The sequence below is a fragment of the Micromonospora sp. RP3T genome, assembly GCF_003027925.1.
GTDB lineage: Bacteria > Actinomycetota > Actinomycetes > Mycobacteriales > Micromonosporaceae > Micromonospora.
The window spans coordinates 115344-172574 of the sequence record NZ_PYPS01000008.1 but is presented as its reverse complement, the minus strand read 5'-3'; the positions used below and the strand labels follow the sequence as shown (position 1 = coordinate 172574).

Annotated in this window: 53 protein-coding genes (2 of these 53 running past the window's edge); 38 read left to right on the top strand and 15 right to left on the bottom strand. The window is 73.2% G+C overall.

What is annotated here, in order from left to right:
• Positions 1-125 carry the 5' portion of a YcxB family protein gene (locus C8054_RS09475; RefSeq protein WP_107156368.1) on the bottom strand. Its footprint begins 373 nt before the window's first position, so the window shows 125 of its 498 coding nt (coding positions 1-125); it begins with the start codon at positions 123-125; the stop codon falls past the left edge of the window.
• A 449-nt stretch (positions 126-574) separates the two neighbouring features.
• Between C8054_RS09475 and C8054_RS09470 the strand changes: the two genes are divergently transcribed.
• From C8054_RS09470 to rox (C8054_RS09455), 4 genes are all read left to right on the top strand, one after another.
• Positions 575-1882, top strand: coding sequence for a cellulose binding domain-containing protein (locus tag C8054_RS09470; RefSeq protein ID WP_107156403.1), 1308 nt, complete (start codon positions 575-577; stop codon positions 1880-1882).
• Positions 1883-1990: 108 nt separating this feature from the next.
• On the top strand, positions 1991-2410 hold the full coding sequence (locus C8054_RS09465; protein ID WP_107156367.1) for a PPOX class F420-dependent oxidoreductase: 420 nt from the start codon (positions 1991-1993) through the stop codon (positions 2408-2410).
• Positions 2411-2432: 22 nt separating this feature from the next.
• Positions 2433-3167: a hypothetical protein gene (locus tag C8054_RS09460; RefSeq protein WP_107156366.1), complete on the top strand. Its 735-nt coding sequence runs from the start codon at positions 2433-2435 to the stop codon at positions 3165-3167.
• 152 nt (positions 3168-3319) lie between these two features.
• The gene (gene rox, locus C8054_RS09455; RefSeq protein ID WP_107156365.1) at positions 3320-4798 is read left to right on the top strand and encodes a rifampin monooxygenase; all 1479 of its coding nucleotides are present in this window, start codon (positions 3320-3322) and stop codon (positions 4796-4798) included.
• Positions 4799-4901: 103 nt separating this feature from the next.
• On the opposite strand, the gene C8054_RS09450 is transcribed toward rox (C8054_RS09455), so the two are convergent.
• Positions 4902-6152 (bottom strand): cellulose-binding domain-containing protein, encoded by a 1251-nt coding sequence (locus C8054_RS09450; protein WP_107156364.1) that lies wholly within the window; start codon positions 6150-6152, stop codon positions 4902-4904.
• A 298-nt stretch (positions 6153-6450) separates the two neighbouring features.
• Here C8054_RS09450 and C8054_RS09445 point away from each other — a divergent pair, with 298 nt between their 5' ends.
• The 7 genes from C8054_RS09445 to C8054_RS09415 all read left to right on the top strand — a co-directional run bounded on the left by C8054_RS09445 (position 6451) and on the right by C8054_RS09415 (position 16552).
• Positions 6451-8232 (top strand): hypothetical protein, encoded by a 1782-nt coding sequence (locus C8054_RS09445; protein WP_107156363.1) that lies wholly within the window; start codon positions 6451-6453, stop codon positions 8230-8232.
• Between the two features lie 15 nt (positions 8233-8247).
• Positions 8248-9207 (top strand): glycosyltransferase family 2 protein, encoded by a 960-nt coding sequence (locus C8054_RS09440; RefSeq protein ID WP_107156362.1) that lies wholly within the window; start codon positions 8248-8250, stop codon positions 9205-9207.
• A gap of 142 nt (positions 9208-9349) precedes the next feature.
• Positions 9350-11302 (top strand): GTP-binding protein, encoded by a 1953-nt coding sequence (locus tag C8054_RS09435; protein WP_107156361.1) that lies wholly within the window; start codon positions 9350-9352, stop codon positions 11300-11302.
• 83 nt (positions 11303-11385) lie between these two features.
• Positions 11386-11820, top strand: a complete 435-nt coding sequence (locus tag C8054_RS09430) for a hypothetical protein (protein ID WP_146179898.1) — start codon at positions 11386-11388, stop codon at positions 11818-11820.
• 101 nt (positions 11821-11921) lie between these two features.
• Entirely contained in the window at positions 11922-13754 is a 1833-nt protein-coding gene (locus tag C8054_RS31980; RefSeq protein ID WP_158273830.1) for a hypothetical protein, read from the top strand.
• A gap of 259 nt (positions 13755-14013) precedes the next feature.
• The gene (rox, locus tag C8054_RS09420) at positions 14014-15462 is read left to right on the top strand and encodes a rifampin monooxygenase (protein ID WP_107156359.1); all 1449 of its coding nucleotides are present in this window, start codon (positions 14014-14016) and stop codon (positions 15460-15462) included.
• A 124-nt stretch (positions 15463-15586) separates the two neighbouring features.
• A complete protein-coding gene (locus tag C8054_RS09415; protein ID WP_107156358.1) occupies positions 15587-16552 on the top strand; it encodes a phosphotransferase enzyme family protein in 966 nt (321 codons plus the stop codon).
• Between the two features lie 25 nt (positions 16553-16577).
• Here the strand turns inward: C8054_RS09415 and C8054_RS09410 are convergent, their stop codons facing one another.
• From C8054_RS09410 to C8054_RS09390, 5 genes are all read right to left on the bottom strand, one after another.
• Positions 16578-18050, bottom strand: coding sequence for a multicopper oxidase family protein (locus tag C8054_RS09410; protein ID WP_107156357.1), 1473 nt, complete (start codon positions 18048-18050; stop codon positions 16578-16580).
• 145 nt (positions 18051-18195) lie between these two features.
• The gene (locus tag C8054_RS09405; RefSeq protein ID WP_199199644.1) at positions 18196-18915 is read right to left on the bottom strand and encodes a glycosyltransferase family 2 protein; all 720 of its coding nucleotides are present in this window, start codon (positions 18913-18915) and stop codon (positions 18196-18198) included.
• A 5-nt stretch (positions 18916-18920) separates the two neighbouring features.
• Positions 18921-19544 (bottom strand): class I SAM-dependent methyltransferase, encoded by a 624-nt coding sequence (locus C8054_RS09400; protein ID WP_107156355.1) that lies wholly within the window; start codon positions 19542-19544, stop codon positions 18921-18923.
• A complete protein-coding gene (locus C8054_RS09395; protein ID WP_107156354.1) occupies positions 19541-20284 on the bottom strand; it encodes a PIG-L deacetylase family protein in 744 nt (247 codons plus the stop codon). The genes C8054_RS09400 and C8054_RS09395 overlap by 4 nt, the downstream gene beginning before the upstream one ends.
• Positions 20278-21237 (bottom strand): acyl-CoA dehydrogenase family protein, encoded by a 960-nt coding sequence (locus C8054_RS09390; protein WP_107156353.1) that lies wholly within the window; start codon positions 21235-21237, stop codon positions 20278-20280. The genes C8054_RS09395 and C8054_RS09390 overlap by 7 nt, the downstream gene beginning before the upstream one ends.
• Positions 21238-21413: 176 nt before the next feature.
• On the opposite strand from C8054_RS09390, the gene ppk2 reads away from it, so the two are divergent.
• From ppk2 to C8054_RS09300, 17 genes are all read left to right on the top strand, one after another.
• Positions 21414-22325, top strand: coding sequence for a polyphosphate kinase 2 (gene ppk2, locus C8054_RS09385; RefSeq protein WP_107156352.1), 912 nt, complete (start codon positions 21414-21416; stop codon positions 22323-22325).
• A 241-nt stretch (positions 22326-22566) separates the two neighbouring features.
• Positions 22567-23709 carry a sensor histidine kinase gene (locus C8054_RS09380; protein ID WP_107156351.1) on the top strand — a complete coding sequence of 381 codons (1143 nt, stop codon included), beginning with the start codon at positions 22567-22569 and terminating at the stop codon, positions 23707-23709.
• Positions 23697-24335, top strand: a complete 639-nt coding sequence (locus tag C8054_RS09375; protein ID WP_233219555.1) for a response regulator transcription factor — start codon at positions 23697-23699, stop codon at positions 24333-24335. Before C8054_RS09380 ends, C8054_RS09375 begins: the two co-directional genes overlap by 13 nt.
• Before the next feature lie 338 nt (positions 24336-24673).
• The gene (locus tag C8054_RS09370; RefSeq protein WP_199199658.1) at positions 24674-25996 is read left to right on the top strand and encodes an aspartate aminotransferase family protein; all 1323 of its coding nucleotides are present in this window, start codon (positions 24674-24676) and stop codon (positions 25994-25996) included.
• The gene (locus C8054_RS09365) at positions 25990-27033 is read left to right on the top strand and encodes an NAD(P)-dependent oxidoreductase (protein WP_107156349.1); all 1044 of its coding nucleotides are present in this window, start codon (positions 25990-25992) and stop codon (positions 27031-27033) included. The genes C8054_RS09370 and C8054_RS09365 overlap by 7 nt, the downstream gene beginning before the upstream one ends.
• 11 nt (positions 27034-27044) lie before the next feature.
• Positions 27045-28007 carry a UbiA prenyltransferase family protein gene (locus tag C8054_RS09360; RefSeq protein WP_199199642.1) on the top strand — a complete coding sequence of 321 codons (963 nt, stop codon included), beginning with the start codon at positions 27045-27047 and terminating at the stop codon, positions 28005-28007.
• Positions 28008-28054: 47 nt separating this feature from the next.
• Positions 28055-29086 carry a glycosyltransferase family 2 protein gene (locus tag C8054_RS09355; protein ID WP_107156348.1) on the top strand — a complete coding sequence of 344 codons (1032 nt, stop codon included), beginning with the start codon at positions 28055-28057 and terminating at the stop codon, positions 29084-29086.
• A complete protein-coding gene (locus C8054_RS09350; protein WP_107156347.1) occupies positions 29083-30333 on the top strand; it encodes an endonuclease/exonuclease/phosphatase family protein in 1251 nt (416 codons plus the stop codon). The genes C8054_RS09355 and C8054_RS09350 overlap by 4 nt, the downstream gene beginning before the upstream one ends.
• Positions 30330-31346, top strand: a complete 1017-nt coding sequence (locus tag C8054_RS09345) for a glycosyltransferase family 2 protein (RefSeq protein ID WP_107156346.1) — start codon at positions 30330-30332, stop codon at positions 31344-31346. Before C8054_RS09350 ends, C8054_RS09345 begins: the two co-directional genes overlap by 4 nt.
• Position 31347: 1 nt before the next feature.
• Positions 31348-32370, top strand: a complete 1023-nt coding sequence (locus C8054_RS09340; protein ID WP_233219554.1) for a glycosyltransferase family 2 protein — start codon at positions 31348-31350, stop codon at positions 32368-32370.
• Positions 32367-33473, top strand: coding sequence for an endonuclease/exonuclease/phosphatase family protein (locus tag C8054_RS09335; protein WP_107156345.1), 1107 nt, complete (start codon positions 32367-32369; stop codon positions 33471-33473). Before C8054_RS09340 ends, C8054_RS09335 begins: the two co-directional genes overlap by 4 nt.
• Positions 33470-34456: a lysylphosphatidylglycerol synthase domain-containing protein gene (locus C8054_RS09330; protein WP_158273829.1), complete on the top strand. Its 987-nt coding sequence runs from the start codon at positions 33470-33472 to the stop codon at positions 34454-34456. The genes C8054_RS09335 and C8054_RS09330 overlap by 4 nt, the downstream gene beginning before the upstream one ends.
• Positions 34453-35463, top strand: a complete 1011-nt coding sequence (locus tag C8054_RS09325) for a class I SAM-dependent methyltransferase (protein WP_107156343.1) — start codon at positions 34453-34455, stop codon at positions 35461-35463. The genes C8054_RS09330 and C8054_RS09325 overlap by 4 nt, the downstream gene beginning before the upstream one ends.
• A gap of 106 nt (positions 35464-35569) precedes the next feature.
• On the top strand, positions 35570-36367 hold the full coding sequence (locus tag C8054_RS09320) for a methyltransferase (protein ID WP_107156342.1): 798 nt from the start codon (positions 35570-35572) through the stop codon (positions 36365-36367).
• A gap of 313 nt (positions 36368-36680) precedes the next feature.
• Positions 36681-37889 (top strand): cellulose binding domain-containing protein, encoded by a 1209-nt coding sequence (locus tag C8054_RS09315; protein WP_199199638.1) that lies wholly within the window; start codon positions 36681-36683, stop codon positions 37887-37889.
• Positions 37890-37996: 107 nt separating this feature from the next.
• Complete coding sequence (locus C8054_RS32260) at positions 37997-38194, top strand: hypothetical protein (RefSeq protein ID WP_199199636.1); 198 nt, start codon at positions 37997-37999, stop codon at positions 38192-38194.
• A gap of 9 nt (positions 38195-38203) precedes the next feature.
• On the top strand, positions 38204-39034 hold the full coding sequence (locus tag C8054_RS09300; protein WP_107156341.1) for a M23 family metallopeptidase: 831 nt from the start codon (positions 38204-38206) through the stop codon (positions 39032-39034).
• A 76-nt stretch (positions 39035-39110) separates the two neighbouring features.
• Here the strand turns inward: C8054_RS09300 and zwf are convergent, their stop codons facing one another.
• A complete protein-coding gene (gene zwf, locus C8054_RS09295) occupies positions 39111-40604 on the bottom strand; it encodes a glucose-6-phosphate dehydrogenase (RefSeq protein ID WP_107156340.1) in 1494 nt (497 codons plus the stop codon).
• A 410-nt stretch (positions 40605-41014) separates the two neighbouring features.
• On the opposite strand from zwf, the gene C8054_RS09290 reads away from it, so the two are divergent.
• The 4 genes from C8054_RS09290 (at position 41015) to C8054_RS09275 (ending at position 45257) form a co-directional block, all read left to right on the top strand.
• Positions 41015-41719, top strand: a complete 705-nt coding sequence (locus C8054_RS09290) for a tryptophan 2,3-dioxygenase family protein (RefSeq protein ID WP_107156339.1) — start codon at positions 41015-41017, stop codon at positions 41717-41719.
• Positions 41720-41788: 69 nt separating this feature from the next.
• Complete coding sequence (locus C8054_RS09285; RefSeq protein ID WP_199199634.1) at positions 41789-43057, top strand: tryptophan 2,3-dioxygenase family protein; 1269 nt, start codon at positions 41789-41791, stop codon at positions 43055-43057.
• The gene (locus C8054_RS09280; RefSeq protein ID WP_107156338.1) at positions 43054-44229 is read left to right on the top strand and encodes an aminotransferase class V-fold PLP-dependent enzyme; all 1176 of its coding nucleotides are present in this window, start codon (positions 43054-43056) and stop codon (positions 44227-44229) included. The genes C8054_RS09285 and C8054_RS09280 overlap by 4 nt, the downstream gene beginning before the upstream one ends.
• Entirely contained in the window at positions 44226-45257 is a 1032-nt protein-coding gene (locus C8054_RS09275) for a methyltransferase (protein ID WP_107156337.1), read from the top strand. Before C8054_RS09280 ends, C8054_RS09275 begins: the two co-directional genes overlap by 4 nt.
• A 16-nt stretch (positions 45258-45273) precedes the next feature.
• Here C8054_RS09275 and C8054_RS09270 read toward each other — a convergent pair whose 3' ends face one another.
• From C8054_RS09270 to C8054_RS09245, 4 genes are all read right to left on the bottom strand, one after another.
• The gene (locus C8054_RS09270) at positions 45274-45876 is read right to left on the bottom strand and encodes a hypothetical protein (protein WP_146179897.1); all 603 of its coding nucleotides are present in this window, start codon (positions 45874-45876) and stop codon (positions 45274-45276) included.
• A 127-nt stretch (positions 45877-46003) separates the two neighbouring features.
• On the bottom strand, positions 46004-46714 hold the full coding sequence (locus tag C8054_RS31975; protein WP_158273828.1) for a hypothetical protein: 711 nt from the start codon (positions 46712-46714) through the stop codon (positions 46004-46006).
• Between the two features lie 98 nt (positions 46715-46812).
• Positions 46813-48072, bottom strand: coding sequence for a hypothetical protein (locus C8054_RS09250; RefSeq protein ID WP_146179896.1), 1260 nt, complete (start codon positions 48070-48072; stop codon positions 46813-46815).
• Positions 48073-48189: 117 nt separating this feature from the next.
• Positions 48190-48666, bottom strand: coding sequence for a helix-turn-helix domain-containing protein (locus C8054_RS09245; RefSeq protein WP_107156332.1), 477 nt, complete (start codon positions 48664-48666; stop codon positions 48190-48192).
• A 129-nt stretch (positions 48667-48795) separates the two neighbouring features.
• Between C8054_RS09245 and C8054_RS09240 the strand changes: the two genes are divergently transcribed.
• Complete coding sequence (locus C8054_RS09240; RefSeq protein ID WP_107156331.1) at positions 48796-49635, top strand: SDR family oxidoreductase; 840 nt, start codon at positions 48796-48798, stop codon at positions 49633-49635.
• A 142-nt stretch (positions 49636-49777) separates the two neighbouring features.
• A complete protein-coding gene (locus C8054_RS31970; RefSeq protein WP_158273827.1) occupies positions 49778-49939 on the top strand; it encodes a hypothetical protein in 162 nt (53 codons plus the stop codon).
• 86 nt (positions 49940-50025) lie between these two features.
• Here C8054_RS31970 and C8054_RS09235 read toward each other — a convergent pair whose 3' ends face one another.
• Positions 50026-50409, bottom strand: coding sequence for a hypothetical protein (locus C8054_RS09235; protein ID WP_107156330.1), 384 nt, complete (start codon positions 50407-50409; stop codon positions 50026-50028).
• 179 nt (positions 50410-50588) lie between these two features.
• Between C8054_RS09235 and C8054_RS09230 the strand changes: the two genes are divergently transcribed.
• Positions 50589-52001 carry a hypothetical protein gene (locus C8054_RS09230; protein WP_107156329.1) on the top strand — a complete coding sequence of 471 codons (1413 nt, stop codon included), beginning with the start codon at positions 50589-50591 and terminating at the stop codon, positions 51999-52001.
• A gap of 51 nt (positions 52002-52052) precedes the next feature.
• Here the strand turns inward: C8054_RS09230 and C8054_RS09225 are convergent, their stop codons facing one another.
• Positions 52053-54344 carry an NACHT domain-containing NTPase gene (locus C8054_RS09225; RefSeq protein ID WP_107156328.1) on the bottom strand — a complete coding sequence of 764 codons (2292 nt, stop codon included), beginning with the start codon at positions 54342-54344 and terminating at the stop codon, positions 52053-52055.
• 35 nt (positions 54345-54379) lie between these two features.
• Entirely contained in the window at positions 54380-54787 is a 408-nt protein-coding gene (locus tag C8054_RS31965; RefSeq protein ID WP_107156398.1) for a hypothetical protein, read from the bottom strand.
• Between the two features lie 180 nt (positions 54788-54967).
• On the opposite strand from C8054_RS31965, the gene C8054_RS31960 reads away from it, so the two are divergent.
• The 3 genes from C8054_RS31960 to C8054_RS09205 all read left to right on the top strand — a co-directional run.
• Complete coding sequence (locus tag C8054_RS31960) at positions 54968-55879, top strand: class I SAM-dependent methyltransferase (RefSeq protein ID WP_158273826.1); 912 nt, start codon at positions 54968-54970, stop codon at positions 55877-55879.
• 13 nt (positions 55880-55892) lie between these two features.
• Positions 55893-56483 (top strand): AAA family ATPase, encoded by a 591-nt coding sequence (locus tag C8054_RS09210; protein WP_199199632.1) that lies wholly within the window; start codon positions 55893-55895, stop codon positions 56481-56483.
• Positions 56484-56633: 150 nt separating this feature from the next.
• Positions 56634-57231: the start of a DHA2 family efflux MFS transporter permease subunit gene (locus C8054_RS09205; protein WP_233219552.1), read on the top strand. Its footprint extends 872 nt past the window's final position; the window shows 598 of its 1470 coding nt (coding positions 1-598); the start codon lies at positions 56634-56636; its stop codon lies off the right edge, out of view.

The following is a 57231-nucleotide window of genomic DNA, read 5'->3' as shown; positions in this document are numbered from 1 at the left end:
ACCGCCCCGACCGCGGCCAGCGCCGCGCCGAGGCGGCCGAACGGGCGCAGCCGGACGCCGCTGAGCGCGGCGGCCACCCGGCTCGGGTAGGTGGGATCGGCGGGTACGTCGAAACGGATGTGCACGCCTCGCACCCTAGCGGCCACGTCCGATGGTGTGATCGCTCACAGTGGAGGACCACACCTCCGGGGCAGGCGTTTCGGGGGATCGGGCGAGAGTTTCGGGCCGAGGCGGCGTTTTTACCGGAACGCTTCCGGTTGAAGATGTTATCGATAACCTGCTATCTTTCGGCACGGGAGCGCAGGGCACGCTTCCACGATCCGGTCGACCGGCACGGCGCTGCACCGGCCTTCTTCCGCCGCCCGACCGGCCGGTGACCGGTCCGGGCCGTTCCGCCGACGCCAGCCGACCGCAGGTCGCTGCCGGACCCCGTTCCGGCCCGGCCGCACCGCTCTCCCCCGCCACCTCGCAGGCGACCCGGCACGGCTTCCGCTTCCGGCGGCACGTCGGCGGTCGCCGGGCGCCCACGCGCACACACCACCGCCACCAGACATCGACGGCACGGAGGCAAGCAATCGTGAAACGTACCCCGCTTCTTTCATCCCTCGCCGCCGCGGCCCTGCTGTTCGCGGCGGCCGCGGGCGGCGTGCTGAGCGGCGGCCTCGGCCCCGCGGCGCAGGCCGCGACGAACGGCACGCTCGCGGCGACCGCCGGCTGCGGCAAGGCCCCCACGCTCACCAACGGGACGCGCACCATCTCCAGCGGCGGACAGAACCGCAGCTACATCCTGCGCATCCCGGACGGGTACGACCGGAACCACCCCTACCGGCTGGTCTTCGGCTTCCACTGGCTGAACGGCTCCGCGAACAACGTCGCCTCGGCCGGCTACTACGGACTCCTGCCGCTGTCGAACAACAGCACGATCTTCGTCGCGCCGCAGGGCATCGACAACGGCTGGGCCAACACCAACGGCCGGGACCTCACCCTCTTCGACGACATCTCCCGGCAGGTCGAGAACGACCTGTGCGTGGACACCACCCAGCGGTTCGCGCTCGGCTGGAGCTACGGCGGCGCGATGAGCTACGCGGTGGCCTGCGCCCGGCCCACCGTCATCCGCGCGGTGGCGGTGCTCTCCGGCGCCAACCTGAGCGGCTGCAACGGCGGCACCCAGCCGGTCCCCTATTTCGGCATCCACGGCACCCACGACAGCGTCCTGAACATCTCCATGGGCCGGTCGCTGCGGGACACGTTCGTCCGCAACAACGGCTGTACCGCGCAGACTCCCCGTGAGCCGGCCCTGAACAGCTTCACCCACATCACCACCGTCTACTCCGGCTGCCGGGCGGGTTACCCGGTGCAGTGGGCCGCCTTCGACGGCGACCACACGCCGAGCCCGGTGGACGGGTCGGGCAGCCCGAACGACTCGCGGACCTGGACCTCCGGGGAGATCTGGCGGTTCTTCAGCCAGTTCGCGTCGACCACGCCGCCCACCACCGCGCCGCCGACCAGCACGCCGCCCACGAGCACGCCGCCCACCTCGACCCCGCCCACGACCACGCCGCCGACGACTCCCCCGCCGACCGGCTGCGCGGCCAGCTACCGCACGATCAACACCTGGCCGGGCGGCTTCCAGGGTGAGGTCACCGTGGCCAACAACACCACCGCCACGATCAACGGCTGGACGGCCCGCCTGACCCTGGCCAACGGCCAGGCCATCAGCAGCCTCTGGGGCGGCGTCAACACCGGCACCACCGGCACCGTCCAGGTCCGGAACGCCCCCTACAACGGCAGTTTGGCCCCGAACGCGTCGACCACCTTCGGGTTCACCGCCACCGGTGACGGCGGCACCGCGCCCGGCAACGTCGGCTGCACCGCTTCCTGACGGCGCGGAACCGGGTCCGGAGCCGTCCGGCTCCGGACCCGGTTTCCCTGCACGGCACACGGCCGGTACGTACAGTGCGGAGACAGCGCTGCCGCGAAGAGGAGAGCCATGTCGAAGCCACCGCTGCCCGAGCCCGCCGTCGCCATGCTCCGCAAGCCGAACCCCGCCGTGATCGCCACGCTGCGCCCCGACGGCCAGCCGGTCTCCGCGGCCACCTGGTACCTGTGGGACGACGGCCGGATCCTGGTGAACATGGACGAGGGGCGGCGCCGGCTGGGCCACCTGCGCAACGACCCCCGGGTCACCCTCACCGTGCTGGACGAGCAGGGCTGGTACACCCACCTCAGCATCGTCGGGCACGTGGTGGAGCTGCGCGACGACACGGACCTGGCGGACATCGACCGGCTCGCCCGGCACTACACCGGAAAGCCGTACCCGCGCCGGGAGCGCGGCCGGGTGAGCGCGTCGATCGAGATCGACCGTTGGCACGGGTGGGGCTCGCTCAAGGACAACAGCCAGGTCGGCTGAGCCGCCCGGGCGAGGAGTGCGCATGTCCGCTCGACCGGGCCGCTGGCGGCGCTGGCGCTGGGTGGTGGCCGCCGTGGTCGTCCTGACGGTGACCGCGACGACCGCGCTGGTGCTGGCGTACCCGTCGGTAGCCGCCACCACCTGCCCCCGCTGCTACGGGTTGGCGCCGGTGCGCGACGGCCTCTACGCCGAACCCGACCTGTCGGACGCCGACCGGCGGCGGCTGGTCGAGGTGTACCGCGACGCGAGCCGGCGAGTCGACGACTTCTACCAGGGGCGCAAGAGCGACCCGGCGGTGCTCGCCTGCTTCACGTCGGACTGTTACCGGCGGATCGGGGGCGGCGGCGAGCGCGGGATCGCGATCCGCGACCGGGCGCTGATGCTCTCGCCCCGCGGCATCTCCCCGGAGATCGCCGCGCACGAGTTGTCGCACGTCGAGTTCCACGCGCGCCTCGGTTCCCGCCGCGACGAGGTTCCCCAGTGGTTCGACGAGGGGCTCGCCGTGCTCGTCTCCGACGACCGGCGGTACCTCGCGCCGCCGACCGCGCCGGACCGCTGCCGGGACACCACGTCGGGGCCGCTACCGGAGACGCTGGCCGACTGGTTGCGCGCCGCCGGCGCGGACGAGCAGGTGTACGCCAGGGCCGCCTGCCGGGTCCACCGGTGGGTGGTGGCACACGGCGGACCGGTGGGCGTGCTCGACCTCGTCGACCAGCTCCGCAGCGGTGAGTCCTTCGCCGCGCTCGTGGACGACTGAGCCGTCCACCGGGAGGGAACAACAAAGGCAAGGAGCAGAACTCCTTGCCACTATTAACATATACCGCACCCCCGGGCTTGCGGCAAGGCCCCGATCGTGACGCACAATCGTCGGCCGGACGCGGGAATCGGCCCACCAATGGGGGAAATGACATGTTCGACGTGATCGTCGTCGGCGGCGGCCCGACCGGCATGATGCTGGCGAGTGAACTGCGCCTGTACGGCGTCGACGTGCTCGTGCTGGAGAAGGAGGCCGAGCCGCCGCCGTACGTACGGTCGCTCGGGCTGCACGTCCGCAGCATCGAGATCCTGGACCAACGGGGACTGCTGGAACGTTTCCTCGACCACGGCAAGACGTATCCGATTCGGCCCGGTGAGATCCGGGGATTCTTCGCGGGAATCGAGAAACCGGCGCCCGCCGGGTTGGACACCGCGCACGGATATGTGCTCGGCATTCCGCAGACGCTCACCGACCGGCTGCTCGCCGAGCACGCGGCCGAGGTCGGCGCCGAGATCCGGCGCGGCGACGCCGTGGTCGCGCTGGACCAGGACGACGACGGGGTGACCGTCGGCCTCGACGGCGCGACCGCGACGCCGTTGCGGGCGCGATTCGTCGTCGGCTGCGACGGTGGGCGCAGCACGGTCCGGAAGCTGCTCGGGGTCGGCTTCCCCGGTGAGCCGTCGACTGTCGACACGTTGCTGGGCGAGATGGAGGTGACCGCTTCCCCGGAGCACATCGTCGAGGTGATGACCGAGGTACGCCGGACGGAGAAGCGGTTCGGGCTGGGCCCGGCCGGCCGGCCGGGCGTGTTCCGGGTGGTGGTGCCGGCGGCGGGCGTGGCCGAGGACCGGGCGACGCCGCCGACGATCGAGGAGTTCCGCAGCCAGCTCCACCGGTACGCCGGCACCGACTTCGGCGTGCACTCCCCCCGCTGGCTGTCGCGCTTCGGTGACGCCACCCGCCAGGCCGACCGCTACCGCGTCGGGCGGGTGTTCCTGGCCGGGGACGCCGCGCACGTCCACCCCCCGATGGGTGGGCAGGGGCTCAACCTCGGCCTCCAGGACGCGTTCAACCTGGGCTGGAAGCTGGCCGCGGCGGTCACCCGCCGGGTGCCCGACGACCTGCTGGACACCTACCACGCCGAACGGCATCCGGTGGCCGCCGACGTGCTGGACAACACGCGCGCGCAGATGCACCTGACGAGCACCGAGCCCGGGCCGCAGGCGGTCCGGAGGCTGCTGGCGCAGGTGATGGACGTGGACGCCGTCAACCGGCTCCTGATCGAGAAGATCACCGCGATCAGCGTCCGGTACGACCTCGGCCCGGGCCACGAGCTGCTCGGGCGGCGGCTGCGCGACGTCCAGCTCCGGTCCGGGCGCCTGTTCGAGGCGATGCGTACCGGCCAGGGGCTGCTGCTCGACCGGACCGGGCGACTGTCCGTGGCCGGCTGGGCCGACCGGGTCGGCCACCTCACCGACCCCGACGCAGCCGTGGACGTGCCGGCGCTCCTGCTCCGGCCGGACGGGCACGTGGCGTGGGTCGGCGACGACCAGCGGACGCTCGACGGGGCGCTGACCCGGTGGTTCGGCGGCAGCCGCGTCGGCGTCGGCCGGGACGCGCCCGCCCGCTGACCGTCCGGCCCCGGCAGGGCTGTCGACGCGGGTGACGGGGTGGTCCGGGGTGTGGTCGCGCGGTCGGACCACACCCCGGACGTCTCCCGCGATCCCCGACGGGTCAGCAGCCGATCCGGCTGGACCCGACCGCGACGTCGTCGTACCAGAGCGTGTCGGACCCGCCGCCGTAGCTCTCCCAGCCCAGCTTCAGGTCGGTGAGCTGGGGCCGCCAGGTGCGGTTGTACCACTGGCCGTCGATGTCGTGCGTCGGTACGCCGTCCGCGGTCAGCCCAGGCACGGCGGCGCCGTCCAACCAGGTACGGAGCTGACCGGCGGAGCCGTCCACCATGAACTCCAGGCAGGCCCACCGGTTGGTGGGCAGCGGCAGGCTCTGCGCCACCCCGGCCGGGCTCTGCTCGGGCAGCGTGGCGTCGTCCGAGGCGCGGTTCCACTGCATCGCGCCGTTCTGGCCGCCCATCCGCAGGTCCTTGTTGCCGTCGGCGGCGTCGGTCATCGCCATCACCGTGGTGTGGTCGGTGGGCTGCGCGGTGGTGTGCCGCACCCAGATCCGGCCGTACCGGACGCTGCCCAGGCTGCCGAGGTTCTTCGTGGTCCGGATGAACACGTGGTTGCAGTAGCCGGCGGCGCCGTTGATCCGGACCGCCCGGCTGCCGCTGTGCGTGGTGGTGGTGTCGACGGTGGCCGTGCCGGCGCCGGCGCAGTCCGGGTTCACCACGGTCCAGTCGCCGGACGGCGTCGAGCCGGTCTGGTTCTCGAAGCCGTCGCAGAGCGCCGCCCCGGCGCAGCCGGCCGGCGGCGGCGCGGTGGTCGGCGGGTCGGTCGTCGGCGTCGACGTCGGCGGGGCGCTGGTGGGCGGTGCGCTGGTGGGCGGCGTCGAGGTGGGCGGCGCGGTGGTCGGCACCATCGTGGTGGGCACGCCGGTCGGCCCGGCGCCGTTGCACGGCACACCGTTCAGGGTGAACCCGGTCGGCGCGCCACCGCCGGCCGAGAACGTGCCCTGCACGCCGAACTCGGTGGACCCGCCGGCCGGGATGCTGCCGTTGTACGACACGTTGCGGGCGGTCACCGTCGATCCGGACTGGGTGACGGTGGCGTTCCAGCCGTTCGTGACGCGCTGGTCGCCGGGGTACGTCCAGGTGACCGTCCAGCCGGAGACGGCGGTGTCTCCCGGGGAGACCTTGACGTTGGCGGTGAACCCGCCGGACCACTGGTTGGGCGTGTAGTCGACCCGGCAGCCCTGGGCGGCGGCGGCCGGGCCGGCGAGCAGGGCCGTGCCGGTCGCGGCCAGGGTGGCGGCCAGCGCGGCGACGGCCGCCAGGATCGGGGCGGGGCGGGCGCGGAGAATCGTCATGGCGGGTCCTTCTGGCATCGAGCGGGGCGGAGGCGACGCGGCGACGCGCGTCCCGGACGGACGCGGCGCGGCAACGTGCCCTGGATGTGGCGCGGCGGTGCGCCACGGCGACCGGTCGGCGCGTACGGCCGACGTGCCCGGCTCGGGGTGGAGCTGTCAGCCGCCGACGGCCCGGTCGGAGGACCTCGGCGGCGCCCACCCCCAATCTATTGACAGATCCCTATTCAATCAAGCGTTGGAGGTCCACCCTCCGGACAGCTGATCGACAACGGTCACCACATAGCACACCATCTATCCCATGGAAGCCCGGACCACCGGCGCTCGGGACACCACCGAGAGCGCGCCGCCCGAACAGCCCACCGCCGACCCGCACCCGGGCAGGCCCTGGTGGCGACGCTCCCGAACCGAATGGGTCCTCGCGGCGCTGGCCAGCCTGCTGGTGTCGGTGGCGCTCACCTGGCCGACGCTGCGGCACCCGGCGAGCACCATCCCCGGCGACCTCGGCGATCCGACGCTGCAGGCGTGGCAGGTGGCCTGGGCGGGGCACGCGCTGCTGACCAGCCCGCTCGACCTCTGGCACTCGAACACGTTCTATCCCGAGCGGTACACCTACGCCTACAGCGACACCCTGCTCGGCTACGCCCCGGTCGGGATGCTCGGCACCGGCTTCGAGGCGGCCGTGATCCGGTACAACGTGCTCTACGTGCTGCTGCACGCGCTGGCCTGCTTCGGGGCGTACGCGCTGGCCCGACAGCTCGGCGCGAACCGGTGGGGCGGGGCGGTCGCCGGAGTCGCCTGGGCGTTCGCGCCGTGGCGGCTGGCCCACTCCGGGCACCTGAACATCCTGTCCAGCGGCGGCATCGCGCTGTGCCTGGCGATGCTGGCCCGGGGCCACGGGTGGTCGCTGCGCCACGGCTACCGGCCGGAGCGGCGGCGGCCCGGCTGGGCGTTCGCCGGGTGGCTCGTCGCCGCCTGGCAGGTCAGCCTCGGCTTCGGCATCGGGCTGCCGCTGGTGTACTTCCTGCTGGCCGCCGTGCTGGTGGCGGCCGGCTGCTTCGGCTGGTCCTGGTGGCGCCGACGGGAACGCCCGCCGTTCGGCCGCCGGCTGCTGCTGGCGGACCTGGCCGGTGGCGCCGTGTTCGGCGCGGTGACGCTCCTGCTCGGCCTGGTCTTCCTGCGCGTCGTCGACCTCAACCCGCAGGCCCAACGCACACTGGACTGGACGAAGATGTTCTCCCCGCCGCTGATGGGGTTCCTCACCGCGCCCGGGGACTCGTGGCTGTGGGGCGAACGGCACGCCGCCGCACGCGAGCAGCTCTCCTGGCCGCCGGAGATGGCGCTGCTGCCGGGCATGACGCTGATCGGGCTGGCCGCCGCGGGGCTGGTCGTCTCGGCGTACCCGCTGCGGCGCCGGGTGGCGCTGGGGGTGGGGGTGCTCGGCACGGTGCTGCTGGGGTTGGGCGCCACGCTCGGCGGGGACGGGGATCCCGGCTACCTGACGTTGTCCACGCACCTGCCGGGGTGGGACGCGTTGCGCACGCCCGGCCGGATGATGCACTGGACGAGTCTGCTGCTGGCGCTGCTGGCCGCCGGGCTGGTGACCGCGTTGGCCGAGGCACCGGGCCGCGCCACCGCCCGCCGCTGGACGCGGTTCCTCATGCCGCTGCTCCTGCTGGCGCCGCTCGCCCTGGTCGTCGTGGAGGGCGTAAACACCACGCCCCACCCGGAGGTGCCCCGACCACCGGCGGCGATGCGGGCGGCCCGGGAGCCGATGCTGGTGCTGCCGGCCGGCGGCGTGGGCGACCTGACGTACATGCTGTGGACGACCGACGGCTTCCCCCGGGTGACGAACGGGCTGGCCGGTTTCGAGCCGGTCAGCCAGGCACAGACCAAGGCGGCGATCGCGTCCTTCCCCGACCCGGGCAGCGTGGCGTACCTGCGCGGGATCGGCGTGCGGTCGGTGGTGGCCGTCCCGAGCCGCGCCGCCGGCACACCCTGGGAGGGCATCGAGGCCCGGCCCGTCGACGGGCTCGGCATCACCCGGGAGGATCTCGATGGCACGCTCGTCTTCCACCTCTGACCGGGGCGGGCCGAGGTGACGCGGGTGCGGCTGTCCGTGGTGGTGCCCTGCTTCAACGAGGAGGCGTCGGTGGAGCGGCTGCACAAGACCGTGCGCGCCGCGCTCGCCGAACTGCCCGACGTGGACGTCGAGGTGGTCTACGTCGACGACGGCAGCACCGACGGCACCCTCGCGGCGCTGCGCCGGCTCGCCGCCGCCGACGCGGACGTCCGCTACACGTCGCTGAGCCGCAACTTCGGCAAGGAGGCGGCGATGCTCGCCGGGCTGCGGCGGACCACCGGCGACGCGGTCGTGATCATGGACGCCGACCTGCAACACCCGCCGCGGCTGCTGCCCGAGATGGTGACGCTCTACCGGCAGGGCTTCGACCAGGTGATCGCCCGCCGGGACCGGCGTGGTGACCGCTTCGTCCGGACGCTCGCGTCCCGGTCGTTCTACCGGGCCATCAACTGGTGGATCGACGTCCGCCTGCTGGACGGCGCCGGCGACTTCCGGCTGCTGTCCCGGCTCGCGGTGAACGCGATCCTGACCATGCCGGAGTACAACCGGTTCTCCAAGGGCCTGTTCTCCTGGATCGGCTTCCGGACCGCGGTGGTGACCCACCGCAACGAGCTCCGGCAGGCGGGGCGGAGCCGGTGGACGTTCGGCAAACTCTTCAACTACGCGTTCGACGGCCTGCTGTCGTTCAACAACCGACCGCTGCGACTCGCGATCTACGGCGGCCTGTTCCTCACCCTGATCGCGGTCGCGTACATGGCCTGGGTGGTCGCGGACGCCGTCGAGAAGGGCATCGACGTCCCCGGCTACACCACCATCATCGTCAGCGTGATCGGGCTCGGCGGCATCCAGATGATGCTCCTCGGGGTGATCGGGGAGTACATCGGCCGGATCTACTACGAGACCAAGCGCCGGCCGCACTACCTGGTGCAGGAGACCGACCGGCCGGCCGGCCCGGACGAGCGTCCCGGGAGGTGACCGCGCAATTCGGTGGACCGGCCGCGCCGGCCGTGCCAGCCTGACGCGGAGACGGGCCGACCGACCGACGGGAGCACGACGATGCGCGGACTCGAAACCTTCCCGCCCATCCGGACGCGAGCTTTCGAGGACCCGTCGACCCATGCAGACCGTCAACCTCGGCATCGTCGCCCACGTCGACGCCGGTAAGACCAGCCTGACCGAACGCCTGCTGCACACCACCGGCGCCATCGACCGGCTCGGCAGCGTCGACGCCGGCACCACCCGCACCGACAGCGGCGAGATCGAGCGTCGGCGGGGCATCACCATCCGCAGCGCCGTCGCCGCGTTCGACGTCCGCGGCCGCCAGGTCAACCTGCTCGACACGCCCGGGCACAGCGACTTCGTGGCCGAGGTCGAACGCGCGCTCGGGGTGCTCGACGCGGCCGTCCTGGTGCTGTCCGCGGTCGAGGGCGTCCAGCCGCACAGCCGGCGGCTCATGCGGATCCTCCGGTCGCTGCGGCTGCCCACCCTGATCTTCGTCAACAAGATCGACCGGGTGGGCGCCCGCGTCGACGAGCTGGTCGCGGACGTGCGCCGACTGCTCACCCCGGCCGTCGCCCCGCTGGGCACGGTCCGCGCGCCCGGCACCCTCGGGGCCACCTTCCGGATCGACCAGCCACGGTACGACCACGGCGCCGCCCACCGGCTCGCCGAGGTCCTCGCCGAACACGACGACGAGTTGCTGGCCGCCCTGGTCGACGACCTGCCCCCGGACCCGGACCGGATCGACCTGGCGCTCCGCGCGCAGACCGCGGCCGGGCAGGTCCACCCGCTGCTGTTCGGTTCGGCGCTGTCCGGGGTCGGCGTGCCGGAACTGCTGGACGCCGTCGCGACCCTGCTCCCGGCGTCGCCGCCGGCCGAGCCCGAGCCGCGGGCCCGCGTCTTCGCCCTGGAACGCGACCCGACCGGCGAGCGGGTGGCGTACCTGCGGTCGTACGGCGGGCGGCTGCGCGCCCGGCAGCCGGTCACCGCGTACCGCCGGGAGCCGGACGGCCGGATCACCGCGACCCGCGCCCGGATCGTCCGGCTCGACGTGGTCGGCGCGACCACCGACCGCCCGCAGCCGGCCGGGCTGACCGCCGGGTCCATCGCGCGGGTCACCGGCCTGACCGGGGTACGCCTCGGCGACCAGCTCGGCAGCCCGACCGGCCTCGACGGACGCGCGCACTTCCCGGCGCCGACGCTGGAGGCGGTGGTGCGTCCCCGCGACCCGGACCGGGCCCTGGCGCTGCACGCCGCGCTGCTGGACCTGGCGGACGCCGACCCGTTCATCCGGACCCGGGTGGCCCCGGACGGCGGCACGAGCGTGCTGCTCTACGGCGAGGTGCAACGCGAGGTGCTGGCCGCGACGCTGGCCGAGACGTACGGGATCGAGGCGGACTTCGGGCCGGGCCGGCTGATGCACGTCGAGCGGCCGGTCGGCACCGGCAGCGCCGTGGAGATCATCGGGCACGGCTTCTCCGGCACGGTCGGGTTCCGGGTCGAGCCCGGTTCCGGCGTGGACTACCGGCTGGCGGTCGAGCTCGGTTCGCTGCCGCTGTCGTTCCACCGGGCCATCGAGGAGGCCACCCGCGCCGCGCTCGACCAGGGACGCCACGGCTGGCCGGTCACCGACATCCGGGTCACGCTCACCCACAGCGGCTACTGGTCGCCGTTCACCACCGCCGGGCACTTCCGGGATCTCGCGCCCCACGTCCTCATGCGGGCGCTCGCCGAGGCCGGCACCCGGGTCTTCGAGCCGTGCCGCCGGTTCGAGGCGGAGGTGCCGGCCGACCGGCTCGGCCCGGTCACGGCGTACCTGGGCCGGCTCGGCGCCCGGATCGACAGCGCCGACGAGATCGCGGCCGGCTGGCGGATCGGCGGCGTCCTGCCGACCCGGCTGGAGCCGGAGGCACAGCGGCGGCTGCCGGACCTGTCCAGCGGCGAGGGGTTGTGGTCGTCGGCGCCCGGCGGGGACCGGCCGGTGGTCGGCGAGCCGCCCGACCGGCCCCGCACCGACGGCAACCCGTTCGACCGGGTGGAATACCTGCGCTTCCTCGCCCAGCGCCGGTGACCCGCCCGGCAGGCGCCGCCGTCCGCGCCTCCTGAGTACGCCGACTCATGCCCGCCACATCGACCTCGGTCACGCTGGACCGCATGACGTCTGCCACCACCGCCACCGCCCGCCGGGGCGGACCGATCGTCGGACTGCTTGTCGTGCTCTGGGTCTGCGGCCTGATCGCGACGGCCACCTGGTGGGTGGGCATCGGCCTGCGGCAGTGGTCGGTCAGCTACGGCGACGCTCCGGGTGAGGTCGCGGATCTGCGCCACCGGGCGACGCTGGCCCTGCTGACGTTCGTCCTGGTGGCGGTCGCCGGGCCCGTTGTCGTCGCGCTGGCGGCGTACCACCTGCGACTGGTCCGTACCGCGATCGTGTTCCTGGTGCTTGCCGTCGGGCTCGCCGTGCCCGCCCTGCCGATCGCCGTGCACGCCGCCCGGGACCTCGACCCGGCGCCGGCCCCGGTCACGCCCGGCCCGCCGGGACACTGCGTGGAGCACAGCGGTGGTGACACCCGCTGCCCGGGCGGTTGACCGCCCTCCGGACAGTCGGCAATAAATTCAGGTATCTCGATCTATGAAAGTGGGTAGAGGCGGGGTCCCGGGCGGTGCGCCCGGGACCGATCGGAGGTTCGATGCGCAGACCCCGCACGCTCCTGCTGCCGGCCGCAACCATGGTGATCACACTGGGCACCGGGCTGCTGCCCGCCCTGGCCCAGCCGGCCGTGGACCACACCCCCACCGACGCCGTCGACGAGCGCACCTGCATCCGCACCATCGAGGGGGTGGACTGGTTCTTCGATCCGTGCGTCGCGCCGGACGAGCCGTTGCCGCCCGACGTGCGGACCGGCATCGAGGAGGACCGGCAGGCCCGGTGCGGGCCGACCGGCGCGCCCTCGACGACGCCACCCGCGGTCGCCCTGGCGGTGACGCCCTCGGACTCCTCGACCGCGACCGTCGCCCCGACCAGCATCCCGACCTCCACCGGCAGCGCGGGCCCGGGTCCGAGCGGATCGGTCGACCCGTCCGCCTCGGCGGTGTCGCCGAGCCCGTGCCCGGTCACCCCGAGCTCCACCGTGCCGGCGTCCGGCCCGCCGTCGTCACCCGGCACGACCACGTCCGCCACGCCACCGACCACCGCCGCGCCATCCAGCAGCACCGTGCCGCCCAGCGCCACGGTCCCGCCCAGCGCCACGGTCCCGCCCAGCGCCACCGCGCCACCCAGCACCACCGCGCCACCCAGCACCACCGCGCCACCCTCGGGGAGCCCGTCACCGCCCGCCGGCGGGTGCGCGGCGACCGGCGGCACCGCGCCCACCGACAGCCGACTCCCCGAAGCGGAGAAGGACCGGCTCTGCCCACCGAACCGGAATCCGGCCGCGCCCGCGGTGCTGGTGGCGACCGGCGACTCCGTCACCTCGGCGCACATCCAGGCGAAGCACCACTACGAACCCAAGAAGTGCGCCGTCAACCAGAACACCCAGGCGGACCAGCGCGGCCTGCCCGGCAACGACATGACGTCGAGCTACGCGGGCCGGTACGTGACCCAGCTCAACCAGGACGTGGTGGAGTACTACAACTTCGCGCGCACCGGCATGCGCACCGGTGACATCCTCGGCGCGCCGGCGACCTATCCGGACGCCTGCGAGAACCTCTGGTCGCGCACGTCGCCACCGATAGCGCTGGCCGAGGCGGCCGTGGCCAAGGCCAAACAGGATCGGCGCAAGGCGTACTTCGTCACCACCGGCGGGATCAACAACACCAACTGGACCCAGGTGGCCCAGGGCATCGCGATGTGCGGCATGGCCGAGCTGATGCGAACCGAGATGGTCAAGTACTTCATCCGGAACAACCTCCCCCTCAACGCGGTCATGCGCTGGTACGACACCACCGGCAAGCAGATCGGCCGGGACGACCTCATCAAGGGCGGGGCGTGCCAGGTGGTGCTCCAGGAGAACGTCAACGCCGGCAACGAGAAGGAGGTGACGGTCGACCGGCTCCGGTTCGTGGTGCCCGCCTTCGACGGACCGGCCCAATACGCGAAGATCACCGCGGACGCCAACGCGATCACGACCCGGATGGTCCGCGCCGGGGCGGACAAGGTCGTCTGGATGGGCTACTACGACATCACGCCGGCAAAGGTGGCGCTGGGTACGTTCGCCCAGACGTACGTGCAGAACACGAAGTTGCCCGACCCGGTCAAGGGCGCGCTGCCGGACATCCCCGACGTCGAGGTGGACCTCGTGACGCAGCCGGCGTGGAAGACACAGGTCCAGACCTGGACGAAGGACGTCAACAACGCCATCCGGGCGAGCATCCTGCCCGCCGACCCGATCGTCCGTTTCCAGCCGGCCCCGGCCCTCACCGCCGACAAGCTCCAGAAGAAGTTGATCGGTGGGTGTCCGCACCCCAACCTGCCCGGGCACGACGAGTTGGCCAAGGCGCTGGACGCCGCGATCAAGGCGTAGGCCACACGGAACCGGGCCGGTACGCGGATCGCGTACCGGCCCGGTCACCGGATGAACTCTCCATCGGATCGCGCGGAAATGGACTGGACGGTGCGACGCCCAGGCTTGTAACTTGCGGCTGACCGTGACCCGGCCCGAGGAGGTGAGACCCATGAACCGTATCGATGTGGGTGCTCCCCCTCCGGTCCCGGTCGGGCGATCGACGTAGGTGTCGCCGGGAGCGCCCTCGCCACCACGGCGCTTCCCGAAAGGCAACACCATGTTCGATGTGATCATCGCCGGCTGCGGGCCGGTCGGCGCGATGCTGGCCGCCGAACTACGGCTGCACGACGTCCGGGTGCTCGTCCTGGACAAGGCGACCGAACCCGCCTCGTTCGCCCGCATCGTCGGCCTGCACATCCGCAGCATCGAGCTGCTGGCCATGCGCGGGCTGCTGGCGCGCGTGCTCGAACGCGGGCGGCGGCGTCCGGTCCGCGGCTTCTTCGCCGCGATCGACAAGCCCGCGCCGGCGGGCCTGGACTCCGCGTACGCCTATCTGCTGGGAATCCCGCAGCCGGTCGTCGTCCAACTGTTCGAAGAGCATGCGGTCGCGCGGGGTGCGCAGGTCCGGCGGGGTTGTGCGGTGACCGGCCTCGCGCAGGACGACGACGGGGTGACCGTCGAGCTGGCCGACGGGCAGCGGCTGCGCACGCGCTATCTGGTCGGCTGCGACGGCGGGCGCAGCACGGTGCGCAAGCTGCTCGGCGTCGGCTTCCCCGGCGAGCCCGCGCGGAGCGAGACACTGCTCGGCGAGATGGCCGTGGGCGTGCCGCCGGAGGAGGTCGCCGCCCGGGTGGCGGAGATCCGGGAGACCGACAAGCGGTTCCTGCTGGCGCCCGTCGGCGTCGGGGTCCATCGCGTCATCGTGCCCGTCCCCGGCGTCAGCGACCGCACGAGGCCGCCGACGCTGGAGGACTTCCGCCGCCAGCTCCGCGTCGTCGCCGGCACCGACTTCGGTGTGCACTCCCCGCGCTGGATGTCCCGCTTCGGAGACGCCACCCGGCTCGCCGAACGCTACCGGGTCGGTCGGGTGCTGCTGGCCGGCGACGCGGCCCACATCCATCCGCCGATCGGCGGGCAGGGCCTCAACCTCGGCCTCCAGGACGTGTTCAACCTCGGGTGGAAGGTGGCCGCACAGGTGCGGGGCTGGGCGCCGGACCCGCTGCTCGACACCTACCAGGCCGAACGCCAACCGGTCGCCGCAGACGTGCTGGAGAACACGCGTGCCCAGATGGAACTGCTGTCCACCGAGCCGGGCCCACGAGCCGTCCGCCGGCTGCTCACCGAGCTGATGGACATCGACGAGGTGAACCGCCGCCTGATCGAGAAGATCACCGCGATCGACGTCCGCTACGACCTCGGTGAGGGACCCGACCTGCTCGGCCGCCGCCTGCCCGACCTCGACGTGCGGCCGGGCCGCCTCTACGACCTGCTGCACCACGGCCGCGGCCTGCTGCTGGACCGCACCGGCCGGCTGACCGTCGACGGGTGGTCGGACCGGGTCGACCACCTCGGGGATCCCACCGCGGCACTGGACGTCCCGGGCGTGCTGCTCCGCCCGGACGGCCACGTCGCCTGGGCCGGCGACGACCAGCGGGACCTGGACAGGCACCTGTCCCGCTGGTTCGGCGAGCCACGCGCGCAGGCCCCGAGCGCCCCGCCGGCCTGAGCGTCGGCCGCCCCGGCCCCGACGTACCCCGGGGACCGGACGTGACCGACGTCCGGTCCCCGGACCGCCCGCGTACCGGCGAATGCGCTTGCCGGGGCGGACCGGGACCTGCCACGCTCCGTCCGTGATCGACAAGCCCGACGTCGACGAACGGTCGCTGGCGGCGGAGGTGGCCGCCGCCTGGGCGCTGGACGTCTCCGCTCTCGTGTTCCTGCCGGTCGGCCTCGACGGGCGGGCCTGGGCCTACCGGGTGGACACCGCCGACGGCGGGCGCTGGTTCCTGAAGCTCCGGCTCGGCGAGTTCACGCCGGCGGCCGTCCGGCTGCCCGGCCTGCTCCGGGCCCGGGGCCTCCGGCAGGTGGTCGCGCCGATCGACCGGCCCGACGGCGGCACCGGTCACCCGTTCGGGGGCCACCACCTGCTGCTCTACCCGTTCCACGACGGCGGGAGCCGGTGGGAGCGTGGCCTCACCGACAAGCAGTGGATCGAGTACGGCGAGTTCCTGGGCCGCCTGCACACGATCACGCCGACCGCCGGGATCGCCGGCCTCCTGCCGGCCGAGACCTACCGGTCGAACGCCGGCGAACGGCTGCGGACGCTGGGCCGGCAGGCGGCGGCGAGCGCGGCCCTCGGCGCGTTCTGGCACCGGTACGGCGACGCGCTGCACCGGTTGTCGGCGACCGTCGACGAGCTGGCCGCCCGGCTGACGCCGGCCCGGCACGTCATCTGCCACGCCGACATCCACCCCGGCAACCTGATCGCCGACGGCGACGGCCCGCTGCACGTCGTGGACTGGGACGCGCCGCTGCTCGCGCCGCGCGAGCGGGACCTGATGTTCGTCCTCAGCGGTGACTTCGGGGACCATCCGATCGACGCGCACCGCGCGGAACTGTTCCGCCGGGGCTACGGGCCGTGGGAACCGGACCGGACCAGGCTGAGCTACTACCGCGCCGAGCGGCACCTCGACGACGTCGCCGCGTTCCTCGCCGGCATTCTCGCCCCCGGGGCCGGCGCCGAGTCCCGCGCCAACGACCTGCACTGGCTCACCCGCATCGCCGAGACGGTCGCCGACCCCGGCTACGCGCCCTGACCTCCGGCCCGCTGCCCGGGGCGGCTCAGACGATCCTGAGGTTGGCCATCATGCCCATCGCGCTGTGGTCGACCATGTGGCAGTGATAGGGGTAGACGCCACGCCAGGTGTCGAACGTCGCCTGCAACCGCACGCTCTGCCCGGGCCAGACGATCACGGTGTCCTTCAGCCCGGACTCGGTCGGGTCGGCCGGCGCGCCGTTGCGGTCGAGCACCCGGAACTGCACCAGGTGCATGTGGAAGTTGTGCGGCATGACCACGTTGGCGTTGGTCACCGTCCACTCCTCGGTGCTGCCCCAGGCGATGGTGGTGTCGATCCGGGCCGGGTCGAAGACCTTCCCGTCGATGTACGCCTGATGCCCGCCGGAGCCCGCCTCGTCCATCCGCAGCTCGATGCTGCGGCGCACGGTCGGCGTGGGCAGCGGCGGCAGCGTACGCAGCCGCTGCGGCACCGACGTGCGGTCCGGACCCTTCGCCGGTACGACGTCGAAGCGCATCACCTGGCCCACCTGCTCGGCCGGGCCGGGCCCCATCAGGTTCTGCAGCACCACGGAGGTGCCCGGCTGGTAGCGGGCGAAGTCGACCACCACGTCGAGCCGCTCCCCCGGTGAGAGCAGCACGTACGGCATGGTGACCGGCGCCTCCAGCAGGCCGCCGTCGGAGCCGATCACCGTGATGTCCCCGCCGTCGGCGAGCCGCAGCAGGTAGAACCGCAGGTTGCTGGCGTTGACCAGACGCAGCCGGTAGCGACGGGCCTGCACCTCGAAGCGCGGCCACGGCCGTCCGTTGACCAGCAGGGTGGTGCGGTTGTCGGCGTCGTCCATGGTCCAGACCAACTGGGCGTCGGCGTCCAGGTGCGCGTCACGCAGCACCAGCGGGACGTCGAACCGGCCCCGGGGCAGCGGCAACGCCGCCTCGGTGCGGTCGGTGAGCAGGTAGAGGCTGGACAGGCCCCGGTAGAGGTGCTCGGCCTCCATGTGGTGGGTGTGGTCGTGCATCCAGAGCGTGGCGTGCGGCTGCCGGTTCGGGTAGGTGTAGACCCGCTCGCCGCCCGGTGGAATCGTGGCGTCGCCCGAGCCGTCGTCCTCGGGGGCGGTGGCGCCGCCGTGCAGGTGCACCGCTGTGGGCATGGTCAGCCGGTTCCGCTGGCGGACCACCACCCGCCGACCCGAGGTGGCGTGGATCGTGGGGCCGGGCAGGTCGCCGTTGTAGGTGAACACCTCGGTGCGCGTGCCGGGCAGGATCTCCAGTCGCCGCCGGTGCATGGTGACCGAGTAGTAGTCGGTGGTGGCGGTCCGCCGCACCGGCCGCAGCGTCTGCGGCACCGTCAACGGCACGGTGAACGGCGGCACCGGCGAGGCCGTCGGCGCGGCGGTCCCGGCCGTGGCGGGAGCCGCGCCCCACTGCCCGGCCAGACCGGCGAGACCGGCCAGGCCACCGGTCGCCCCGACGATGCCCGACGCCGCGCCGAGGCGCAGCAGTTGACGACGAGTGGACAAGGCAGTTCCTTCCCCGAAGGTGCGCGAGAGGTTCCGGCAGCCGCGGTCGGCTGGTGGGCCGGGCGGTCGTCGCAGGCACGATGATCCCGGTGAATCCGTCGGGAGGAGACCCCTATCGACCGCACATCCGCAACCGGCCGCCCCCTTAGCGCGTTCCCGCGCCCCTGGTCGCGGTCGGGTCTCCCCGCGGCGCCACGGCCGTCGGGGTGTCGAGGGCGTCGAGGTAGCGGGCGAAGCCGTGCGGGGCGCGGGCCTGGCGCCGCGCGCTGGTCCGGACCGGGCAGTCGGGGTCGGCGACGACCCGTACGGCCTGCCGACGGCCCCGCTCGACCAGGTCGTGGTCCTCGCCGTGCGACAGGTCGGCGAACCCACACAGCCGCTCGTAGGCCGGGGCGGCGCAGCCCAGGTTCGCACCGTGGACGTGCCGATGCCAGGCGCTGCCCAGATCCCGTCGGTACCGGGTCTCGAAGCGTTCCCGGACCTGCGCGGAGCGGGGCGCCCAGTCGGTCACCCGCACCGTGCCGACCAGCAGGTCGGTGCCGGTGCGGGCATGGCGCAACTGCCAGCCGCCCCACCGCCGCGGTACCCGGCTGTCCGCGTCGGTGGTGGCGAGCCACAGATCCCGCGGGCCGTGGCGCAGCGCGTACGCCATGCCGACGGCGCGGGCCCGGCCGACGTTGCGGGCCCGTACCGTCAGCACGACGGCGCCGAGTCGCTCGGCGACGGCGGCCGTCGAGTCCCGGCAGTCGTCGGCCACCACGATCACCTCCGACGGCACGGGCAGGCGGCGGAGCGCACCGAGGACCGAGGTCAGGCAACCGGGCAGCAACTCCTGCTCGTCGTGGGCGGGCACCACGACCGCCATCCGGTTCACCACAGGCCCTCGGCCTGCGCCACGGAGCGCGCCGGCGGCGGCACGCGGAGGAAGACGTCGAGGAGGAAGTCCGCCTCCTCGTGGCGTGCCGTCCGCACCAGCCCGTCCACGTCGTCGAGCAGCCGGTGCACGTCGTCACCGCCCCGGGCGTGCTCGGCCACCGCCGGCCGCCAGTGCACGGCGACCAGCGTGCCACCCGGTTCGAGCGAGTCCACCGTCCGCGTGGTCAGCAGGTCCAGCCCGGCGTCGTCGAAGTAGTAGCCGAGTTCGGAGAGCACGATCAGGTCGAAGCGGTCGGCCTCGGCCGGCCACTCGTCGGGCACCCGCATCCGCTCCACCCGTACGTGCGGTTGGTCCGCGAGCCGTCGCCGGGTGCTCGCCACCGGCGCGGCGGCGATGTCGACCGCCAGCAGCCGGTCGCACCGCTGCGCGAGCCGGCGGGTGAGCAGACCCGTCGAGCATCCCGGTTCGAAGGCCGACCGGTACCGCCGACGAGGCAGACAGGCGACGGTCAGCTCGTGTTTACGCCGGTCGTACCAGCGGGTCTCGAAACTCCACGGATCCTCGGCGCCGGCGTACATGTCGTCGAAGTATTCGGCGGGGGTGCCGGGTGGGCTCATGGCACGAACACCGTTTCGTAGGGACGCGCGAAGCGTGCGAGAACGTGCGGGGGAAGGATCGCGGCGTCGGCGGGCGCCGGCCCGAGTGGCCGGATCTGGCTGGGAAAGGCGTCGATCGCTTCCCGTTTGGCCGACCTGGCCGCCTCGGTCAGGTCGATCCGGCGCGCGCGGTGCCACGGCACCCCGGGGTCGTCCGGCTCGGCCCAGTGCCACGTCCAGACGGGGAACTCCAGCAGCGTCGCGCCGGTGCGCCGGCAGGCGACCGCGGCCGCTCGTCCGACCGCCTCGTGGTCCGGGTGGCCGTCGCCGCGCCAGGTCGTGACGCACCACCGGCCGGGTGTCAGCCGGGTGGTCAGCGCGTCGGTGAGCGCCGTCTCGTCGACCGCGCCGTCGGGATGCCCGAGGTGCGCGATGGCGGCGGGGGCGACCCCGAGCAGTCCGCAGGCGGTGGCGGTCTCGGCCCGCCGGATCGCCGCCAGCTCCACCGGTGAGTGGACCGTCGAACCGGGATGGGAGGCCTCGCCGTCGGTGACGACCGCGATCTCCGCGCCGGCTCCGCCGCCGAGCATGGCGACCAGGCCGCCGACGCCGAGCACCTCGTCGTCGGGGTGCGGGGCGACGACCAACGGCGGCGTCGTCGGCGTCCGACCGTCCACCGCCAGCGCGGGCCAGGTGGCCGGCGCCGGCCACGCGCGCCACGTCCGCTCGTCCGTGCCCGCGCCGACGATCGGCCTCACCATCCGGGATCTCCGGCCGCCGTCACCAGCTCGCCCAGATGAGCGAGGTCCGCCTCCGCGTGACTCTGGCGCACGTACACCGTCAGGTCGGCGACCCGCCTGGCGTGGCCGGCGTCCTGGCACAGCGGGCCGGCCCCCAGCGCCCGACCGACCCGGTCGACGACGATGGTGGCGGTCGCCTCGACACTGGCGCGCACCTGGTGTGCCAGCCGGTCGGCGTCGCCGGTGGGGTTCGCGTCGATCTCGTCGGCGGCGGCGAACAGGACGCGGCGGGCGGCGGTCAGGGCCACGTCGACCGCGCCGAGGTGCGCCATGGCGTGCGGGCCGAGGCGGCGGCGCCGCGCCGCGTCGTGCAGGGTGTCGGCGACGCCGACCGCGCCGCCGTACCAGCACGCCGCCACGCCCGCTCCGCCGTGCCAGAAACCCGGCCGCGCGGTGTAGCGGCCGGGTCCGCCCACGGCGTCGGCGGGCACGCCGTCGAAGCGGACGGTCCGACTGTCGCTGGCGGCCATGCCGACGGCGGGCCAGGTGTCGGCCATCGGGGTCACCCCGGCCGCGCCGACCTCGACCGAGAACAGGCGTACGCCGTCGTCAGCGGTCGCGGTCACCAGGGCCCGGGACAGCAGACCCGCGCCGGAGCACCACTGTCGCTCCCCGGTCAGCCGCCACCGGTCCCCGTCCCGGGTCGCGGTGACCGAGGCCGGCACGGCGGCCCAGACGCCCCACGGCTCGCGGCGCCACGCCGGATCGATCGCCACCCCCAGTTCGGCGAGGATCGCCAGCGCGTCGGCGTGCCCCTCCCCCAGCCGCGCCAACGCCGGGTCGGCGCGACCGAGCGCGACGAGGCGCGCGAACCGCTCGGCCGTCCGTCCGCCACCGGGCAACGGCAGGTCGAGACGTCCCCCGAGCACGGCCGATCGGAACGCGGCAGCCGTGGGCTCGCCGCCCGTGGTCATCGCGAACTCCCCCTCCCGGTGGCGTGGCGACCCGAGTGGGCCGCGGCCGGAAGATGCCCCTCGCGCCGGGGCCGAAACCCTCGCGGGCCACCGGTTCCGCCGGGCAACCTGAGCACCACCTGGGAGTTGTGGTCCGACCGCATCGAGGCGGGCGCGGCGGGGTAGGTACGACCGGTATGGCCGACACCGCGCTGCTGGACCTCGCCGCCGACTACCAGGTACACGACGGATACGACGACGACCCGGTCCTGCTGCTGCCCGACGGCAGCCCGGTGGAGACCTGGCGCGACGGCTACCCGTACGACGAGCGGCTCGACCGGGAGGAGTACGACCACCAGAAGCGGTTGCTCCAGATCGAGCTGCTCAAGTTGCAGGACTGGGTCAAGGACACCGGCGAGCGGTTGGTGATCCTCTTCGAGGGCCGCGACGCCGCCGGCAAGGGCGGCACGATCAAGCGCTTCATGGAGCATCTCAACCCGCGCGGCGCGAGCGTGGTCGCGCTGGAGAAGCCGGACGAGCGTGAGGCCGGCCAGTGGTACTTCCAGCGTTGGCTGGCGCATCTGCCGGCGGCCGGTGAGATCGTGCTGTTCGACCGGTCCTGGTACAACCGGGCCGGCGTGGAGCGGGTGATGGGCTTCTGTTCCCGCAAGGAGTACCTGGAGTTCCTGCGGCAGGCCCCGGACCTGGAACGGATGCTGGTGCGTTCCGGCATCCGCCTGGTCAAGTTCTGGTTCTCGGTGTCCCGCAACGAGCAGCGGACCCGGTTCGTCATCCGCAAGGTCGATCCGGTGCGTCAGTGGAAGCTCTCGCCGATGGATCTCGCCTCACTCGACCGCTGGGACGACTACACCGAGGCCAAGGAGGCCATGTTCTTCTGGACCGACACCGCGGACGCGCCGTGGACGGTGGTGAAGAGCAACGACAAGAAGCGGGCCCGGCTGGAGGCGATCCGCCATGTGCTGCACCGCTTCGACTACGCCGACAAGGACGAGGCCGTCGTCGGCACACCGGACCCGCGCATCATCGGGCCGGCCGGCCTGGATCTGGACCCGGAGGATCAGCCGGTGCCGATCTTCCCCCGCCCCTGACGCCCGGGCCGGTCAGTCGGTGCCGATGATCCTGCGCCCCGCGCGGCGGGGAAGGGCACGGGAACGCTCCCGGCGGGATCGGCTCGCGGTGACGGACGTCAAGTGGCGGAAGCGGTCGCTCCCCGCACCGGCCGGTCGATCCGGGCCGCCGAACGGCCGTGACCATCCCGCACAGTGATGACCATCGTTGAGCACGACTGCCAGAATGACCGGCGTGTCATTGCGCGGTCACTCTGCGACCATGACCGATGTCACGGGGGAGGGCCGAGCCAACCGGTTCATGCTGGTCCTGCTGGCGCTGCATCGGATCACCTGTCTGGCTCCGGCGGTCGTCACCTGCGCCTACGGCGCGTACCGCAGCGCCTGGGCCAACCTCGGCCTGCTGGTCGCGGCGACGGCCTGGAACGCGGTGCTGTTCGGGGTGGCCCGGCGGCGGGGCTGGTTCCCGACGGCGCTGGTGCACCTGGACGTCCTGCTGGCCGGCACGGTGCTGGTGGCGGTCACCGCGAACCTGACGACCGACGTCGGGGCCCCGAACTGGGGCAACCTGCTGGTCCAGGCGAGCGGCTCGCTGGTGGGGGCGGCGCTGACCCGGCCCTGGGCCGTCGCGGGCGACCTGCTGGTGCTGGTGCTCATCCAGTCACTGGTGATCGTCGCCGTCGGCCCGGGCCCCTCCGTGCCGGCGCTCGTCCACGCGGTCAACGGCGTGGCCTGCTTCGCGCTGGTCGCCGGTTTCGCGGTGCGCTACCTGCGGCGTACCGGACGCAACCTGGACCGGACCAACGCGCAACGGTTGGCGGCCGAGGCCGACGCCGCCGCGGACCACGCCCGCTTCGTCACCCGGCTCGCCCACCACCGGACGCTGCACGACACGGTGCTGACCACACTGACGCTCATCGCCCGCGGCGTGGCCGACCCGGGCCGGCCCGAGGTACGCCGGCGCTGCGCCCGCGACGCGGAGGTGGTCCGCGGGCTGCTCGGTGACGGCTCCGACGTGGAGTTCGGCACGCTCGGCGAGGCGCTGCGGGACGTGGTGAGCGAGGCGTCCCTGCTCGGCCTGCGGGTCCGGTACCAGGGGGCGACCGTGCCCGCGGACGTCCCGCCCCAGGTGGTGGCCGCGTTGCGCGCGGCGGCGCGGGAGGCCTTGAACAACGTGGTCAAGCATGCCGGCGTGGAGCACGCCTGGCTGACCGTGACCGTGGAGGGCCGACTGCTGCGGGTGACGGTGGTCGACCGTGGGCGCGGCTTCCGTCCGGAGGAGGCGCCCCCGGGTTTCGGCTTCCGGCACTCGATCGTCGACCGGGTGGCCGAGGTGGGCGGCCGGGCCCGGGTCTCCAGTGAGCCGGGGGCCGGGACGTGCGTGGAGCTGACGTGGGCGGGCTGATCCGGGTGGCGGCCGTCGACGACGACCGGATGCTGCTGGAGGGCCTGGGCGCGTGGCTGGCGGGCGTCGGCGACCTGCGGCTGGTCCGCACGGCGGCCACGGTGGAGGGCCTGCTGCGGACGTTGACCGAGCCGATCGACGTGGTCCTGCTGGATCTGGTGCTGCGTGACGGCAGCGACGCGGCGGAGAACGTGCGGCGGCTGGTGACGTCCGGCCGCCGGGTGCTGGTGCTCAGCGTCTGGGCCCGCCCCGACCAGGTGGTGGCGACGTTCGCCGCCGGGTGCAGCGGATACGTGACGAAGGACCACGACCTGGGGGCACTGGCCGCCGCGGTCCGGGACGTGGCGGCGGGGCGACCCGCGTTCTCGTCGGAACTGGCGTTCGCCTGCCTGGGCGACGCCCGGCCGACCCGCCCCCGGCTGTCCCCCCGCGAGCGCGGGGTGCTGCTCGCGTACGCCTCCGGGATGACCCTCACGGCCACCGCCCGGCACCTGGGCATCAAGCCGGAGACCGCCCGCACCTACCTGGACCGGGTCAAGGCCAAGTACCACGACCTCGGTCGGCCCAGCCGCACGAAGCTCGACCTCGCCGACCGGGTTCGTGAGGACCGTCTCCAGGCCGGCTGAGACCGCCCCCGGCACCCCACGAACCGCCCGCCAGCCGTCCTCGCGGACGCCGCTGTCCCCCGCCCGGGGGACAGCGGGGAGGTCGGTCCGTCCCCCGAACATCCGGCATGACGAGATCGACACACGTCGCTAGCTTGGGATCGCACAGCGTCGCCGCACCGTCACCCGGGGGTTCGGGGGGACCGGTCCCGTCGGCGCTGACACTCCCCCCACCGGTCGTTGCGAGGAAAGGCCACCGCATGCCCCACCTGATCGGTATCGACGAGGCGGAACAGCTCGGCACGAAGCAGGTGCACCAGCTGTACCGCGACCATGTCAGTCGCAGCCAGGTCTCCCTGATGACGACGTTCGGCTTCGGCCGGGAACTGGTGGACCACGCCGAGGGGGTGTGGATCCACCTCCGGGACGGCCGCCGGGTGCTGGACTTCTCCGGCGGCGTCGGCGTGCTGAACCACGGGCACAACCATCCGCGGATCCTGGCCGCCCGGCGACGCTTCGCCGAGGCCCGGCGAATGGAGGTGCACAAGGCGTTCTTCTCGCCGTACACGGCGGCGCTGAGCCACAACCTGGCCGCCCTGCTCCCCGGCGACCTCTCCGTCTCGTACTTCCCGAACTCGGGCGCGGAGGCGAACGAGGGCGCGGTGAAGATGGCCTACAAGTACCACGGCGGGCGGCGCAACACGGTGCTGCGCGCCGACATCAGCTTCCACGGCAAGACCCTCGGCGCGGGCAGTCTCACCGGCTCGTCGGAGAACGCGTTCCGCTTCCCCGGCCTGCCCGGCATCGTCGTCTACCCGTACGGCGACCTGACCGCCGTCCACGCGGCCGTCGACGCGGCACGCGCCCCGGACGGCGGCTGCGACGTGTACGCCATCCTGGTCGAACCGTTCAGCGCCTCCACGATGCGCCGGTGGAGCGACGACGACCTGCTGGCCCTGCAACGGCTCTGCCGCGAGCGGGACATCATCATGATCTTCGACGAGGTCTACACCGGGTGGGGCAAGACCGGCAGCCTCTTCAACTTCATGCGGTGCGAGGGGCTGCTGCCGGACATCCTCACCTACTCCAAGTCGCTCGGCGGCGGCAAGGCCTCGATCGCCGGCTACACGGCCCGCGAGCCGGTGTTCCGCCGCGCCTACGACCGGCTGACCGACGTCATCCTGCACAGCACCACCTACTACGGCTTCGGCGAGGAGACCGCCACCGCCCTGGAGGCCGTCGCGGTGGTGGTCGACGACGACTACCCCGCCCGGGCCCGGATGCTGGGGGCCGTGCTGCAACCCGGCCTCGAGCGGATCGCCAAGGCGTACCCCGAGGTGGTCGGCCGGGTCGACGGCGCCGGCGCGCTGTGGGGCGTCTTCCTCGGCGGTGGGCCCGGCCTGCTCGACCTGGCCGGCCGGCTGATGCCCGGCTTCACCCACGACCCGCAGTTCCGCACCAAGCTCATCACCCTGTCGGTGATCGCGCACCTGTTCCGCGAGCACGGGATCATGACCTACTACAGCCCCAACGCCGACAACCCGCTGATGGTCGCGCCGAGCCTGGTGGCCACCGGCGAGGACGTGGAGCACTTCCTCACCGCCCTGGACGCGACGCTGTCCCGGGGGCTGCCCCGGCTGCTGACCGCCTTCGTCCGGGAGCGGGTGACGTCGCGATGGTGACCAGCGGCCACGTCGTGGTGACCGGGGCCAGCGGGATGCTCGGCTCGCACCTGGTCCGCCGGCTGCTCGCCGAGGGACACCGGGTGCACGGGGTGGACCTGCTGCCCGCCGCGCACACCCATCCGGAGCTGGCCCACAGCCAGGGCGACGTCCGCGACGCCGCGCTGCTGGCGCGGGTGTTCGCCGACGCGTCCGCCGTTGTGCACTGCGCCGCCGCGCTGCCCAGCTACCCGGCCGAGATGATCCGGTCGATCATCGTGGACGGCACGCACGCGGTGCTCGGCGCCGCCCGCCGGGTGCAGGTCCCCCGGGTCGTGCACATCTCCTCCACCGCCGTCTACGGCCTGCCCCGGCTGGTGCCCACACCCGAGGACCACCCGCGGGAGCCGGTCGACCCGTACACCCGGGCGAAGGTCGAGGCGGAACTGCTCGTGGAACGGTTCCGCGCGGACGGGCTCTGCGTGCCGGTGCTACGACCCAAGACGTTCCTCGGGCCGGGACGGATGGGCCTGTTCGCGATGCTCTTCGAATGGGCCGAGGAGGGCCGGAACTTCCCGGTCCTCGGTCGCGGCGACGTCCGGGTGCAGATGTTCGCCGTCGAGGACCTCGTCGACGCCGTGCTGACCGTGCTGGCCGCCCCGGAAGACGTCGCCGGGGACACGTACAACCTGGGCGCCGCCGACTTCGGCACGCTGCGCGAGGACTTCCAGGCGGTGCTCGACGCCGCCGGGCACGGCCGGCGGGTGGTCGGGCTGCCGGCCGCGCCGACGCTCGCGGCGCTGCGGGCGTTGGAGCGCAGCGGCCTCTCCCCGGTGTACGGGCGGCTGCTGTACAAACTGCGCGCGGACTCCTACGTGAGCATCGACAAGGCCCGCGACCGGCTCGGCTTCACGCCCCGCCTCGCCAACCGGGACGCGATCCTCGCCACCTACCGGTGGTGGCGGGCGAACCGGGGCGCGACGGCGACCGGGGCCGGTCGGACCAGCCGGGAACCCTGGCGACAGGGTGCCCTCTCCCTCGCGAAGATCTTCTTCTAGGGCGCCGGCCGATGCCTCTCCTCGACTCCGCTCCCGCCGCCGTGCCGGCCGTGGAGCCGCCCGCCACCCGCCGTCACCGACTGGTCGTCGACCTGGTCCGCCTGATCCGACCGGGCCACTGGGTGAAGAGCCTGCTGGTCGTCCCGCTCCCCCTGCTGGACCCGCTGTCCTGGCACCTGGCCGGGCTGACCCGGCTGGGCTGGTCCGTCGTCGCGTTCGTGCTCGCCGCCTCGGCCGTGTACGTGGGCAACGACGTGGTCGACCGGCACCGGGACGGGCTCCACCCGGTGAAACGGCACCGTCCGGTGGCCTCCGGCCGGGTGCCGGTGCCGCTGGCGTACGCCTGCGCCGTCGTGCTCCTGCTCGGCCTCGCGCTGCTGCTGGCCGCCGGCCCGGTCGGACCGGCCTGGCCGGTGCTGACGTACCTCGTGCTCAACGTCTGGTACAGCCGGGGCCTGAAACACGTTCCGCTGGTCGAGGCCGGGGTGGTCGCCACCGGGTTCGTGCTGCGCGCCGTGCAGGGCTACCTGGCCGTCGGCACGGACGCGTCGGCCTGGCTGCTGGTCACCGTGTTCGCCGGCTGCCTGCTGCTGATCGTCGGCAAGCGCCGTCAGGAACTGCTGGACGCGGGGGTGGCCCATCGGCCCGCCCTGCGCGGCTGGTCGGTGGAACTGGCCGGGCACCTGCTCCAGCTCAACGGGCTCCTGGCGGTCACCGCCGGGCTGGTCTGGCTGGGCACCGAAGCGCCGTTCGGGCGGTACGGGGACGCCGCGATGCTGCTGTCCACCCCGTTCGTCCTCTACCTGATGGCGCGGTACCTGCAACTGGCGCTGGTCCGGCGGGCCGGCGGCGACCCGGTCCGGCTGCTGTCGCGGGACCGGGCGGTGCTCGCCGCCGCCGTGCTCTGGGCGGCCTGCCTGGGCGCGCTCTACGCCGCCATCCGGTTCCCGGCGCTCGTCGCCGCCCTGTCCTGAAGCCGCGCCCCGCCCAGCCCTCGTCCGCGCCCTCGTCAAGGAGAGCCATGACCGCGCACACCCCGACGGTCTCCGTCGTCGTCCCCAACTACAACCACGCCGACTCGCTGCCGCTGACGCTGCCGGCGCTGCTGGCGCAGACCCATCCCGCCACCGAGATCATCTTCGTGGACGACCGGAGCACCGACGACTCGGTGGCGGTGGCCGAGTCGCTCGGCGTGCCGGTGGTCCACACGCCGCACAACGGCGGCCCCGCCCTGGCCCGCAACATCGGCGCCGCCCGGGCCCGCGGCGACGTCCTGCTCTTCGTCGACTCCGACGTGGAACTGCCGCCGGACACGGTGGCCCGGGCGGTGCGGCTGCTCGCCGCCGACCCGAAGGCCGGCGCGATCTGCGGCATCCTCGACGAGGTCCCGCTGGTCCGGGACAGCCTCGTCCAGGAGTGCCGGTGCCTCCAGGCGCACTGGTGGCGGATCAGCTCGCTGGGCGACGTCAGCTTCCTGTTCACCGCCATCTGCGCCATGCCGGCCCGGGTGTTCGCCGAGATCGGCCCGTTCCACGAAGGGCTGCGCCAGACCGAGGAGGTCGAGTACGGCGAGCGGCTCACCGGCCGGTACCCGATCCGGCTCACCGACGCGCTGCACGGCCGGCACCGCGACGACGACCGGCTCGGACCGATGCTGCGCAAGGTGTTCCACCGCAGCCGGCTGCGGATGCCGCTGTACGCGAACCGGCGTCGTGCCGCGCAGGGCTTCGAGACCGCGTCGCGGATGTGGGCCGCCGTCAGCGCGCTGCTCGGCACGCTCGCGCTGCCGTTGCCACTGCTGGCCGGCGCGCTCGGGGCGCTGCCGTCAGTGGCAGCCCTCCTGCTCTTCCTGGCGTGCGACGCCGGCATGTACCGGTTCGTCGCCCGCCGGCGCGGACCGGCGTTGCTCGTCGCGTTCGTCGGGGTGCAGTGGCTGATCAACCTGGCGATCGCCGCCGGCGCCGCCGCCGGCGCGGCGCAGTGGCTCTGCTCCCGCTCCTTCCGCCGCCTCTACGAGGGCGGCCCACGCCCCACCGCGCAGGTGCCCGCATGAGCGAACGCACCGAGCGCAGCGAGGGCCATGAGCGCATGCCCGACCGGCACAGCATGAGCGAACGCACCGAGCGCAGCGAGGGCCATGAGCGCATGCCCAGCCAGCACCGCATGAGTCTCCTTGTCCAAGCCGACGGTCCGGCGACGGCGGCGGGCCGGCCCCGGCGGTGGTGTGCGGTCACCCGGCTGCTCTGGGCGGCGGCCTTCGGCTGGGCGGTGTTCACCGGCCTGCACCGCGCGTTGAGCGGGCGCTGGTGGTTCTGGCTGCTGCCGGACCTGGTGCCGCCGGCGGCGTACCTGCTGGTGCCGGTGGCGCTGGCGGCGGCCGTGCCGGCGGCCCGGGCGCTGCGCCGGCCGATGCCCGCCCGGGCGGCGACGGTGGTGCTGGCGGCGGCGGCCACCGCGCTGGCGATCGGCCTGCCCGACGCCGGCCTCAACCGGTACGCGTGGGCGTCCCGTCCCGCCCCGCCGTCGGGCGCGCTGACGGTGCTGGCCTGGAACACCGGCTACTGGGACCAGCACGACGATCCGGAGGCGTTCCTGCGGTTCCTGGTCGACCGGCGGGCCGACGTGTACCTGTTGCAGGAGCACCTCTACTGGGACGACGCGGCCGGGCTGGCCGGGGCCCGACCCGCCCCCGACCCGGAGCGGCTGCGTCGGGCGTTCCCCGGCTACACCGTCGTCGCCCGCGGCGAGCTGCTCACCCTGTCCCGGTTCCCGGTGGTGGCCCGGCCGGCGGTCGGTCCCGACGCGGGCCTCGCGGCCGACCCGGGCGCCGACTTCGGGCGGGTCTTCGCCGCCGCCAAGGTGCTCCGCGCCGACCTGCTGGTGGGCGGCCGGGTGCTGTCCACGTACAACGTGCACCTGCCGGTGCAGGTGAACCTCGCGCCGAGGCGGTTCCTGGGCTACGTGCGGGAACGTGACCGGGCCCGGCGGGCGCAACTCGCCGGGCTGCGGGCCGACCTCGCCGCCAACCCCGGGCCGGTGCTGGTCGCCGGCGACTTCAACACCACGGCGGCGATGGGCGACCTGCGACCGTTGCGGGACCGGCTGCGCGACGCCGCGGACGCCAACGCCGACGTGTACCCGGCGAGCTGGCCCGCCGGTCGGCTGCCGGCGGCCTGGCGGCTGGACTGGACGCTGACCTCCCGGACGGTACGCGTGCTCCGGTACACGTTGGACGACCCGCGCGGGTTGTCCGACCACCGCGCCCAGACCGCCGTGGTGACGCTCGGGGAGGGGTCGTGAGACGTACGCCGACCGTCTCGGTCGTGATCCCGGTCTGGAACGCCGCGAAGACGCTGCGCCACTGCCTGGACGCGGTGGCGGCGCAGACCCACCCGCCGGTGGAGGTGCTCGTCGTCGACGACGGCAGCACCGACGGGTCGGCGGCGGTGGCCGCGGCGGCCGGTGTGCGGGTGCTGGTGCAGCCGGTCAACGGCGGGGTCTCCGCGGCCCGCAACGCCGGGGTGGCGGCCAGTCGTGGCGAGGTGGTCTTCTTCGTCGACTCCGACGTCGCGCTGGCCCCGGACGCGATCGCCAACGCGCTGGCGGTGCTCGCCGCCGACCCGGGCTGCGGCTGCGTCTACGGCGTCTACGCCCCGGAGCCGCTGATCGACGACGGGCCGGTCGAGCGGTACCGGGTGCTGCACCTGCACTCCGCGCTGACCCGGGCGGTCGGCCTGGTCGACACCGCCGTCTTCGCGCTCGCCGCGGTGCCCCGCGCCGTGCTGCGCGACCTCGGTCCGTTCGACGAGAACCTGCGCAGCGCCGAGGACGACGAGTACAGCGAGCGGCTGCTGACCCGGTACCGGATCCGGCTCACCGACACCGTCGTCGGTCGGCACGACGAGGCGGACCGGCTGCTGCCGCTGCTGGCCGAGCAGTACCGGCGGGCCCAACTGCTCCGCTGGTCGCTGCGCAACCGCTACCGCCGGCGCGGCCTGGCGCTCAACCGCAGCCTCGGTGTGCTGGCCGCCGGGCTGACCGTGCTCACCCTGCCGGCGGCGCTGCTCGGCCCGTACTCCGCCGGCGTGCCGGTGCTCTGCCTGGCGGTCTTCGCCGCCGCCGATCCGCCGCTGGTGGGGGCGCTGCGCCGGGGCGGCGGGGCGTTCCTGGTCCGTGCCCTCGGCATCCACCTGCTGGTGAACGTCGCGCTGATCAGCGGTGCCGCGGTCGGCCTGGTCCGGTCCCTGGTGGACCCGTCGTTCGGCCCGTCGTCGCGTGCCGCCCTCCGTCCCCTCGACTCGAAAGGTTGGTGAGGTGGTGGCCGTTCCCGCGCCCCTCGTCTCGGTCATCGTGCCCAACTACAACTACGCCCGCACGTTGCGGCTCTGCCTGGCGGCGCTGCGCCGACAGACCCACCGGCCGGTGGAGGTGATCGTGGTCGACGACGGCAGCACCGACGACTCGGTGGCGGTCGCCGGGTCCTTCCCCGAGGTGCGGGTGCTGCGTACGCCGGTCAACAGCGGGCCCTCGGTGGCGCGCAACCTCGGCGCGGAGGCCGCCACCGGGGAGGTGCTGATGTTCGTCGACTCGGACGTGGCGCTGGCCCCGGACGCGGTGGCCGCCGCGGTGGCGATCCTGCGCGACGAGCCCGGCGTCGGCGCGGTCTGCGGCAACTACGACACCGTCCCGTTGATCGACGGCACCTTCACCAAGGACTACCGCAACCTGTACCGGCACTGGTACTTCCGCGTCGCCGAGGGCAGCATCACCGGTTTCCTGTCGACCGCGATCCTGGCCGTGCCGACCAGGGTCTGGGCGCAGGTGGGCCCGTTCAACCCCCGGCTGACCCAGAGCGAGGGCGCGGACGTCAGCGAACGGCTCACCGACCGGTACGAGGTGCGGATGACCAGCCGGGTCATCGGCCGGCACGACGACGACGCGACGCTGCGGATCGCGCTGGGCAAGGTGTTCACCCGGACCCGCGTGCACATCCCGTTCTTCCTGCACCGGCGGCGGGTGGTGGGGGTGGTGACCTCCGCCGAGTCCGGCACCGGGCTGGCGTCCTGGCTGGCCGCCGCCACCACGCCGCTGCCGCTGCTGGCCGGCCCGGGGTGGGCCGTGGTGCCGCTGCTGCTGCTGGCGCTCTGGCTGCTCAGCGACGCCCGGATGTACCGCTACGTGCGCGCCGTCCGGGGCCTGGGCTACACGCTGCGCTTCGCCGGCCTGCACCTGCTCGTCAGCCTCACCATCGGGGTGGGCGTGGCGGTGGGGCTGGTGCAGTGGCTGGTCTCCCGCCGCTTCCGCCGCCTCTACGAGCAGCCGGCGGTGGTCGCGTGACCGCCGTGCGGACGCCACCGCGCACCGAACCGGCGACCGGCCGGGCGGGCCGGGTCGGCCGGCGACCCGGCGCCCGCGCCGGCGCGGTGCTCACCGGCCTGGGCGCGGCGTGGCTGCTCCTGGTGGTGGCGCACCGGCTGCTCAGCGGCCGGTGGTGGCTGTGGCTGGCGCCGGAGCTGATCCCGCCGCTGGCGTTCGTCGCCGTACCGGTGCTGCTGCTCGGGTCGGTGCCGCTGGCCGGCCGGTTCCGGGCCCGGCTGGCGCTGCTCGCGGTGACCGGGCTGCTGCTCGGCGCGGACCTGGCCGGGCTGAACCCGGCCGTGTGGCGCACCCCGCCGCCGGCGCCGGCGGACGCGCTGCGCCTGGTCTCCTGGAACACGACGGTGTGGAACGCCACCGACGACCCCGACGCGTTCTACGCCTCGCTGACCACCCGGCACGCCGACGTCTACCTCCTCCAGGAGTACAAACCCGACGACGACCCGGTCCGCCGCGACGCCGACCTGGCCCGGCTGCGCCGCGAGTTCCCCGGCTACCAGGTGGTGCTACGCGGGGAACTGGTCACCGTGACCCGGTTCCCGGTCGTCGCGACGACCGCGTTGCCGGCCGACCCGCCGCCCGGCGCGGACTGGCGCACCGACTACTGGGAGGTCAAGTCGCTCCGCACCGACCTGCGGGTGGGCGGCCGCACGGTGTCGGTCTACAACACCCACATCCTGGTGCCGCTGGACCTGAGCAGCCCGCTGCGCGAGCTGTTCTACGACCGCCGGCACGAGTTCTTCCAGCGGCGGGAGACGCAGTACCGGGCGCTCGCCGCCGACCTGGACCGCAACCCGAACCCGGTGCTGGTCGCCGGCGATCTCAACACCAGCCCGGCCATGGGCGACCTGGCCCGGCTCCGCGACCGGCTCACCGACGCGGCCCGGGCCAGCGGGTCGGCGTACCCGACGTCGTGGACGATCGCCGGCCGGCGCTGGTGGCGGCTGGACTGGACGTTCGTCTCCCCCGGATGGACCGTGCACCGGTACCGGCTGCGCGACGCCCGCGGCATGTCCGACCACCGGTTGCAGGACGTCGTGCTCTCCCTCGGCGGGTCCCGGTGAGCCGGGCGCGGGTGTGGGCCGCGCTGCGCGTGGTCGGGTACGCCGCCGTGCTGGCCTTCCTCGGCTGGCAGGTGTGGCGGGTACGCCACGGGATGGCGGACAGCCTGCGGACGGTCGGCTGGGGCGCGGCGCTGACCGCCGGGGTCCTCGCCGCGGTCGGCGGGGTGCCCGGCTTCGTCGGCTGGCGGGTCCTGCTGGCCGGGCTGGGCACGAAACTGTCGCTGCGCGACGCCACCCGGGTCTACTTCCTCGCCGGGCTGACCCGCTACCTGCCGGGCGGGGTGTGGCCGACGGTGGCGCACGCCGCGATGGCCCGGCCGCTGCGCCAGCCACCGGCCCGGCTCGCCGCCGCGTTCCTCGCCAGCCAGGGACTCGCGGCGGTGTCCGGGGTGCTCGTCGGCGTCCTCGCGCTGCCCTGGCTGGTCGGGCAGAGCCGCTGGTGGTGGCTGCTGCTGCCGGCCTGCGTGGCCGCCGTCGCGCCGGTGCTCGCCCCGGGCCTGCTGGGCCGGCTGCTGGCCGCCGCCGCGCGGCTGCTGCGCCGGGGCGACACCGGGCCGCTGCTGCCCGGCCGCCCGACGCTGCTGGGCGCCACCGGGCTGATGGTGCTCGGCTGGCTGATCAGCGGCCTGCACGTCACCGTGCTGGCGGTCGCCCTCGGCGCCGCGCCGGGCCCGGCGCTGCCGCTGGGCGTCGGCGGTTTCGCGCTCTCCGTGGTCGCCGGGCTCTGCGCCGTGGTGCTGCCGACCGGACTCGGCGTACGCGAGGTCGCGCTCGCGCTCACCGTCGCCACCCTGGTCGGCGGCCCGGACCTGGTGACCCTAGTCGCGTTGAGCCGGGTGCTGCTGACCGTCGGCGACATCGGCTCGACAGTCGTCGTGCTGGCCCTGCTGGCCGTCACCGGCCGCCGTCCGGGCGGTCCGCCGCACGCCGCCACCTCGTCCCGTCCCGCCCCTGCCGACCGTTTCGAAGGAGTCTCCTCATGACCGCCACCGACCTGCCGTCCGCGGCGTCCCCCGGCACCGGCGGCGGGCTGCGCGGCGGTGTCCGCCGGCTGCGCAGCGCCGTGCGTACCGCCTCCGGGGTGGAGGTGCTCTCCGCCCTGCCGTTCCTCGCCGGCCCGCTGGCGCGGCTGGAGCGCCGCCCCCTGCTGCACGGGCTGGTGCTCTCCGCGTTCGGGCTGCGCCGGCCGATCTTCGTGGACTTCCCGGTGAGCCCGGAGCCGCGCTTCGGCTACGGCCGACCCGACCACCCGGGCATCTCCGAGCTGCTCGACCGGCGGCGGGACGCGTACGCCGACACGCTCCGGCGGTTCCTCGGTCACGCCGACCGGCTCACCGCCGTCCCGCTGCACGGCGACCTCGACTCGGGCGAGCCGTACTGGCGCAACGGCTGGCTGCCGCCGCTGGACGCGCTGGCGCTCTACGGTTTCCTGGTCGAGCACGAACCGGCGCGGTACGTCGAGATCGGCTCCGGCAACTCGACGAAGTTCGCCCGCCGGGCGGTCCGCGACCACGGTCTGCGGACCCGGATCACCTCGATCGACCCGGCGCCCCGGGCCAGCGTCGACGTGCTCTGCGACGACGTGGTCCGCGCGCCGCTGGAGCGGGCCGACCTGAGCCTCTTCGACGAGTTGGACGCCGGTGACGTGGTCTTCTTCGACGGGTCGCACCGCAGCTTCATGGGCTCCGACGTGACGGTCTTCTTCTTCGAGGTGCTGCCCCGGCTGCGGCCCGGCGTGCTGGTGCAGGTGCACGACATCATGCTGCCCCGCGACTACCCGCCGCAGTGGCGTCACCGGCACTACAACGAGCAGTATCTGCTGGCCGCGTTCCTGCTGGCCGCGCCGGAGCGCTGGGAGATCGAGCTGCCCAACGCGTTCGTGGCCGGCGACCCGCAACTGCGCGAGGTCGCGGCCCCGCTGTGGCGGCGTCTCGGGCTGACCGAGCAGTTCCTGCCCGCGTCGTTCTGGCTGCGTCCGCGAGCGGACTGAGCGGCCGGGTCGCGGGCGGACTGAGCGGCCGGGTCGCGGGCGGCGGTGTCCGGCGTCGGCCCGTGTCGCGCTGACACCGTGCCCGGCCGGCGGGAGGATGGGGGGCATGGGTTCCCCGGATCACCGCTATCTGCTCGACAACGCCCGGGCCGAGGCGGGTGAGCGGTTCACCTGGCTGGCCGAGCTGTTCGACGGGGTCACGCGTGGGCACTTCGACCGGCTCGGGGTGGGGCCGGGCTGGCGCTGCTGGGAGGTCGGCGCCGGCGGCCCCAGCATTCCCGAGGCGCTGGCCACGGCCGTCGGGCCGACCGGTCACGTGCTGGCCACCGACCTCGATCCGGCCTGGTTGGACCCGCACGGCCGGTACGAGGTGCGCCGGCACGACGTCGTCGCGGACCCGCCGCCGCAGCCCGGCACGTTCGACCTGGTGCACGCGCGGCTCGTGCTCGTCCACCTGCCCGACCGGGCCCGGGCACTGGCGACGATGACGGCGGCGCTGCGGCCCGGCGGATGGCTGGTGGTGGAGGACGCCGACACCGAGTTGCAGCCACTGGCCTGCCTCGACGAGGTCGGCCCGGCGCAGCGGCGTGCCAACCGGCTGCGCCGGGCCGTCCGGGAGTTGCTGACCCGGCGCGGCGCCGATCTGCGCTACGGCCGGACGCTGCCGCGGGTGTTACGGGCGGCGGGCCTGGTCGACGTGACGGCCGCCGGTTGCTTCCCGATCGGCGGCGTGGCCTGCGACCGGCTGGAGGCCGCGACGGTGCGCATGGTCCGTGGCGAGCTGCTCGCCGCGGGGCTGGCCGACGACGTCGAGATCGACGCCCACCTGGCCGCCGTCGAGGCCGGCGAACTCGACCTCACCCTCGCGCCGCTGATCTCGGCGTGGGGACGCCGCCCCGGCTGAGCGGTCGGCCGCACGCCGCTGGCCGGCGAGGACGAGGGCGAGGACGTCCGCGTCGAGCGGCGAGAAACCTCTGCGGATCGGGCCGCGACGCCCGCCGCCCGATCTGGGTCGACCTCGGGTATCTCCCGCAACCCACGGCGCGCGAGTCCCGACAGTCGGGCATCATATTGACACTTATCGTTGCCGCTGTGACAGTGACCGCATCCCGTTCCCGCCCGCGCGCATCTGGATGACCCAGGTCGGTCGAGGCGCGAGCGGCCAACCGCCACCGGCCACCACAGGCAGCGCCGTGGCGACATCCGCGGGAGTGCGCATGAGACGGACATCGAAGATCTGGGCGGGGCTTGCGGCCGTCGTCCTTCCCGTCACCGCGGTGGTGATGGTGCTCGGCGGGACACCGGCCGACGCCGCGGTGGGTGGCTCCGGCCCCTATCCCGCCGACTACGAGACCTCGACCACCCTGGCCAACCACACCATCTTCCGGCCCCAGACGCTCCCGCCCGAACGCCTTCCCATCCTCGTGTGGGGCAACGGCGGCTGTTCGGCCAACGGCCTCTCCCAGGGCAACTTCCTCCGCGAGATCGCCTCCCACGGCTTCCTCGCCATCGCCAGCGGGGCGCCGAACGGGTCCGGCTCCACCACCTCCCAGATGCTCACCCAGTCCATCGACTGGGCCGTCGCGGAGAACTCCCGATCGGGCAGCAAGTACTACAACCGGCTCGACACGTCGAAGATCGCGGTTGCCGGTTTCTCCTGTGGCGGGCTGGAGGCGTACGCCGTCTCCGCCGACCCGCGGGTCACCACGACCGGCATCTTCAGCAGCGGTCTGTTGAACGATGCCGATGACTACCAGCTCAGGCGGTTGACCAAGCCGATCGCCTACTTCGTCGGCGGGCCCAGCGACATCGCCTACCCGAATGCCATGGACGACTGGGGCAAGCTGCCGGCCGGGCTGCCCGCGTTCATGGGCAATCTCAACGTCGGGCACGGCGGCACCTACGACCAGCCCAACGGCGGCGAGTTCGGCCGGGTGGCCGTGCTCTACCTCAAGTGGCGCCTCAAGGGTGACACCGCCGCCGGACGCAACTTCGTCGGCGCCGACTGCGGCCTGTGCCACAGCCAGTGGACCGTCCAGCAGAAGAACCTGACGCTCGACGACGGCCCGCCGCCCACCAGCCCGCCCCCCACCACTCCCCCGCCCACCACTCCCCCGCCCGGCGGCGGGACCCCCGTCTGCACCGCGGTCTACTCCGTCCAGGACCAGTGGAACGGCGGATTCGTCGCCAGCGTCAACGTCACCGCCGGTAGCACCGCCCTCACCGGCTGGCGGGTGACGCTCACCCTGGCCGGCGGAGCATCGATCACCTCGCTGTGGAACGGCGTCGCCAACGGCGCCAGCGGCACGGTCACCGTCGCGAACCAGAGCTACAACGGACAACTGGTCGCCGGCCAGTCCACCAGCTTCGGGTTCCAGGGCAGCGGAACCGGCGGGGGAGCCACCGCCACGTGCGTCGGAAGCTGACGCCTGACGACGCCGTACCGGTCCGGAGCCACACCCGGACCGGTACGAGGTACGCCGGCACGACATCGCCGCGGACCCCGCCGCCGTAGCCGGGCACGTTCGACCTGGTGCACGCTCCGCTCGCCGCGGGGCTGGCCGACGACGTCGAGATCGACGCCCACCTGGCCGCCGTCGAGGCCGGCGAACTCGACCTCATCCTCGCGCCGCTGATCTCGGCGTGGGACGCCGCCCCGGCTGAGCGGTCGGCGGGGACCCCGCCGGCCGGCCGCGGCGAGGCCCTTGCCCTTCGCCGGGCGCAGCCTTAGGTTGCATTGATGATCCTCAGTGGGGAGCCGCGCCCCAGCCCGGCGCGGAATGCCGGCCACGGCGAGCCGGGGTCCGAGGATCTCGACGGCATCGCCTACCTGCGAGGGCTGTCGAGGCGGGGGTTCCTCACCGGCGCCGCGCTGGCCGCGTCCGGGGTGTCGGCCGCCTTCGCGCTGCTGCCCGGCGCCGCCCGGGCCGCGGGCAGCTATCAGCGGCCCTGCGGGAACGTCCGGATCTCCAGTTCCTGGCAGGACCACCGGAACCGGACGCCGCCCTCGGCCGAGCCGGGCACCGACTACGCGGTCGCCACCGGCACTCCGGTCGTGGCCGCGGCGAACGGCACGATCCGTCTCGTGAAGACCGACACCTCCACCGCGACCGGACGCGTGGTGGGGATGGCCCACGACGACGGCAACTACACCCGACACCTGCACCTGTCGAGGATCGCCGTCGCCACCGGGCAACGCGTGTCGCGGGGCCAGACGATCGCCTACTCGGGAGCGTCGGCGAACGGCAGCGACCAGGGTGTCGGGCCGCACGTGCACACGAGTCTCTGGCTGAGCACCGGCAGTCCGACGAATGTCGGCGCCACCACGGATTTCGAGAACCACGTCGGAGACGGCGGCGACCCCAACCCGCCGGACCAGGAGGCAGACGAAGTGTTCATCGCGAATGTGAAAGGCAACTGGTACCTCGTGGTCCCGCAGGGCTCCGGCAAGCCGCGGGCGGTGGTCCTCGGCGGCGACAGCAACGCCGCCGCGTCCGGCCTGCCCGTGCTGAACTTCACCTGGGACCCCTCGATCAACGCGCTCCGGGCCGCCGTCGACGGCATCGGCTGACGCCACCGGGCCCCCGGCCCCGCCCGGTCGAGGCGGGGCCGGGGGCGCGGCTGACCGCCGGTCCGTCAGCGCGGAGCTATGCGGAGTTGCGCCATTTGCGGCCGTGCCGGCCGATGAGCCGGTCGGCGTCGGTCGGCCCCCAGGAGGCGGCCTCGTAGGTGGGGATCGGCGTGTCGTCCTTCTCCCAGTTCTCGATGATCGGGTCGACGATCCGCCAGCACTGCTGCACCTCGTCGCTGCGGATGAAGAGTGACGCGTCACCGATCAACGCGTCCAGGAGCAGCCGCTCGTACGCCTCCGGGGACTCCTCGACGAACGTCTGGTCGTACGAGAACTCCATGGTGGCGGTGCGGACCCGGAACGAGTGGCCCGGCACCTTCGCCCCGAAGCGCAGCGAGATGCCCTCGTTCGGCTGGATCCGCAGGATCAGCGCGTCAGCCTCGAGGCCGGTGAGCTGGTCGGTCGGGATCGGCAGGTGCGGCGGGCGCTGGAACTGCAACGCCACCTCGGTGAGCCGGGCCGGCAGGCGCTTGCCGGTGCGCACGTAGAACGGCACCCCGGCCCACCGCCAGTTGTCCACGTTGAGGCGCAGCGCGGCATAGGTCTCGGTCCGCGACAGCGGGTCGACGCCTGCCTCCTCGCGGTAGCCGGCCATCAGTTCCTCGCGGGTGCCGCCCCGGGTGTACTGCCCGCGGACCGCGGCCTCGGCGATGTCCCGATCGGTGGGGAGCCGGATCGCCTGCAGCAGCTTCACCTTCTCGTTGCGCAGGCCCTCGGCCTCGAACGAGGCCGGCGGCTCCATCAGGGCCAGCGCGAGGACCTGGAGCACGTGGTTCTGCACGATGTCCCGCATCGCGCCGGCCTCCTCGTAGAAGCCGCCCCGGGTGCCGACGCCGAGGGTCTCCGCGACGGTGATCTGCACGTGGTCGACCCAGGAGCGATCCCAGATCGGCTGGAAGATCGAGTTCGCGAAGCGCAGCGCCAGCACGTTCTGGACGGTGTCCTTGCCCAGGTAGTGGTCGATCCGGAAGACCTGGTGCTCGTCGAACGCGCTGTGCACGACGGCGTCCAGCTCCCGGGCCGTGACCAGGTCGCGCCCGTACGGCTTCTCGATGACCAGGCGGGAGAAGGAGCCCTCGCGTGGCCGGTTGAGCCCGACCCCGGCCAGCCCGTTGATCACCGGCTCGAAGGCGCCGGCCGGGGTCGACAGGTAGAAGAGCCGGTTGCCGGACGTGCCCCGCTGCGCGTCCAGCTCGTCGAGGGTCTCGACGAGCCGCTTGTAGGTCGCCGGGTCGTCGTAGCCGCCGGCCACATAGCGTACGCCGCCTCGGAGCTGGCGCTTGCCGGCGAGTTCGCGCCCGCCGAGGGCGCTCTCGGCGAACTGCTCGTCGGTCATCGGCGTACGCGCGACGCCGACCAGCGCGAACTGGTCCGGGAGCCGCTCGTGCCGCGCCAGGCTCTCGACGGCGGGCAGCAGTTTGCGTCGGGTCAGATCACCGGAGGCGCCGAAGATCACCAGCGTGGCCGGCGGGGCACTCCGCTCCTGGATGAGCTGAGATGCGTGGTCCATGGTCTGCGTTCCTCCGGGCACTAGGGGTGTCGGGGTCGGGTGGTGCCGCGCTGCCATGCCTGAGATTGTGCGACTGATGCGGTCGTGCCGGGGCCACGCGACGTTGCTCCCTTGGTCGAGGGACCTGAGCGTCGCATGCCGCGGTGAGGGGCCGGCGGCTCGGTGGCGGGTTCGGTGCGCCGCGGTGGCCCCGCCCGGACGTCCGGCCGCACACCCGCACGCCGTCCAGCGGCTTAACGAAAAAGAAACACCCTGGCCACCAATTTCGAGTAAAAACCGCCTGATCCGCCAGTCAGTGAAGTGGTCGATTCGAAGTGGACCCGAATGCTGGCGCATCGTCTTTCGTCATTGCATAATGGCTCCGCCGCACCGCCACTCCCGGCGTGCCGACGCCGAGTGGAGGGCCATCCTTGAAGCGCGACAAGTCGCCCGTACTACCCGGGTCCGGCACCACCGACTACGCGCGTTACATGCGCACCGACGTGCTGCTCGGACTGCAACGGAAGCCGGACGAGGTCATTCACCGCGACGAGTTGCTGTTCCAGGTGGTGCACCAGTCCAGCGAACTGTGGTTCAAGCTGGCCGCCGCCGAGGTGACCGAGACGGCCGCGCGGGTGGCCGTCGGCGACCTGGCCGGGGCAGCGGCCCTGCTGGCCCGGGCCACCCTCGCCGTACGCCTGGTCACCGACCAGTTGGAGATGCTGGGCCACCTGTCCCCCGCGGACTTCCAGGCGATGCAGCCCGCGCTGGGCAACGGCTCCGGCGCCGAGTCGCCGGGCTGGCGGCACGTCCAGGCGGCCAGCCGGAAGCTCGACCGCGCCTTCGCCGACCACCTTGCCGCGCACGGGACCACCGCGGCGGACCTGCGACCGGCGGACCGCACGGATCCGACATGCCGGCTCGCCGAGACGATGGTGGAGTGGGACGAGCGGGTGGCGTGGTGGCGGTTCCGGCACTACCAGGTGGCGCTGCGGGTCGGGGGCCACGCTCCGGCGGGCGCGCCGAACAGTTCGGCGACGGTGCTCGCCCGGCTCGTCGAGCACCGGTTCTTCCCGGATCTGTGGCAGGCCCGACTCCACACCCCCGACGGCAGCCCCGGGACCGACCCGCTCTGACGGCCCGCGTCCGACGCAGGGTCTCCGGTGCACCTGCGTGACAGTTGTCCTCACCCCGAAGGGCTGCCCGTGCGCGAATTGACCAACTGGTTGTCCGGAACGACGGACCCCCGCACTTTTCCCTACGCGGTGGTGCTGCGAGAATTCCACCGGGTCGGCAAACACTTCGTCGACCCGCGACTACTCGAACTGCTCGACGGAGCGCGGCAACGCCTCGCCGCCCCCGAGCGGACCGGCAGCGGTGCGACACCCGGGCTCCTGGACGACTTCCTCGACGCCACTCTCGACAAGTGGGACGGGCGATACGACTACCGCAGTTATCTGGCGCTGCGTCTGCTGCGGTTGCCGGCCGGCGAGGACGAACCGGTCGCGACCGCAGGCGACGACACCACCACGCGGCGCGACCGGGACCGGTTGTTCGTCCGGCTGGTCGCCGACGCGGTGGCGTTCGAGGTCACCGCCGCCCGGGGTGCCGCCGACCTGTTCCCGCTCCGGCGTCCCGCGTGGGCGGTGGTGGCCAAGCGCTGCCGGCTCGGCACCCGGGCCGCCGCTCCCGCGCTGCTGCGCCTCGGCCACCCGACGTGGCCCGACGACACCGCACCGGCTGATGCCGCGGTCGCCCTGCACACCGTCGCCGCTACCCTCGATCCCCCGTCGGACCTGTCGCTGCGGTTGAGCATGCTGCCGGTGCACGTGACACACGACGAGTACCTGTTCATCCGGGTACTACAGGCCTACGAGTGCCTGTTCGCCGCACTCGTCGACGAACTCGACGCCACCGTCACCGCGCTCGCCGACCTCCGGCCGACCCCCGCAGCCGACCGACTGGCGTACGCCCGCCATCTGCTCGACGACGCCGGTCCGTTGTTCTCGCTGCTGGCGACCATGCAGCCGGATTCGTTCCGGACGTTCCGGCAGTACACCGAGGGGGCCAGCGCCATCCAGTCCCGCTCCTACAAGCGGGTGGAGTCGCTCTGCCGGACCCCGCTCCAGGGCCGGCTGGACTCGGTGGCGTACCTGTCGGTTCCGGAGGTGCGGGCGCGGGTCCGTGCCGGCCGGGCGACGATCGACGAGGCGTACCGCGCGGCCGTGCGCGACGGTCGGCTCGACGGCCCGGACCGGCGGCTGGTGGCGCGGCGGATGGAGGAGTTCGCCGCCGCCCTGCTCCGGTGGCGGCGCACCCACCACCGCATCGCCACCCGGATGCTCGGGCCGCGTTCCGGCACCGGCTACACCGAGGGCACGCCCTACCTGGCGGCGGTCCGGGACATGCCGGTGTTCACGTCCGTCGACCGCCGGCCCGGCCCGTTCGAACCGGTGGGAGGGCAGCGCGCATGAGCCCGTACGAGTCGGGACCCGGCAGCCCGCCCCAGTGCCTCGACGAGGCCACGCACGCCGCGCTGCGGGCCGAGTTCCCGGTGCTGCGCACCTGTGTGTACCTGAACAGCAACTCCACCGGAGCGGTGCCGGCCGGGGCGGAGACCGTGCTGCGCGACTACTGGGAGACGCTGTGCACCTGGCGCGACGACGTCTGGCAGGGCTGGCACGTCGGCCTCGACCGGTACGCCCACTCGGTGGCCCGCCTGCTCGGCGCGCCACCGGGCAGCGTGGTCACCGACGGGAACCTCAGCACGCTGCTGGCCCGGGTGGCCTCCTGCTTCGACTACCGTCCGCCCCGCGACCGCGTCGTCACCACCGACCTGGAGTACCCGACGGTCCCGTTCATCTTCCGGGCGTTCCGCCGCTACGGCGCCCGGCTCGAGGTGGTCGGCGACGGCGGACCCCACCTCGACCAGGACGCCCTGGAAGCCCGTCTCGACGAACGGACGCTGCTGGTGTGCGTGTCGCACGCCAGCTTCACCTCCGGCGCCACGGTCGACCTGGCCCGCCTGGTCGCCCGCGCGCACGACGTCGGCGCGCTCGTCGTCGTCGACGCCTTCCAGACCGTCGGAGTGGTGCCGCTGGACGTCACCGCCCTCGGCGTCGACATCGTGCTCGGCGGCGCGCACAAGTGGCTCTGCGGTGTCGGCACCGCCTTCCTCTACGTCCGGCCGGAGCTGGCGTCGACGCTGGAACCAGCGGCCACCGGCTGGCAGGCCGGGGACCGGGCGTTGACGTTCCAGCCGTCCGACGGATGGGCGGCCGGCGCGCAGCGGTTCGCCGGCGGCACGCCGTACCCGCTCACCGCCCTGATCTCGCAGGTCGGCCTCGACCTGCTGGCGGGCATCGGCGCCGACGCCGTCCGGGCGCACTCGCTGGTCCTCACCGGGCGGGTGCTGGACCGGGCCGCGGCGGCCGGGATCCGTGTGGTCAGCCCCACCTCGCCCGAGCGTCGCGGCGGCGTGGTCTGCCTGGACGTCCCCGACGGCGAGGCGGTCAAGCGCCGGCTGGCCGCCCAGGGGCTGATCGGTAGCTGGCGCGGCCACCTGCGGATCGGACCGCACGTCTACAACACCCTCGACGAGGTCGACGCGTTCATGGACGCGCTGACGAAGGAGCTGCCCCGATGACCGTCGCCCTCTCCCCACGGGCGCTGATGAGCCTGCTCGCGAACGGCCCGAAGGCCATGGACGTGCTGACGACCGCGTTCGACACCGGGCTGCTCGACGCCCTGGAGCCCGGCCCGGCCCGCCTCGACGCGCTCGCCACGCGGTTCGGGATGCGCCCGTTGCGGCTGTACAAGTTCCTCGACTGTCTGGAGAGTCTCGGCCTGCTGACCCGGGAGGCGTCCGGCGACGACATCGGCGACACCACCTACCGGGTCCTGCCCGGGTTGCGGGACACGGTCGCCGCGGTGGTCGGTCCGGACGCGGTCGAACGGGACCGCGACCGTTACCCGTGGCGGCTGCTGCACGGCCGGCTCACCGAGAGCCTGCGCGGCGAGGTCAGCATCGGCGACGACGACTTCGCCTGGCCGCCCCGGACCGACGCCCAGACCGCCGAGTTCGAGCGCAGCATGGCCGTCGGGCTCGGCCCGGTGCGCGAGAGCGTCGGGCGGCACGCCGACGCGCTCTGGTCGGACCGCCGCCGCCTGCTGGACGTCGGCGGCGGCGACGGCACGCTCGCCGCGCACATCCTGGACAGCGCGCCCCACCTGCGGGCCGACGTCTACAACCTGCCCGCCGTGGCACCCCTCGTCGCGGCCACCCGCGTCGCCCGCGGCCATCCGGACCGGCTCGGCTTCGTCGGCGGCGACTTCCTGGCCGAACCGCTGCCGCCCGGCTACGACGCGCTGTCCTTCGTGCGCGTCCTGCACGACTGGCCCGACGACGTCGCCCGCCGCCTGTTGGAGCAGGCGTACGCCGCCCTGGAGCCGGGCGGGCTGATCGTGATCAGCGAGGAGTTCCGCACCCCGGACCGCCTGGCCATGCAGTTCTTCTGGAGCTACTTCCTCATCGGGGTGGACACCTGCGTCAGCCGGCTCCGCGAGACGGACTTCTACACCACGCTGCTCGCCGAGATCGGCTTCGCGCGAACGGCGGTGCTGCCCGGCACCTGGGAGCTGATCATCGCGTACAAACCGTCCACGGCGGGTTGACCCGGGCGTCCCTTCCTCACGCCGGCACGCCGGCCACGGCGTCGGCGACGTTGCCCTGGTAGCAGGTCGTCGTGGAGATGGCGGGAGCCGTCTTCGTCGGGCCGTAGACGACGTACCGCTGGCCGGTCTGCGCGTTGCGGCACTGGATCTGGACCCGGTAGGTGCCGGTGTCGCACTGGGCGGTGCCCCGGCCGTAGTAGTGGTTGCTGCCCTCGTGGACCCACTCCGCCCAGGAGACGCAGCCGGTCACGCCGGTCGTCGGCAGTGGATCGTCGACGGGGTACACGCCCTCGGCGACGTTGCCGCTGTAGCAGGTCGTGGTGGCGGTGCCGGGCGCGTTCACCGCGTACCCGCCGTAGACGACGTATCCCACCCCGGTCTGGAGGTTGCGGCACTGGAGCTTGACCTTGTATCGGCCGCTGGTGCACTGCACGTTGCCCCGGCCGTAGTAGTAGCTGTTGCCGCCCTCCTGCACCCACTCCACCCACGTCGTACAGCCGGAGGCCGCGGCCTGGGCGCTCAGGTCGACCCGGGTGGTCGCGCCGGCAGGGGCCGGCGCGGCCAGGACGGAAAGGCCGAGCATCGTCGTCGCGATCAGCGAACGCGCATACCTCGTCACAGACGCCTCCTGAAAGAGTGGACGGACGTCGATACTACAACTGATCGTGAACGCTCGATCAGGTCTGCGTGACCGGTGCCCGGGTGGGACCAACCCCCACGGGTCGGTCCCACCCGGGCGGCACGGCTCAGGGGGTGTACGGGGTGTCGGTGTGGCTCAGCTCGGTGACCGTGACGCCGGAGAGTCGGTAGACCGTGGTCCGCCTCGTGTCGAGCTCGGCCATGCTCGCGTCGTCGGAGCGGGTCAGCCAGACCACTGTGGCCTTCTGCCCGGCGATCCCGATCGAGGTGACCGGGGTCCGGTCGCCGAGGTCGACCACCGTGCGGTAGGCCGGCTTCCCGGCCGCGTTGTGCCAGAAGACGACGCTCCAGAACTGGCCGGTCCCGCCGGTGCGCACCACCACCGCGCGGGCGGCGTCGGCGGCCTTGTCGCCGTCCAGGTCACCGATCGCACAGGGCTTCTGGAGTGCGACGCCGGTGCCGTCCTCACCGTTCCAGATGCCGTCGAGCAGCGGAATGTGGTCGGTGTGATCGTAGAACGGCGCCTTCGGGCTGCCCAGGTCGGCGCCGGTGACCTGACCGCAGGTCAGCGCCGGGACGGCCTTCGGCGGGGCCGGTTGCGGCTCGCTCGCCGGCTTCGCCGGCGCGGACGCGGCCGACGTGGGACTGTCGGCGGTCGGCGCGGACGAGGTGGCGTCCGGGGTCACCTCACCGGCCGGGGCTGCGGCAGGCGCGGTGACGGTGGTGGTGGCGGTGGAGACGGGGCCGGAGTCGCCGGCGCACCCGGTGGAGAATCCGAGCAGGGTGAGGGCGACGACGATCGGCAGGGTCCGGCGCATCGGCGGGCGGTGTCCTCTCTGAGATGGTGCCCGCACCGTACGGAACCGGCGCCACCCCACCGGTTCCGTACGGCGCCCCGCGGCATGCCCCTCCGGGATCAGGCCGCTGGTCGCTCGTCGTCGGGGGTCACCAGGATCATCCGGCGACGCCGGGCAGCGAGGAACAACACGCCGCCGGCCGCCAGCGCCGCGACGCCGATGCCGCCGATCAGTCCGGCCTGTGGCCCGGTGACGGGCAGTCCGCCGTCACCGCCGCCGACGCCACCACCGCCGTCCGCGTCGCCGCCGTCACCGTTGCCGCCGTTGCCGCCGCTCTTCGCGGCCAGCACCACGGCGAACCCGTCCCGGTTGTCGCTGCGGTCCACGTCGGCCACCCGGGCGGCGACGGCGTTCGCGGGCAGTTCGGCTTGCGCGGCCTTGGCGCGGTCGTCCGTCGACCGCTCGGCGAGGCCCTCCACCCGCACGGTTCCGCCCGGCAACGTCGCCGGCGCGGTGGCGGACGCCGCGGTCGTCACCAGGTTGTACAGCTCGACCGCCGAGTAGACCGTGTCGTTCGGATCGGTGTCCTCGACGGCCGGCACCAGGGTGAGGCCCGGGTAGGTGCAGACCGCCGACCGCCCGGCGTCGGCGAGCACACACTGGGTCGGCGGCCTGGTGAAGGTGACACCCGCGGGCAGGCGCAGCGTGACCCGTACTCCGCTGACGGCCTTCCGACCCTGGTTGGCGATGGTGTGCCACACCGCGCCCGTCTCACCGGGGTTCAGCGTGCCGGTGGGCTGGGGCGTGCCGCCCGCGCCGATCCGCACGGACTGCTTCACGTCCCGGGCGACCACCGAGAGGTCGGCGCTGGGCTGGTCGACCAGCTCCAGCGGGAACCATCTGGTGTTGTCGGCCGGATTCGCGTCCTTCTCCGGGCTGATGGTGACAGTGGCTTCGAACCTGCCCTGGTACGGCCCGGCCGCACCGAAGACGGTGGCGTCGATGGGAACGTCGACGGTTTCCCCCGGCCCCGGGATCAGCTCCGGCACCAGTTCGCAGTAGAAACCCCCGAAGTCACCGTCGCACTCGCCCACCCCACCCGAGTGCCAGATCAGGGCGACCGGCAGGGGCTCCGGGAGGCCCTCCGGTGGCTGGCGGACCCTGATGACGACGTTGCTCGGGGTCTCGTCCCCCCGGTTGCTGATCTTCAGGTGGAGAACCTTCTTCTCGACCCCCCGCGTGATCCTCGTCCCGGACGCGTCGACCGCGAGGTCCGGCCCCTTCTTCGCCGCCTCGGCGGGACCGGCGGGGACAGCCACCCCGGCGAGGAGGAACAGCGCGGCGGCAGTTCGCGACAGCCGCCGACGACCACAGCTCATGGCACTACCCCTTCAGGACGTGCGGACAGTGTGGCTGAGAACACTATCGGCAGTCGGCTTCCGCCGGTGTCCCGCACGCGTGGCGGCCCGAGTACCTCTCCATGTCGCCTCGGCGGCTCAGTCCGGGCGATCCGCGTCGGCCGCGGGCGCACCCGGGCCGGGCCGGGTGGCCACCTGGTCGGGGTGGAGTTCGGCGTGGCAGGCGCCGCAGCGGTAGGCGGCCCGTACCGGCCCTCCGCAGCCGTCGTGCACCAGCAGCCGGGGCGGACCGGCCGGCTCGGGATAGTGGCGGTCACCCCACCACATCAACTGGGCGACGATCGGCGTCAGCTCCCGGCCCTTGGCGGTGAGGTGGTACTCGAAACGCTCGGGTCGCTGCTGGTAGGCGCGGCGTTCCAGGACGCCCTCGGCGACGAGGAGGCGGAGTCGCTGGGTGAGCACGGTCCGGGTGACCCCGAGGCTGGCGACGAGCTCGTCGAAGCGGCGCCGGCCGACCAGGACGTCCCGGAGGATGAGCATGGTCCAGCGCTCGCCGACCACCTCCAGGCTGCGGGCGAGCGAGCAGGTCTGGTGCGCGTAATCCTGGCCCAGCATGAGGCGGCCAACCCTACACCCAGTGAGTTGCGTGAAGCGACTCACCGATCCTACGGTGAGTCGCGTGATACTACTCGCTCGGTGTCCGGCATCCGGCGAGCCACCTCTGCCGGAAGGGCGACCTCCGCCATGACCACATCCGAGACCCACCCCACCCCGGCCGCCTCCCGCAGCCGCGCCCACCAGCGGTTCCTCGAACGGTACGGTCCCACCGCCCTGGTCACCGGCGCCTCCTCCGGTATCGGTCGGGAGATCGCCCGCCGCCTCGCCGAACGCGGTCTCGATCTGGTGCTGGTCGCCCGCCGCGAGTCCGAGCTGCGGGAGCTGGCCGCCGACCTCACCGCGCGGCACGGCATCGACGCGCAGGTGCTGCCGCTGGACCTGGCCCGGCCGGAGAGCCTCGACGCGCTCGCCGCCGCGACCGCCGGCGCCGACATCGGTCTCTGCGTCGCCGCCGCCGGCTTCGGCACCTCCGGCCCGTTCATCGCCGCCGAACTGCCCCGCGAACTGGAGATGCTCCAGGTCAACTGCGCCGCGACGCTGGCCCTGAGCTGGCTGTTCGGCCGACGGTTCGCGGACCGGGGCCGCGGTGGGATCATCCTGCTCAGCTCCATCGTCAGCTTTCAGGGCGCGCCCAACGCGGCGAACTACGCCGCCACCAAGGCCTACGTCCAGACGCTGGCGGAAGGGCTGCACGCCGAACTCAGACCCCACGGGGTCGACGTGCTCGCCTCCGCGCCGGGCCCGGTCGCCAGCGGCTTCGCCGACACCGCCGGCATGCGCATGGGCAGGACCCTCACCCCCGAGGACGTGGCGCAGCGGTCACTCGACGCGCTCGGCCGCCGACCCACCACCTTCCCCGGCCTGCTCTCCCGCATCCTCAAGGACAGCCTCGCCCCGCTGCCGCGCCGGGCCCGCGTCCGCGTCATGGGTGGGGTCATGGCCGGCATGACCAGGCACCGCCGCTGACCTCGGTGGAACGTGCCACGGCATCCACCGATCGGCAGCTCCAGCCACACCACCACCGCTCATTGTCGGACCCTGTTGGTAGAACCTGCGCGACCCGGATGGTCCGCTGAGGGTGGCCGTCCAACTCACGTAGGAGGAGAGCATGGATCCGAAGGCGCTCATCGTCAGCTTCGCTGCCGGCGCCGTGGCCACCTGGGCCACCGGGAAGATCGTGAAGGAGCTGAGGATTCCTGGCTACGCGGCACCACTCGTGGGCACCGCTGTCACCATGGTCGTCAACAACGCCGTCAAGCGTTTGCGGTAACGACCGGCGGGCCGCTCTGGTGTGGATCTGCGGCGGCGTGCGCTGGCCGCGCCTCCACCATGGACCGCTTCCCGTAGAGGTTCCGCTCAGCCCATCCCGAGCGTGGCGGTGAGCCTCGCGATCGTGGTCGGGGCGCGGGGGTCGCGGGCGATCTCGGCGAGGATGTCCCGGGCGACGGGCCGGTGCATGACCTCGGCCGGCGCGGTGCGCTCAATCTCGGTCACCATGCGAGCCGCGTTGCCCGCGTCCCCGGCTTCCAGGTAGGCGCGAGCGACGTCGAGCAGATGCGCGGCGCGGTGCTCGGCGGGCAGCCACCGCCAGCCGGGCCGCGCGACGGCCTTCTCATGTCGGACGACCGCCGCTCGGGCATCGCCGACTTCGACGGCTGCGGCGGCGCGAGCCAGGTCGACGGCGGTGGGACCGAACCCGGTGCGGTGATGGTCGTAACCGTCACCGACCCGCTGTGCCATGCCGGGGCCTCCGCCGCCCGACCGGCAGCAGATCAACCCTCGCTGACTTTCTGCTGACCTTTGCGCGTCGACTGCCTCCCGTGCCGGCCCTGCCACGGTGACCGCCTCCGTCGGTTACCCGACTGACGCCTCGTACGCGCGGGCGTCCACTTCGGACCGGCGACGACTAGGGTGCAGGCGTGTCCCACGGCGAAAGCTACGAGCAGGTCCCCTCCCATCTGTGGCACTACGCGAAGGACCAGGCTCTCCTGGCGGAGGCGGCCGGCGAGACGAGACGTCTCCTCACCGAGTTGGCGCGCGACGCCAGCATCGACGTCCACCTGGTGGAGGCGCGCGCCAAGACGCTGACCTCGTACACGGACAAGTCCCAGAAGACGAACGAGGACGGCACACCGAAGTACACCGACCCCGCCGCGCAGATCCATGACTGCGTGGCGGCCCGCGTCATCGTCTACACCACTCGCGCCCGCAACGACCTGACGAACCTCATCGTGAGTCGCTGTGAGTACCGGGAGTGGGTGAATCCCGGCAGCAAGAAGAACAACGGGTACGACAGCGAGCACATCGTCATCACCGGCGTCACCGATCCGAGCGCCCAGCAACGCTATCCGTCCCTGGCGAAGTACCTCGCCAAGTACCGGGGCCTGGAGATCCAGGTACGCAGCGTGGCGGGTCACGCCTGGGCGGAGTACGAGCACGACATCCGGTACAAGTCCGGCGCGTACCGGGACCTGACGCCCGCCGACAAAGGGCTGGTGGATCAGTACTTCGTCGAGGCCGGCGGAATGCGCCGGTACATGGACAAGATCTTCGACGAGATCGAGGAGCTGCTCCGGCCGCAGGACGCCGGCGACGGCACACCGGTCGGCGAGCCGGTGATCGGGGTGGACGAGCCGTCCCCGGAGGCGCTCGACCCGACTCCGCTGGGCGTGGGCACCCTGGGGGAGCTGATCGCCGCCCGCTTCCCGGACAATGAGCCGGGCGACCCGTCTTCGCTCGCCGTCCTCGTCGCACAACTGGCCGAGCTCGACGTGACGACGATCGGTCAACTGGAAGCGGCGCTGTCCAACCTCGAAGAGGAGCAGGTCGCCCGGCTGATGGACTACCCGTCCGAGACGACCCGGGTCCGGCGGTTGGACGACGAGTTGCTCGCGGTCTTCCTCGACCGCTACGTCGACGCCGCCGATGACGCCGACCGGCGGCAACTACTGCGCCTGCGGCTGCGCCGCGTACACGGCCGGTTCACGATCTACTCGCTGGAAGGGCCGGATTTCACCCGGCGACCGGTCGCCGCCGCGCGCGCCGTACGCGATCTTGTGGAATTCGTGGCCGCGCGCGAGGGCATCGCGGCGGCGATCATCCCCGGTGCCGTCGGCGCGGACCCGGGGTCCGTGCCGCCCGGATACTTCCCGAGGGAGGTCCAGACCTCCGCCGGGCCGGTCCACGTGGCGACGAATCTGTCCCGCTCCTACGCCGAGAGCCTGATGGGCAGGCTGGTCGCCCGGGTTCCCGGTTCAGGCCTTCGGGTCACCCGGGCCGGCGATCTCCTGTTCGAGGCGCCCCCGGGAGACGCGGCGGGGGATCCCGTCTGAGCTGAGGGCCGGGCTTGACCGTCCGGGACTGTCGGGAGGCCCCGCTCCGGCTCACTCGGCGCCCCAGCGCACCGCCGCGTCCGGCACGACCGAGCTGACCATGCTCCGTACCGCTTCCGGACCGAGATCCGCGGTTTCGAGTTCCAGTCGACGCAGGAGGACGTCGGTGACGCGGTCGCCGCCCGGGCTGTACTTCGCCGCGCCGAGCGCCGCCTCGTACATGAAGATGCGCTCGTCTGCGGACTCGACGTCGGAGTCGAAGAGAATGCGCCACAGTAGACCGGCGAGGGTCGTCCCGATGGCAAGGTCGTCATCGAGGGCGGTCAGTGCGCCGAGACTGGCCCACATCGCGGACAGGCTGTACAACTGGTTCCGCCGGGCACCGTTGGACTCGAGGAGGATCGCGGCTTCCCGGAGGGCCCGACCTGCCTCACTGCGAGCGGGGAACGCGAGGTGGCGAAAGAACGGGAAGTCGCGTGCCGGTCCGGTGTCGGTCGAGTACTCGCTTTCCCACGGGAGTGCCGCGTCCAGGCTGACCGGTTCGTCGTCCGCCGCGTGAAGCCAGGTCTCCGTCACGTGGTCGGAGTAATACCCGCCACCAAGGTACTCATACTCCAACTTTCGGGTGACCTGGATGGTGTCGACCAGCGCCGACCAGTCCGCCTGTGGGAGCTGGGTGCGCCAGAGCCCGGCGAGGCGCTGCCAGGTATCCAGCCCGATCGCCGCCGCGACGTCGACCGGGCTGCCTGCCGCCGTCAGCACCAGCAGGAACGCCAGGTTCGCGGAATGATGGGCCAGCCGTCGCACCGGGTCGGGGGCATCCGTCGGCGGGATGGCGAATGCGCCCCGGAGTTGGGCGGACAGCTCCCGGCGGAGCTCCCCGAGCACGGCCGGATCGGTACGCCGGAGGGCCGCCCGGAGGAAGCCGGTGATCGGACCGCTGCGGAACAGCAGGCCGGACGAGGTCACCACCCGCAGGAGGTCGGTCTCCCGGTCGACGAGCGCGGTGCGCACGATGTGCGCGACGAAGAACTCGCCGAAGGTGGCGTGCAGGAACTCGTAGGTGGCCGAGGTCCTGCCCGACGCGAGCAGCGCACGGGAGGAGTGGACGAAGAAGAACCGGCCGATGACCTCTTGACCGGCGGACTGGCCGCCCGCGGCCGGCGGCGCGGCTGGCATCAGCGCGGCCATGTCGCCGTCGAGTTCGGCCTCGGTGATGATCTGACGGCCTCGGATGTGCATGCCGGTCGCGACGATGCCGAGCTTGCGCAGCTCCGTCCGGATCGCCGCGGCGCGGTCATCGCCCCGCAACGCGGGGGACCGCTTGGCAACCTCCCGGGTGACGAAATCGGTGAGCACCCGTTCATACAGCTCGGTCAGGTCCAGCTCGGTGTCGTCCCGCTGCAACGCGTTGTCGGCGGCGTCGTAGAGCGCGAGCATCATCAACAGCAGCGGGTAGCGGGCGAGGTCGGGGTACCGCAGCACGGTGGCGACCCGCAGCGTCCGCAGGCCGCGCGACCGCAGGTGGGGTTCGTTGCTGTGGTTCCACACCGTCAACCAATGCTCGACCTGCCGGTCGTCGAACGGCTCCAGGCGGGCCACCGTGGTCCGGGGTGGCAACTCGGCGCGGGTCAGCGCGTTGATCCGGCTGGTGATCACTACTGCGGTCGGTCGGCCGTTGTCCCGTTCGCGTCGCTGGAACTCCCGGACCGACTCGACGTATCTCGCCTGCACCACACCACCCGCATTGACCAATTCGTCCAGTCCGTCCAGCACGACCACCACCTGGGTACCCGCGTGGGCGCCGGCCGCGTCCGGCCAGCTCGTCCGGATGCCGGTCTGCTGGTAGAGGGCCTGCTCGATCTGCTCCTGCACGGGCGCGGTGGCGACGACGGCGCGCAGTTCCACCAGGATCACCAGGGCGCCCTCGGCGGCGAGCTCCGCAACGCAGAAGCGAGCGAAGGTCGACTTCCCGGATCCCGGGTGGCCGACCACGACGAGCGGCCGGTCCGGCGCGTTCTCGCCGCGCAGGTGAGTCCGGACGTACCCGAGCAGGTCGACCACCGGTTCCCCGACCCAGGTGGTGTCGAGGGCGAGTCGCACCTCGGAGAACCGGGCCTGCTCGATGACGCGGCAGGTGGCCGGCACGAACAGCGCCCGCAGGGTCGGTGCGACGGCCCGGCCCTGAATGTCCTCCGGGTCGAGCACCGGCCGGTCGAGGGTCCGGCGGTAGTAGCCGGCGAGACGCTCGGGCGACAGCGGAGCCGCTGTGCCGGCGACCGCGCGCCCGTGCATGGTGACCGGCCCGAGAAAGACGCCCGTCGGGCCGTAGTGCCGGATCACTGAGGGGTCGGTGTCGACGCCGGGGGCACGTGACCCTAGGGTGCCGCCGGCGGCGTCGGGGGGACTGGTGGCCCCTGGTGGAACGTGACGGGGGCGTGGAAGGCGCCGATGGCGCCGTAGTTGCTCGCCACCGTGACGTCGACGGAGTTCGCCCGGTCTGCGGCCACGAGCGCCAGCAGACGTTGCGCCGCCCGAACCACCTCCTGGTCCTCGGCGGCGCCGGAGTCGAGCAGGTCCGGCCCGAGGCGCGCCTTCCACACCCCCGCCTCGGTCTCGTCCACCTCAAGAACGTCCGGCTGGTCGGGACGCCGGACGCGCAACCGGTCCCGCAGCGTGGCCTTCAACCCCGCGTAGGCGTCGCGCACCGCCGCGGAAGCCGACTCCGTCATCCCGGCCGTCGCGCCGGCCGCCAGCGCCGCCACGATCACATCCACACCCGGCATGGCCACTCCTCGTCGTCGTGGGCATCCATTGTGCCCTCTCTACGCCCGCCCGGTGCTCGGCCTCCCCGGCGGCACGACCGGTGCAGAACAGGGGACGCCGGACCCACCGAAGCCGGGTGCGGTCTCACCGGACGGCTCGACCCAGGCCCCGGAACCGAGCGGCGGGGCTACGCTGACCCGGTGGCGCCGGACAAGTGGGCACGGTGGCTCCTGACCCGCCGGGACGGCGACAGCGCGGGGCTGCGCGCCCGCCACGCGCGGGATCTGGCGGCGTTCCGGGACGGCGTCCTGGACGGAGCCGCCCTGGCGGCCGACGACGTGGTCCTCGACGTGGGCTGCGGGACCGGGCTGATCGGGTTCGGCGCGCTGGATCGACTCGGCCCGGACGGTCACGTCATCTTCAGCGATGTCTCACCCGATGTGCTCGACGAGTGCCGGCGCACCGCCGGCGGTGACGGTCGGTGCAGCTTCGTGGTCGCGCCGGCCGACGACCTCACCGGCATCGCTGACGCCTCCGTCGACGTCGTGACCACCCGGTCGGTGCTCATCTACTCCGACCGCAAGGCCGCCGCCTTCGCGGAGTTCCTCCGGGTCCTGCGGCCGGGCGGGCGGATCTCCCTGTTCGAGCCCATCAACCGCTTCGCGGAACGGCTCCGGCCGAATGATCTGTTCGGCATCGGCAGCTCGCCCGTGCACGACCTGGTCGCCAGGGTCGGCGACGTCTACCGGAGCGGGGATGCCACCCGAACGATGATGGACTTCGACGAACGTGACCTCGTCGACTGGGCGACGGCTGCCGGCTTCGAGGCGGTGGAACTGGACTACCGCGCGAGGATCGACGTGCCCGCCGACCCGATCGAGGACTGGGAGGCACTCAAGCGCGTGGCGCCCAACCCCCTGGTCCCCACGTACGGCGAAGCGATCGCCGCCGCCCTGACCGACGACGAGCGCGCACGTCTCGACACGTACATGACCGCCCTGGTCGCGGCCGGCACGCCCACCCGGCGCACGATGGCCACGGCGTTCCTCCGCGCCCGGCGTCCGCACCCTGCGACGGCACGGCGTCGAGCAGCACCGGGAGTGGGCGCCTAGCAGAGGGGACGACGTGAGCAGCAGGTACATCGTCATTACCGGCGGCCCCGGAGCCGGCAAGACCACGCTGATCGACAGCTTGCGGCGTGCCGGTCACGCCTGCGTTGACGAAGCGGGGCGACAGATCATCCAGGACCAGCTGTCGATCGGCGGCCATGCGCTGCACACCGGGGACTCACGACTGTTCGCCGAGGTCATGCTCAGCTGGGAGATCCGCTCCTACCGCCAAGCCAGCCGGCATCCCGGACCCGTCTTCTTCGACCGCGGAATCCCGGACCTCGTCGGCTACCACCTCCTACTCGGCCAGCCCGTCCCCGCGCACGTGACAGCCGCAGCACGGCTGTTCCGCTACCACCACCGTGTGTTCGTCGCCCCGCCCTGGCCGCAGATCTACACCACCGACAACGAACGACACCAAGACTTCGCCGAAGCCGTGCATACCCATGACGCGGTGGTCGCCGCCTACACCCAACACGGCTACGAACTCCACACCCTGCCCCGAAGCGACATCGCCTCACGCGTCAGGTTCATCCAACGGCACACCGCAGCCATCGCCGCTGCATCTCCCCCGCCAGCGCCACGAGCACACCGGCATGAGGGGTGACGCCGCCGTGTCGTCCTGACAGCATCAGGCAGACACCGGCGTTACCGGCGACCACTCCGCCGCCAGGGGAGTTGCATCGTGGATCCGGCAGTGAGGGCATCCGGGGCCGAGTCGGGCCTGACGTTTTCGAGCGCGTCCGGGCGGTGGACGGTGGCCGCAACGGTGCTCGGGTCCGCGATGGCCTCGATCGACGCGACAGTGGTCGGTATCGCGCTGCCAGCGATCGGCCGGGAGTTCGAGGCCGGGCTGGCCACGTTGCAGTGGGTGGTCATCGGCTACACGCTGACCCTGGCCGGGTTGCTGCTGGTCGCCGGGGCACTGGGAGACCGGTACGGGCGGCGGCGGGTGTTCGTCGTCGGGGTGGTGTGGTTCGCTGTCGCGTCGCTGTTGTGCGCCGTCGCGCCCACCGCCGGGATGCTGGTGGCGATGCGTGCGCTGCAGGGCGTCGGAGCCGCCCTGCTGACCCCGGGCAGCCTGGCCATCCTGCAGGCCGCCTTCACGCCGGCCGACCGCAGCCGCGCGATCGGCGCCTGGTCCGGCCTGGGCGGCGTGGCGACCGCGGTCGGCCCGTTCGTGGGCGGCTGGCTGGTCGCCGTAGGGTCGTGGCGGCTGATCTTCCTGATCAACCTGCCGCTCGCCGCGCTGGTCGTGGCCGTGGCGCTGCGGCACGTACCCGAGTCTCGTGACCGGAACGCCGTCGGCAGCATCGACGCCACCGGCGGCGCACTTGTCACAGTGGGGCTGGTCG

What these genes read in the sequence shown, in the direction of transcription:
- C8054_RS09355 (WP_107156348.1), top strand. Translation starts at nt 28,055, where the DNA reads ATGACCGCGCACACCCCGACGGTCTCCGTCGTCGTCCCCAACTACAAC.
- C8054_RS09325 (WP_107156343.1), top strand. Translation starts at nt 34,453, where the DNA reads ATGACCGCCACCGACCTGCCGTCCGCGGCGTCCCCCGGCACCGGCGGC.
- C8054_RS09395 (WP_107156354.1), bottom strand. Translation starts at nt 20,284, where the DNA reads ATGGTGAGGCCGATCGTCGGCGCGGGCACGGACGAGCGGACGTGGCGC.
- zwf (WP_107156340.1), bottom strand. Translation starts at nt 40,604, where the DNA reads ATGGACCACGCATCTCAGCTCATCCAGGAGCGGAGTGCCCCGCCGGCC.
- C8054_RS09280 (WP_107156338.1), top strand. Translation starts at nt 43,054, where the DNA reads ATGAGCCCGTACGAGTCGGGACCCGGCAGCCCGCCCCAGTGCCTCGAC.
- C8054_RS31965 (WP_107156398.1), bottom strand. Translation starts at nt 54,787, where the DNA reads ATGCCGGGTGTGGATGTGATCGTGGCGGCGCTGGCGGCCGGCGCGACG.
- C8054_RS09320 (WP_107156342.1), top strand. Translation starts at nt 35,570, where the DNA reads ATGGGTTCCCCGGATCACCGCTATCTGCTCGACAACGCCCGGGCCGAG.
- C8054_RS09450 (WP_107156364.1), bottom strand. Translation starts at nt 6,152, where the DNA reads ATGACGATTCTCCGCGCCCGCCCCGCCCCGATCCTGGCGGCCGTCGCC.
- ppk2 (WP_107156352.1), top strand. Translation starts at nt 21,414, where the DNA reads ATGGCCGACACCGCGCTGCTGGACCTCGCCGCCGACTACCAGGTACAC.
- C8054_RS09380 (WP_107156351.1), top strand. Translation starts at nt 22,567, where the DNA reads ATGACCGATGTCACGGGGGAGGGCCGAGCCAACCGGTTCATGCTGGTC.
- C8054_RS09235 (WP_107156330.1), bottom strand. Translation starts at nt 50,409, where the DNA reads ATGGCACAGCGGGTCGGTGACGGTTACGACCATCACCGCACCGGGTTC.
- C8054_RS09245 (WP_107156332.1), bottom strand. Translation starts at nt 48,666, where the DNA reads ATGCTGGGCCAGGATTACGCGCACCAGACCTGCTCGCTCGCCCGCAGC.
- C8054_RS09365 (WP_107156349.1), top strand. Translation starts at nt 25,990, where the DNA reads ATGGTGACCAGCGGCCACGTCGTGGTGACCGGGGCCAGCGGGATGCTC.
- C8054_RS09405 (WP_199199644.1), bottom strand. Translation starts at nt 18,915, where the DNA reads ATGGCGGTCGTGGTGCCCGCCCACGACGAGCAGGAGTTGCTGCCCGGT.
- rox (WP_107156359.1), top strand. Translation starts at nt 14,014, where the DNA reads ATGTTCGATGTGATCATCGCCGGCTGCGGGCCGGTCGGCGCGATGCTG.
- C8054_RS09370 (WP_199199658.1), top strand. Translation starts at nt 24,674, where the DNA reads ATGACGACGTTCGGCTTCGGCCGGGAACTGGTGGACCACGCCGAGGGG.
- C8054_RS09445 (WP_107156363.1), top strand. Translation starts at nt 6,451, where the DNA reads ATGGAAGCCCGGACCACCGGCGCTCGGGACACCACCGAGAGCGCGCCG.
- C8054_RS09250 (WP_146179896.1), bottom strand. Translation starts at nt 48,072, where the DNA reads ATGAGCTGTGGTCGTCGGCGGCTGTCGCGAACTGCCGCCGCGCTGTTC.
- C8054_RS09435 (WP_107156361.1), top strand. Translation starts at nt 9,350, where the DNA reads ATGCAGACCGTCAACCTCGGCATCGTCGCCCACGTCGACGCCGGTAAG.
- C8054_RS31980 (WP_158273830.1), top strand. Translation starts at nt 11,922, where the DNA reads ATGCGCAGACCCCGCACGCTCCTGCTGCCGGCCGCAACCATGGTGATC.
- C8054_RS09430 (WP_146179898.1), top strand. Translation starts at nt 11,386, where the DNA reads ATGACGTCTGCCACCACCGCCACCGCCCGCCGGGGCGGACCGATCGTC.
- C8054_RS09300 (WP_107156341.1), top strand. Translation starts at nt 38,204, where the DNA reads ATGATCCTCAGTGGGGAGCCGCGCCCCAGCCCGGCGCGGAATGCCGGC.
- C8054_RS09275 (WP_107156337.1), top strand. Translation starts at nt 44,226, where the DNA reads ATGACCGTCGCCCTCTCCCCACGGGCGCTGATGAGCCTGCTCGCGAAC.
- C8054_RS31975 (WP_158273828.1), bottom strand. Translation starts at nt 46,714, where the DNA reads ATGCGCCGGACCCTGCCGATCGTCGTCGCCCTCACCCTGCTCGGATTC.
- C8054_RS09315 (WP_199199638.1), top strand. Translation starts at nt 36,681, where the DNA reads ATGAGACGGACATCGAAGATCTGGGCGGGGCTTGCGGCCGTCGTCCTT.
- C8054_RS09390 (WP_107156353.1), bottom strand. Translation starts at nt 21,237, where the DNA reads ATGACCACGGGCGGCGAGCCCACGGCTGCCGCGTTCCGATCGGCCGTG.
- C8054_RS09400 (WP_107156355.1), bottom strand. Translation starts at nt 19,544, where the DNA reads ATGAGCCCACCCGGCACCCCCGCCGAATACTTCGACGACATGTACGCC.
- rox (WP_107156365.1), top strand. Translation starts at nt 3,320, where the DNA reads ATGTTCGACGTGATCGTCGTCGGCGGCGGCCCGACCGGCATGATGCTG.
- C8054_RS09465 (WP_107156367.1), top strand. Translation starts at nt 1,991, where the DNA reads ATGTCGAAGCCACCGCTGCCCGAGCCCGCCGTCGCCATGCTCCGCAAG.
- C8054_RS31970 (WP_158273827.1), top strand. Translation starts at nt 49,778, where the DNA reads ATGGATCCGAAGGCGCTCATCGTCAGCTTCGCTGCCGGCGCCGTGGCC.
- C8054_RS09350 (WP_107156347.1), top strand. Translation starts at nt 29,083, where the DNA reads ATGAGCGAACGCACCGAGCGCAGCGAGGGCCATGAGCGCATGCCCGAC.
- C8054_RS09240 (WP_107156331.1), top strand. Translation starts at nt 48,796, where the DNA reads ATGACCACATCCGAGACCCACCCCACCCCGGCCGCCTCCCGCAGCCGC.
- C8054_RS09360 (WP_199199642.1), top strand. Translation starts at nt 27,045, where the DNA reads ATGCCTCTCCTCGACTCCGCTCCCGCCGCCGTGCCGGCCGTGGAGCCG.
- C8054_RS09460 (WP_107156366.1), top strand. Translation starts at nt 2,433, where the DNA reads ATGTCCGCTCGACCGGGCCGCTGGCGGCGCTGGCGCTGGGTGGTGGCC.